The organism is Kitasatospora sp. NPDC086791 (assembly GCF_040685975.1).
In the GTDB taxonomy this organism is placed as follows: domain Bacteria; phylum Actinomycetota; class Actinomycetes; order Streptomycetales; family Streptomycetaceae; genus Kitasatospora.
This window is the reverse complement of the sequence record NZ_JBFBOC010000001.1, coordinates 686480-743434: the sequence shown is the minus strand read 5'-3', so window position 1 is coordinate 743434 and position 56955 is coordinate 686480. Positions and strand designations below refer to the sequence as shown.

Annotated in this window: 46 protein-coding genes (1 of these 46 running past the window's edge); 22 read left to right on the top strand and 24 right to left on the bottom strand. The window is 74.1% G+C overall.

Going from position 1 to position 56955, the window contains the following annotated elements:
* The first annotated feature begins 151 nt into the window (after window positions 1-151).
* Together AB0Q99_RS03375 and AB0Q99_RS03370 are read left to right on the top strand one after the other, a co-directional pair.
* Window positions 152-604, top strand: coding sequence for a hypothetical protein (locus AB0Q99_RS03375; protein WP_363567952.1), 453 nt, complete (start codon window positions 152-154; stop codon window positions 602-604).
* A 140-nt stretch (window positions 605-744) separates the two neighbouring features.
* Window positions 745-1368: a hypothetical protein gene (locus AB0Q99_RS03370; RefSeq protein WP_363567950.1), complete on the top strand. Its 624-nt coding sequence runs from the start codon at window positions 745-747 to the stop codon at window positions 1366-1368.
* Here AB0Q99_RS03370 and AB0Q99_RS03365 read toward each other — a convergent pair.
* From AB0Q99_RS03365 to kdpB, 3 genes are all read right to left on the bottom strand, one after another.
* Window positions 1356-1820 carry a hypothetical protein gene (locus AB0Q99_RS03365; RefSeq protein ID WP_363567948.1) on the bottom strand — a complete coding sequence of 155 codons (465 nt, stop codon included), beginning with the start codon at window positions 1818-1820 and terminating at the stop codon, window positions 1356-1358. The genes AB0Q99_RS03370 and AB0Q99_RS03365 overlap by 13 nt on opposite strands.
* A 547-nt stretch (window positions 1821-2367) precedes the next feature.
* Window positions 2368-2853 (bottom strand): universal stress protein, encoded by a 486-nt coding sequence (locus AB0Q99_RS03360; RefSeq protein ID WP_363567946.1) that lies wholly within the window; start codon window positions 2851-2853, stop codon window positions 2368-2370.
* A gap of 166 nt (window positions 2854-3019) precedes the next feature.
* Complete coding sequence (kdpB, locus tag AB0Q99_RS03355) at window positions 3020-5209, bottom strand: potassium-transporting ATPase subunit KdpB (RefSeq protein ID WP_363567944.1); 2190 nt, start codon at window positions 5207-5209, stop codon at window positions 3020-3022.
* A gap of 321 nt (window positions 5210-5530) precedes the next feature.
* On the opposite strand from kdpB, the gene AB0Q99_RS03350 reads away from it, so the two are divergent.
* The 7 genes from AB0Q99_RS03350 to AB0Q99_RS03320 all read left to right on the top strand — a co-directional run bounded on the left by AB0Q99_RS03350 (window position 5531) and on the right by AB0Q99_RS03320 (window position 13631).
* A complete protein-coding gene (locus AB0Q99_RS03350; protein ID WP_363567942.1) occupies window positions 5531-5710 on the top strand; it encodes a hypothetical protein in 180 nt (59 codons plus the stop codon).
* A 41-nt stretch (window positions 5711-5751) separates the two neighbouring features.
* Entirely contained in the window at window positions 5752-7158 is a 1407-nt protein-coding gene (lysA, locus tag AB0Q99_RS03345; protein ID WP_363567940.1) for a diaminopimelate decarboxylase, read from the top strand.
* 332 nt (window positions 7159-7490) lie between these two features.
* Complete coding sequence (locus AB0Q99_RS03340; RefSeq protein WP_363567939.1) at window positions 7491-8837, top strand: sugar ABC transporter substrate-binding protein; 1347 nt, start codon at window positions 7491-7493, stop codon at window positions 8835-8837.
* Between the two features lie 218 nt (window positions 8838-9055).
* Window positions 9056-9898, top strand: coding sequence for a sugar ABC transporter permease (locus AB0Q99_RS03335; RefSeq protein ID WP_363567937.1), 843 nt, complete (start codon window positions 9056-9058; stop codon window positions 9896-9898).
* On the top strand, window positions 9895-10722 hold the full coding sequence (locus AB0Q99_RS03330; RefSeq protein WP_363567935.1) for a carbohydrate ABC transporter permease: 828 nt from the start codon (window positions 9895-9897) through the stop codon (window positions 10720-10722). The genes AB0Q99_RS03335 and AB0Q99_RS03330 overlap by 4 nt, the downstream gene beginning before the upstream one ends.
* A gap of 2 nt (window positions 10723-10724) precedes the next feature.
* Entirely contained in the window at window positions 10725-12434 is a 1710-nt protein-coding gene (locus AB0Q99_RS03325) for a glycoside hydrolase family 36 protein (protein WP_363567933.1), read from the top strand.
* 72 nt (window positions 12435-12506) lie between these two features.
* Complete coding sequence (locus AB0Q99_RS03320; RefSeq protein WP_363567931.1) at window positions 12507-13631, top strand: LacI family DNA-binding transcriptional regulator; 1125 nt, start codon at window positions 12507-12509, stop codon at window positions 13629-13631.
* A 34-nt stretch (window positions 13632-13665) separates the two neighbouring features.
* On the opposite strand, the gene AB0Q99_RS03315 is transcribed toward AB0Q99_RS03320, so the two are convergent.
* Window positions 13666-14475: a DeoR/GlpR family DNA-binding transcription regulator gene (locus AB0Q99_RS03315; RefSeq protein WP_363567929.1), complete on the bottom strand. Its 810-nt coding sequence runs from the start codon at window positions 14473-14475 to the stop codon at window positions 13666-13668.
* 104 nt (window positions 14476-14579) lie between these two features.
* Between AB0Q99_RS03315 and galT the strand changes: the two genes are divergently transcribed.
* Together galT and galK are read left to right on the top strand one after the other, a co-directional pair.
* On the top strand, window positions 14580-15686 hold the full coding sequence (galT, locus tag AB0Q99_RS03310; RefSeq protein WP_363567927.1) for a galactose-1-phosphate uridylyltransferase: 1107 nt from the start codon (window positions 14580-14582) through the stop codon (window positions 15684-15686).
* On the top strand, window positions 15683-16813 hold the full coding sequence (gene galK, locus AB0Q99_RS03305) for a galactokinase (RefSeq protein WP_363567925.1): 1131 nt from the start codon (window positions 15683-15685) through the stop codon (window positions 16811-16813). Before galT ends, galK begins: the two co-directional genes overlap by 4 nt.
* 67 nt (window positions 16814-16880) lie before the next feature.
* Here galK and AB0Q99_RS03300 read toward each other — a convergent pair whose 3' ends face one another.
* The 3 genes from AB0Q99_RS03300 to AB0Q99_RS03290 all read right to left on the bottom strand — a co-directional run bounded on the left by AB0Q99_RS03300 (window position 16881) and on the right by AB0Q99_RS03290 (window position 18757).
* Window positions 16881-17543 carry an NAD(P)-binding domain-containing protein gene (locus AB0Q99_RS03300; RefSeq protein WP_363567923.1) on the bottom strand — a complete coding sequence of 221 codons (663 nt, stop codon included), beginning with the start codon at window positions 17541-17543 and terminating at the stop codon, window positions 16881-16883.
* Between the two features lie 127 nt (window positions 17544-17670).
* Window positions 17671-18291 (bottom strand): L-threonylcarbamoyladenylate synthase, encoded by a 621-nt coding sequence (locus AB0Q99_RS03295; protein ID WP_363567922.1) that lies wholly within the window; start codon window positions 18289-18291, stop codon window positions 17671-17673.
* Between the two features lie 52 nt (window positions 18292-18343).
* Window positions 18344-18757, bottom strand: a complete 414-nt coding sequence (locus AB0Q99_RS03290; RefSeq protein ID WP_363567920.1) for a transcriptional repressor — start codon at window positions 18755-18757, stop codon at window positions 18344-18346.
* A gap of 281 nt (window positions 18758-19038) precedes the next feature.
* Here AB0Q99_RS03290 and katG point away from each other — a divergent pair, with 281 nt between their 5' ends.
* The gene (gene katG, locus AB0Q99_RS03285; RefSeq protein ID WP_363567918.1) at window positions 19039-21261 is read left to right on the top strand and encodes a catalase/peroxidase HPI; all 2223 of its coding nucleotides are present in this window, start codon (window positions 19039-19041) and stop codon (window positions 21259-21261) included.
* Between the two features lie 104 nt (window positions 21262-21365).
* Here the strand turns inward: katG and AB0Q99_RS03280 are convergent, their stop codons facing one another.
* The gene (locus AB0Q99_RS03280) at window positions 21366-23639 is read right to left on the bottom strand and encodes a M9 family metallopeptidase (RefSeq protein ID WP_363567916.1); all 2274 of its coding nucleotides are present in this window, start codon (window positions 23637-23639) and stop codon (window positions 21366-21368) included.
* A 325-nt stretch (window positions 23640-23964) separates the two neighbouring features.
* Here AB0Q99_RS03280 and AB0Q99_RS03275 point away from each other — a divergent pair, with 325 nt between their 5' ends.
* Window positions 23965-24567, top strand: a complete 603-nt coding sequence (locus tag AB0Q99_RS03275; protein WP_363567914.1) for a superoxide dismutase — start codon at window positions 23965-23967, stop codon at window positions 24565-24567.
* Window positions 24568-24716: 149 nt separating this feature from the next.
* On the opposite strand, the gene meaB is transcribed toward AB0Q99_RS03275, so the two are convergent.
* From meaB to AB0Q99_RS03260, 3 genes are read right to left on the bottom strand one after another with little or no spacing between them, the layout of a single operon-like run.
* Window positions 24717-25703: a methylmalonyl Co-A mutase-associated GTPase MeaB gene (gene meaB, locus AB0Q99_RS03270; RefSeq protein ID WP_363567912.1), complete on the bottom strand. Its 987-nt coding sequence runs from the start codon at window positions 25701-25703 to the stop codon at window positions 24717-24719.
* Between the two features lie 12 nt (window positions 25704-25715).
* Window positions 25716-27920 carry a methylmalonyl-CoA mutase gene (scpA, locus tag AB0Q99_RS03265; protein WP_363567910.1) on the bottom strand — a complete coding sequence of 735 codons (2205 nt, stop codon included), beginning with the start codon at window positions 27918-27920 and terminating at the stop codon, window positions 25716-25718.
* On the bottom strand, window positions 27917-29785 hold the full coding sequence (locus AB0Q99_RS03260; RefSeq protein WP_363567908.1) for a methylmalonyl-CoA mutase family protein: 1869 nt from the start codon (window positions 29783-29785) through the stop codon (window positions 27917-27919). Before AB0Q99_RS03260 ends, scpA begins: the two co-directional genes overlap by 4 nt.
* Before the next feature lie 395 nt (window positions 29786-30180).
* Between AB0Q99_RS03260 and AB0Q99_RS03255 the strand changes: the two genes are divergently transcribed.
* Window positions 30181-31278 carry an NlpC/P60 family protein gene (locus tag AB0Q99_RS03255; RefSeq protein WP_363567906.1) on the top strand — a complete coding sequence of 366 codons (1098 nt, stop codon included), beginning with the start codon at window positions 30181-30183 and terminating at the stop codon, window positions 31276-31278.
* Between the two features lie 101 nt (window positions 31279-31379).
* Here AB0Q99_RS03255 and AB0Q99_RS03250 read toward each other — a convergent pair whose 3' ends face one another.
* The gene (locus AB0Q99_RS03250) at window positions 31380-31832 is read right to left on the bottom strand and encodes a MarR family transcriptional regulator (protein ID WP_363567904.1); all 453 of its coding nucleotides are present in this window, start codon (window positions 31830-31832) and stop codon (window positions 31380-31382) included.
* 56 nt (window positions 31833-31888) lie between these two features.
* On the opposite strand from AB0Q99_RS03250, the gene AB0Q99_RS03245 reads away from it, so the two are divergent.
* The 3 genes from AB0Q99_RS03245 to AB0Q99_RS03235 all read left to right on the top strand — a co-directional run bounded on the left by AB0Q99_RS03245 (window position 31889) and on the right by AB0Q99_RS03235 (window position 35713).
* Window positions 31889-32971 (top strand): ABC transporter substrate-binding protein, encoded by a 1083-nt coding sequence (locus AB0Q99_RS03245; protein ID WP_363567902.1) that lies wholly within the window; start codon window positions 31889-31891, stop codon window positions 32969-32971.
* 172 nt (window positions 32972-33143) lie between these two features.
* Window positions 33144-34697, top strand: a complete 1554-nt coding sequence (locus tag AB0Q99_RS03240) for an APC family permease (RefSeq protein ID WP_363567900.1) — start codon at window positions 33144-33146, stop codon at window positions 34695-34697.
* A complete protein-coding gene (locus AB0Q99_RS03235) occupies window positions 34694-35713 on the top strand; it encodes an acetamidase/formamidase family protein (RefSeq protein ID WP_363567898.1) in 1020 nt (339 codons plus the stop codon). Before AB0Q99_RS03240 ends, AB0Q99_RS03235 begins: the two co-directional genes overlap by 4 nt.
* 229 nt (window positions 35714-35942) lie before the next feature.
* On the opposite strand, the gene AB0Q99_RS03230 is transcribed toward AB0Q99_RS03235, so the two are convergent.
* The 3 genes from AB0Q99_RS03230 to AB0Q99_RS03220 form a co-directional block, all read right to left on the bottom strand.
* Window positions 35943-36314, bottom strand: a complete 372-nt coding sequence (locus AB0Q99_RS03230; RefSeq protein ID WP_363567896.1) for a BlaI/MecI/CopY family transcriptional regulator — start codon at window positions 36312-36314, stop codon at window positions 35943-35945.
* Window positions 36315-36564: 250 nt separating this feature from the next.
* On the bottom strand, window positions 36565-39303 hold the full coding sequence (locus AB0Q99_RS03225; protein ID WP_363567895.1) for an FtsX-like permease family protein: 2739 nt from the start codon (window positions 39301-39303) through the stop codon (window positions 36565-36567).
* On the bottom strand, window positions 39300-40100 hold the full coding sequence (locus tag AB0Q99_RS03220) for an ABC transporter ATP-binding protein (RefSeq protein ID WP_363567894.1): 801 nt from the start codon (window positions 40098-40100) through the stop codon (window positions 39300-39302). The genes AB0Q99_RS03225 and AB0Q99_RS03220 overlap by 4 nt, the downstream gene beginning before the upstream one ends.
* 183 nt (window positions 40101-40283) lie before the next feature.
* Between AB0Q99_RS03220 and AB0Q99_RS03215 the strand changes: the two genes are divergently transcribed.
* Entirely contained in the window at window positions 40284-40961 is a 678-nt protein-coding gene (locus tag AB0Q99_RS03215; protein WP_363567892.1) for a YoaK family protein, read from the top strand.
* A gap of 12 nt (window positions 40962-40973) precedes the next feature.
* On the opposite strand, the gene AB0Q99_RS03210 is transcribed toward AB0Q99_RS03215, so the two are convergent.
* From AB0Q99_RS03210 to AB0Q99_RS03200, 3 genes are all read right to left on the bottom strand, one after another.
* Entirely contained in the window at window positions 40974-41639 is a 666-nt protein-coding gene (locus AB0Q99_RS03210; RefSeq protein ID WP_363567890.1) for a hypothetical protein, read from the bottom strand.
* 347 nt (window positions 41640-41986) lie between these two features.
* The gene (locus AB0Q99_RS03205) at window positions 41987-42460 is read right to left on the bottom strand and encodes an NUDIX domain-containing protein (protein WP_363567888.1); all 474 of its coding nucleotides are present in this window, start codon (window positions 42458-42460) and stop codon (window positions 41987-41989) included.
* A gap of 33 nt (window positions 42461-42493) precedes the next feature.
* A complete protein-coding gene (locus AB0Q99_RS03200) occupies window positions 42494-43996 on the bottom strand; it encodes an SDR family NAD(P)-dependent oxidoreductase (protein WP_363568211.1) in 1503 nt (500 codons plus the stop codon).
* A 296-nt stretch (window positions 43997-44292) separates the two neighbouring features.
* Between AB0Q99_RS03200 and AB0Q99_RS03195 the strand changes: the two genes are divergently transcribed.
* Window positions 44293-45732 (top strand): GuaB1 family IMP dehydrogenase-related protein, encoded by a 1440-nt coding sequence (locus AB0Q99_RS03195; protein ID WP_363567886.1) that lies wholly within the window; start codon window positions 44293-44295, stop codon window positions 45730-45732.
* Here the strand turns inward: AB0Q99_RS03195 and AB0Q99_RS03190 are convergent.
* From AB0Q99_RS03190 to AB0Q99_RS03180, 3 genes are all read right to left on the bottom strand, one after another.
* Window positions 45693-46655 (bottom strand): DUF5995 family protein, encoded by a 963-nt coding sequence (locus AB0Q99_RS03190; RefSeq protein WP_363567884.1) that lies wholly within the window; start codon window positions 46653-46655, stop codon window positions 45693-45695. The two genes, AB0Q99_RS03195 and AB0Q99_RS03190, sit on opposite strands and share 40 nt — an antisense overlap.
* Window positions 46656-46779: 124 nt before the next feature.
* Window positions 46780-47169, bottom strand: a complete 390-nt coding sequence (locus AB0Q99_RS03185) for a DUF3224 domain-containing protein (RefSeq protein ID WP_363567882.1) — start codon at window positions 47167-47169, stop codon at window positions 46780-46782.
* 107 nt (window positions 47170-47276) lie between these two features.
* A complete protein-coding gene (locus AB0Q99_RS03180; RefSeq protein ID WP_363567880.1) occupies window positions 47277-48365 on the bottom strand; it encodes a PP2C family protein-serine/threonine phosphatase in 1089 nt (362 codons plus the stop codon).
* Window positions 48366-48630: 265 nt separating this feature from the next.
* On the opposite strand from AB0Q99_RS03180, the gene AB0Q99_RS03175 reads away from it, so the two are divergent.
* From AB0Q99_RS03175 to AB0Q99_RS03165, 3 genes are all read left to right on the top strand, one after another.
* A complete protein-coding gene (locus AB0Q99_RS03175; protein WP_363567879.1) occupies window positions 48631-49584 on the top strand; it encodes a pseudouridine synthase in 954 nt (317 codons plus the stop codon).
* 155 nt (window positions 49585-49739) lie between these two features.
* Window positions 49740-50606, top strand: coding sequence for an SDR family NAD(P)-dependent oxidoreductase (locus AB0Q99_RS03170; RefSeq protein WP_363567877.1), 867 nt, complete (start codon window positions 49740-49742; stop codon window positions 50604-50606).
* A gap of 32 nt (window positions 50607-50638) precedes the next feature.
* Window positions 50639-51712, top strand: a complete 1074-nt coding sequence (locus AB0Q99_RS03165) for an S-adenosylmethionine:tRNA ribosyltransferase-isomerase (protein ID WP_363568209.1) — start codon at window positions 50639-50641, stop codon at window positions 51710-51712.
* Between the two features lie 85 nt (window positions 51713-51797).
* On the opposite strand, the gene AB0Q99_RS03160 is transcribed toward AB0Q99_RS03165, so the two are convergent.
* The 3 genes from AB0Q99_RS03160 to AB0Q99_RS03150 all read right to left on the bottom strand — a co-directional run.
* Entirely contained in the window at window positions 51798-55523 is a 3726-nt protein-coding gene (locus AB0Q99_RS03160; RefSeq protein WP_363567875.1) for a SpoIIE family protein phosphatase, read from the bottom strand.
* 40 nt (window positions 55524-55563) lie between these two features.
* Window positions 55564-56052: an Imm21 family immunity protein gene (locus AB0Q99_RS03155; protein ID WP_363567873.1), complete on the bottom strand. Its 489-nt coding sequence runs from the start codon at window positions 56050-56052 to the stop codon at window positions 55564-55566.
* 206 nt (window positions 56053-56258) lie between these two features.
* On the bottom strand, window positions 56259-56955 hold the 3' portion of the coding sequence (locus AB0Q99_RS03150) for an alpha/beta hydrolase (RefSeq protein WP_363567872.1). It continues 485 nt past the right edge of the window; 697 of the gene's 1182 nt are visible here — the last part of the coding sequence; its start codon lies off the right edge, out of view; its stop codon occupies window positions 56259-56261.

Genomic DNA, 56955 nt, shown 5'->3' with positions numbered 1-56955 from the left:
GGTGGCCGTGACGGTGGGTCGCTACGGCGGTGAGGTGACCTGCGGTGAGGTGCTGGGCTGTTGGTATGACGATCGGAAGGCTCCGGCGCGCGGCGCTCCGGCCGGGCGGTTAGCGTCGGCCGCAACACGTCTTCACCACAAGGAGGTTGCAGTGCAACGGTGGATCATCCTGACGGTCGTCGCGACGGCCCTCACCGGCCTCGCCACACCTGCCCAGGCCGCCGACCCGGACCCGGACCCGGTCACCACCATCGTCACCCTCGGTGACGCCATCATCGACGCGAAACTGCCGGGGAGGGTCCACGTCGACGTCGGATACCTCTGCTCGATGATGACCGAGGCCCGCTCGCTCACCGTCTCCGTCGAGCAGAAGGACCCGGAGGACTCGTCCTCCATCGCCTTCGGCTCCAGCCGCACCGCCGAGGCCGACGTCATCTGCGACGGGACGCCGCAGCACCGGCAGATCATCGTCCAGTCCAAGACCGTCAACTGGATCCCCGGCGCCGACGCCGTGCTCACCGCCACCGTCTCCAACATCGGTGCCACTCCGTCGGCGGCGGCGGACGCCAGGCGCGTCACCCTGGTGCCCGCGGCGATGCCCTGAGTCCGGATCGCCCCGCGCTCGTGCCCCGCACTCGGGGAGGGGCGCGAGCGGACCCGGTCTCGCGGTGAGCAGGGCTGCTGCGACCCGCCTCCTTGTTCTACAGTGCTGTAGAACTGGACCATCGGAGAACGGGGACGCGCATGGACAGGCCGCTTCGGCTGCCGCAGCAGGATCGGGCGGACTTCGAGACGGAGCTCGGACGGGCGCTCGCGGCCCCCCGGGTGCGGGAGGCGCTGCGCGAGGGCGGGGCCGACGCGCGCGCGGTGGAGCGGCTGCGGCGGGCGGCGCGGGAGAACGCGGAGTTCGTGCTGGCCGCGGCGGCGCCGGAGTACGAGCGCTACGCGGCCCTGCGGGCGGACGCCGACGCGGCCGCGCGGCTGCCGGTGGACGCGCCGCCCCTGGGGCGGGGGTCGGGGTGGTGGGGAGTGCTGGGGGTGATCGTGCCGCTCGTCGCCGGGGTGGCGGCGGGGATCTTCCTGGTGCTGGGCCGGCTGCTGGACCTGGTGGAGGACCTGGACGTGCTGGCGCACGCCCTGACGGGCGCCGGCTGGGTGGCGGCCGGGGTGGCGGCGGTGAGTCTGCTGATCGGCGGCCTGGGGTTGCTGGGTACGGCGGCCCGGTCGGCGGAGCCGGCGGACGAGGAGGCGTCCGGGCCTGGGGAGTTGGTCCTGGCCAGGGACGCCTGGCGGGCGGCGCTGGCGGAGCGCGGCCTGCTGCCGTACCTGGTGGCGCAGGCGAACGCGATTCCCGGTCAACGGCGTTGACGGAGTTCCGGTGAACGGGCGGTGCCGACCAGGAGGTGGGCGGCGTCGAGGGGGATGTCCAGGCGGCGGGCGATCCAGGCGGCGGGGCGGCCGGTTCGGGCGAGGACCCAGGCGGAGTAGAGCTGGCCCAGCTGGGGCGCGTTCTCGGCGAGCAGCAGGGGGCGGACGGCTTCCATCGGGAAGCCTTCGAGCGCGCGGGCGCTGTACTCGCGGCCGTTGGGGCCGAGCGGTGGCAGCGGGAGCGGGCGGCGGGCGTCCAGCCAGCGGGTGAGCAGCACGGCGCCGACCACGAGCAATCCGGTGCCGGAGGCGCCGATCAGGATGCCGCCGATGACGGGGCGTTCGTCCTCCTCGGCCAGGCCGAGGGCGATCTCCTCCAGGACGAGCAGGCCGAGCACGGTGAGCAGGACCGCGGCCTCGCCGGGGCGCGGGTGGAGCCGGGACGTCGACATGCGGAACCTCTTCCTCGGCAGGGTGACCGGGGCTTTCGGGCGGACGCGGCGATTCACCTTCCGTACAACGGCGGCGGGCGGCCCGGGGCACGCCCTGACGGGCCTGGTGGTGAAGCGCGGTATCGGTGTTGACGTTCCGTCAGAATGCTTGTGCGTTCGGAGGGTTGGACGTCATCCGGGGATCACGGGTCACGCCTCCTTCCGGTCGGGCGCGCCGTGCGGGCGCGTTCATCGACGGGGCAGGGAGCTCTGCTTCGGACCTCGGGTCAGCATAGCCTGGGCATGCCAACTTCGACAGCGGTGTCGAAGTCGTGGCATCCGGCGGTACGGCGGGGTGCCGGCGGGTGTCGTTCCCGCCGTGTCGAGTGTCGACCTCCGGGTGCGCGGCCCCGGTTCGCGGTGGTGCCGACGCGTTTCGGCATGCCACAGGACCGGTGGGCGGCACGCCCACCGGTCCGGCACGTGGCTCGCCCGCTGCTCCGGCAGTCGGGCGGCAGGGCCCCTCAGGGGGGCCCTCGAGGGTTCTCAGGGGCTCTCGGCCGGCCCCTCAGCGGGTCAGCAGCGGCAGCGGCGCCCCGGTGCGGGCGGGCAGTTCGAGGCGGGCGAGGAGGGCGGAGGGCGAGACCTCGACCACGCGGCAGCCGGCCCGGTGGCGGCAGTGGCGGACGACCGAGCCGTGGCGCAGCCGGTCGAAGCGGCGGCGGGTGGTGGAGCCGAGCACGAGCAGGTCGTCCGGCCCGGTGACGGCGCCGACCAGGGCGGGCCCGGGGTCGGCGTTGAGCACCAGCGGGCGGATGACCAGGCCGGCCGGGTAGCCGCCGTAGGCCTGCTCGAAGGCGATGTCGAGGCGGCGCCGGGCGGCGTGCTCCAGTTCCGAGCGGGGGCGCAGCCCGTCCCGCTCGCCGGCCGTCCAGGCGGCGACGGGCACCAGGACCGCCGCGTGCCGGGCCGCCTCGCCGACGGCGTGGTACAGGGCGGCCAGACTGCTCAGTGATCCGCTCAGGCCGACGATCACTCGGGTGGTCCCGGTCATGGCCGTTCGCCTCCGTCTCTCCGGTGGGGTTCTCCGGTCGGGTGCTCCTCGCTTCGGATGAGTCCAGTGAATCCCGGAACCACCTCCTCCGTACCGGCGCTGACACCACCATGACGCGGGTCACGTGCATCTTGACGGCCCCCTGACGGGCGGGCCGGGTGGAGGTTCAGCCCAGCCCCGGGACGAACTGGATGAGCAGGTCGATCGCCTTGATGCCGAGGAACGGCAGGACCAGCCCGCCCAGTCCGTACACCCGCAGGTTGCGGCGGAGCAGGTCGGTCGCGGAGGCGGGCTGGTAGCGGACGCCGCGCAGGGCGAGCGGGATCAGCGCGACGATGATCAGGGCGTTGAAGATGATCGCGGAGGCGATGGCCGAGGTGGGGCTGTGCAGTTCCATGATGTTGAGGTGGTGCAGCCCGGGGTAGGCGTCCGCGAACATCGCGGGGATGATCGCGAAGAACTTGGCCACGTCGTTGGTGATCGAGAAGGTGGTCAACGCGCCGCGGGTGATGAGGAGTTGCTTGCCGACCCGGACGATGTCGATGAGCTTGGCCGGGTTGGAGTCGAGGTCGACCATGTTGCCGGCCTCCTTGGCGGCCGGGGTGCCGGAGTTCATCGCGACGCCGACGTCGGCCTGGGCGAGCGCGGGGGCGTCGTTGGTGCCGTCGCCGGTCATCGCGACCATGTTCCCGGCGGCCTGCTCGCGCCGGAGGTGGGCGAGCTTGTCCTCGGGGGTGGCCTCGGCGAGGAAGTCGTCCACGCCGGCCTCCTCGGCGATCGCCCGGGCGGTCAGCGGGTTGTCGCCGGTGACCATGACCGTGCGGATGCCCATCCTGCGCAGCTCGGCGAAGCGTTCGGCGATGCCCTCCTTCACCACGTCCTTGAGTTCGACCACGCCGAGCGCGCGGGCGCCGTGCCGGTCGTGGACGGCGACCAGCAGCGGGGTGCCGCCGGCCGCGGCGATCCGGTCGACCAGTGGCGCGGCCTCGGCAGGCAGGCTTCCGCCGCCGTCGGCCACCCAGCGGGCGACGGCGCTCGCGGCGCCCTTGCGGACCAGGCAGGTGGTGCCGTCCGGCCAGCGCAGGTCGACGCCGCTCATCCGGCTGTGCGCGGTGAACGGGACGGGCTGCTGCTCGCCCAGCTCGCCGGGGGAGCGCGGCGGCACCCAGTACTGACGGTTCGTCAGTTCGATCAGTGAGCGGCCCTCCGGGGTCTCGTCCGCGACCGAGGCCAACTGGGCGGCCTCGGCGAGCTGTTCGGTGGTCGCACCGGGCAGCGGGTGCAACGCGACGGCCCGGCGGTTGCCGTGGGTGATGGTGCCGGTCTTGTCGAGCAGCAGCACGTCGACGTCACCGGCGGCCTCCACCGCGCGGCCGGAGAGGGCGATCACGTTGCGCTGGACGAGTCGGTCCATGCCCGCGATGCCGATCGCGGACAGCAGCGCGCCGATCGTGGTCGGGATCAGCGCGACCATCAACGCGACCAGCACGATGGTGGTTTGGGGTGCGTGGGCGTAGATGGCCATCGGCTGGAGCGAGACCACGGACAGCAGGAAGACGATGGTCAGCGAGGCGAGCAGGATGTTCAGCGCGATCTCGTTCGGCGTCTTCTGCCGGTTCGCGCCCTCGACCAGGGCGATCATCCGGTCGACGAAGCTCTGCCCGGGGCGGGAGGTGATCCGGACGACCAGGTGGTCGGAGAGCACCCTGGTGCCGCCGGTGACGCCGGTGCGGTCGCCGCCGGACTCGCGGATGACGGGCGCGGACTCCCCGGTGATAGCCGATTCGTCCACCGCGGCGACGCCCTCGACCACCTCGCCGTCCTGCGGGACGACCTCGCCGGCCGGCACCAGGACGATGTCGTGCAGCATCAACTGCGCGGCGGGGATGACCTCGTGGCGGTGGTCCCGGGTGCCGACCCGCCAGTGCAGCAGCCGTCGGGCGGTGGTGCCGGCCTGGGTGCGGCGCAGCGATTCGGCCTGCGCCTTGCCGCGGCTCTCGGCGACGGCCTCGGCGAGGTTGGCGAACAGCACGGTCAGCCAGAGCCAGAAGGAGATCACCCAGGCGAAGACGCCGGGGTGGATGACGGCGCTGACGGTGGTGAGTGCCGAGCCGGTCTCGACCACCAGCATCACCGGGTTGCGCAGCATGAGGCGCGGGTGGAGCTTGCGGACGGCGGCGGGCAGCGCCTCGGCGAGCTGCCGCCGGGTGATGAGCCGGCGGCGGCCGCCCGGCGCGGCGGGCCGGTGGCTCGGCGGCGGCTCGGGTGCGGGAGCGGCGGTCCGCTCCGGGCGGCGGAACCAGTTCTGCGGCTGGTCGGGGGTGTGGTCCGGTGTGGTGAGGGCCGAACGGCGCATCGTCTCGGGGGACCTTCCGGGCCGCCCGGTCGGATCGGGCGGCGGTTCGGGGAGCGGCGGGGACGGCGGACAGCCCACCACCGGAATCCCGCGCGCCATGCCGCTCTTGACACGGGCTTGGCACCGGAAGGGCCGTCCTTGACAGCTCCCTGACGCCGTCGGTCCACGGTCGTCAGGAGGGCGTCAAGGTCGGCGGCCGGGGCGTAGGTCCTGCGTCAAGGAGGGATGCGGTCGGTGTGCGGAGGGTCTCCACTGGAAGGGTCCGGCCGTACGGCGCGCGATGTCCCGCCGTGCGGTCCACCACCCGAAGGGATCCCCGCCATGACCACCGCCACCGCCGTCATCGATGTCGACCGGCTGCTGGAACCCGCCGTCCGTCTGATCTCCGCCACCGGGCGCCAGGACCGCCCCGAGCCGCCGGAACCGGCCCCGGCGGCCGAGCGCGACCGCATGCGCACCCGCCCGGCGCACTGCCGCTTCGCGATGCAGTACGAGGACTGACCGGCCGCCACTTTGACCCACCCACCCACAGGAGCATCCCCATGACCCAGCTCATCGGCCGGCCGGCCACCGGGGGCGGCGTCGCGGCCCCCGCCACTCGGGCCCCCGTCGCGGCTCCGGTCGAGGCCGCCACCGACGCTTCCGCCGGCCCGCCCGGCGCCCCCTGGCCGGCCTCGGCGCGGCCCGGCCGGGGAGCCGATCTGCTGGTCGGCGGGGTCGGGCTGGCCGAGGCCGCCGAGCGGTTCGGCACCCCGCTGTACGTGCTGGACGAGGGCGAGGTCAGGGCCCGCGCCCGGGCGTACCGGCGGGCGCTGCCGCACGCCGAGGTGCTGTACGCGGCCAAGGCCTTCCTGTGCAGCGCGATCGCCGACTGGGTCGAGCAGGAGGGTCTGGGCCTGGACGTCTGCTCGTCCGGCGAGCTGTGGCTGGCGGTCTCGGCGGGCTTCCCGGCGCAGCGGATCCTGCTGCACGGCAACGCGAAGTCCCCGGAGGAGCTGAGGCTGGCCCGGCGGCTGCGGGTCGGGCGGATCGTCATCGACGGGCCGGCCGAGATCGCCCGGCTGGCCGCCCTGGTGGCCGCCGACACCCCGCAGAAGGTGCTGGTCCGGGTCGTCCCGGGGATCGCGGCCGGGCACCACGCGGCGGTGCGCACGGGGGTCGGCGGGCAGAAGTTCGGCTTCCCGGTCGAGGGCGGTGACGCGGCCGACGCGATCGCCCGGGTGCTCGACCAGCCCGGTCTCGAACTCGCCGGTCTGCACTGCCATTTGGGCTCGCAGATCGCCGAGGTGGAGCCGTACCTGCGGGCGGTGGACGCGCTGGTGCGGCTGCTCGCGGAGGTGCGGGAGCGGCACGGGGTGGAGCTGCCGGAGCTGGACCTCGGCGGCGGCCACGCCATCCGGTACCTGCCGGGGGACGAGGAGCTGGACGTCGCCGAGTTCGCCGTCCGGGTGACCGACCGGCTGGCGGTGCGCTGCGCCGAGGCCGGGCTGGAGGTGCCGCGGCTGGTGGTGGAGCCCGGCCGCGCGATCGCCGGCCCGGCGGCGGTCGCGGTGTACCGGGTGCTGTCGGTGAAGCACGGTACCGACGGCCGCTGCTTCGTCGCGGTGGACGGCGGGATGAGCGACAATCCGCGCCCGGCCCTGTACGGGGCGCCGTACAGCGTCCGGCTGGTGGGTCGTCACCCGGAGGCGGGGGAGGTTCGGGTGGACGTGGTCGGGCGGCACTGCGAGGCCGGCGACGTGCTGGTGCGGGACGCGGTCCTGCCCGCCGACCTGCGTCCGGGGGACCTGCTGGCCGTGCCCGCGGCCGGGGCGTACCAGCTGTCGATGGCCTCGGGTTACAACCTGGTGGGGCGTCCGGCGGTGGTGGCGGTTCGCGACGGCCGGGCCCGGCTGCTGATCCGGCGGGAGACGGTCGAGGACTTCCGGCTCCGCGAGGTCGGCCGCTGAGGAGCTCGACCGCCGAGGAGCTCGGAAGCTCCCGGCCACCGAGGAGCGTGGCCCCTGCGCGAGAAGTCGGCCCGGCCGACTTCTCGCGCAGTGCCACCGGGGCCGGGGAGTCCGGCGGTCGATAACGGAACGGTTGCGGAGCCCGTCGTTCCCGCGCCCAGGTCTTGACGGCGCGGGGAGGGCGGGCGTTTGCTGTGACCCGCTCGTTGGAACCTGTTCGGTTCTGGTTCGTTTTGTGTGTTTGAACGTTCAAAACGCTCCACCATGTCGGCCGAGCCCCACTTTTCCTCGCCTTCCCCGCCTTCCCGTGCCGCCCCATCGAGAGGAATGCAATGTCACACCTTTCACGACGCGATCTGTTCCGCGCCTCCGGAGCGGGCCTGCTGGCCCTCACCGCCGGCGGCACCCTCGCGGCCTGCGGAGGTGGCTCCGGCCCGGGCGGCGGTTCCGGTGGGGACGCCGACAGCGGAACGATCACCGTCTGGTCCTGGGCCACCGCGGCCGCAGCCCTGCGCGGCGTCGTCCCGGCCTTCGAGAAGGACAACCCGGGGATCAAGGTCGACGTCCAGGACATCGGCGAACCCGCCATCTGGGACAAGATCACCGTCGGCATGGCGGCCGGCGGCCAGGGCCTCGGCGACGTCCTGCACATCGGCTGCGACTACCTGCCCGGGTACCTGGAGAAGTTCCCCGGCGGTCTCGCCAACCTCTCCGAGTTCGGCGCCGACGCCCACCGGGACGCGTTCGCCAAGGGCCTGTGGCCGGTCGTCACCGGCAAGGACGGCCACGCCTACGCGCTGCCCTGGGAGGTCAACCCGCTCGGCTTCTTCTACCGCAAGGACTACTTCGACAAGGCGGGCATCGACCCCGAGACCCTGGCCACCTGGGACGACCTGATCGCCGCCGCCGACCGCTTCAAGGCCGCCAACCCCGGCGTCGCCCTGATCGGCCTCAACAAGGCCGCCAACCCCAGCCCCGACCTCGACTTCCTGCAGTCCCTGATGCAGCTCCAGGGCGCCTTCTACTTCGACCTCCAGGGGAAGATCACCCTCGGCTCGGCCGAGGACGTCCGCGCCCTGACCACCGTCAAGCACCTGGAGGACGCCGGACTGATCGCCGACGCCCCCGGCGACCAGGGCTGGGGCAGCCTGATGAAGGCCGGCAAGGTCGCCGTCGCCCCGATGCCCGCCTGGGCCGCGCACTACCTGGAGAAGAAGTTCGCCGACCAGAGCGGCAACTGGCGGCTCGCCAAGCCCCCGGCGGTCACCCCCGGCGGCAAGCGCACCGCGCTGGTCAACTCCACCCACCTCGCCGTCGCCGCTTCCAGCCCGCGCCGCCGCGCCGCCTGGAAGTTCGTCGAGTACGCGCTCACCCGCACCGCCTCGGTGAACAGCATGTTCACCGCCGGCGGCGTCTTCCCCGCCCTCACCGCGGCGTACACCGATCCGATGTACACCGAGCCCAGTGCCTTCTACGGTGGCCAGCCCGTCCTGAAGACCTTCACCGAGCTGGCCATCGACGGCGGCGGCTCCACCAACTACTCCGGCGACTACGCCCGCGCCCTCAAGCTGGTCAGCGACGCGCAGACCAAGGTCTTCCTCAAGGGCGGCGACCCGGCCGCCGTCCTCCAGGACGCCGCCAAGCAGCTCGCCCAGCAGACCGGACGCAGCATCGCATGACCGCCGCCACCCGACCCGCCGCACCGCGCGAGCCGGGCGCGGACCCGGTCGCCGGGCGGGCCCGCCGCGAGGGCCTGACCCACCGGACTGCCCGGACCCGCCGCGGAAACCGGTCGCACCGCGGAAACCGGTCGCACCGCAGAGACCGGAGCCATCGCGGAGACCTGGGCCACCCCGGGGCCCGCGCCCACCGCGGGGCCCGGGCCCGCCGCAGGGCCGTGCCCTACCTGCTGCTCGCCCCCGCCCTGATCACCTTCGGCGTCTTCAAGGCCTACCCGGTCGTCGACTCGCTGCTGCTGTCCTTCACCACCGGCTCGGGCGCCGCCGCCCACGCCGCCGGCCTCGCCAACTACCGCCGCCTGCTGGACGATCCGCTGTTCTGGACGGCCCTGCGCAACACCGCCGAGATCCTCGTCGTCCAGGTCCCGCTGATGCTCGGGCTGGCCCTGCTGCTGGCGGTCGGCATCAACTCGGCGCTGGTGCGCTGGCGCGCCGTGTGGCGGCTCGGGGTCTTCATGCCCTCCGTCACCGGCCTGGTCGCCACCGGCGTGATCTTCGCCTTCCTGCTCAACACCGACGACGGCGCGGTCAACTGGGTGCTGAACGCCGTCGGCCTGCCCGCCGTCGACTGGCTGGGCGATCCGTTCTGGGCCCGGATGTCCGTCGTCCTCGTGCTCACCTGGCACTACACCGGCTACAACGCCGTCATCTACCTGGCCGGCCTGCAGGGCGTCCCCAAGGAGCTGTACGAGGCCGCGATGGTCGACGGCGCCGGGCCGGTCCGCCGCTTCACCGCCGTCACCGTCCCCGCGCTGCGCCCGGTGCTGCTGTTCACCGTCGTGCTCTCCACCATCGGCACGCTCCAACTCTTCGACGAGCCGTACGTGTTGACCGGCGGCGGCCCGGACAACGCCACCCTCACCGTTTCCATGTACCTGTACCAGAACGGCTTCCGGTACTTCGACTTCGGCTACGCCTCCGCGATCGCCTACGCGCTGACCCTGCTGGTGTCGGTGCTCGGCGCGGTCCAGATGCGCCTGATGGGAGAGCGCGACCAGTGAACCTGAGAAGACTGCGGGGCTGGCCGCTGACCTTCGCCCTGGCGGCCGTCACCGGACTGTCCGTCGGACCGTTCTACTGGCTGGTGGTCGCCTCCACCCGCAAGGACACCGAGATCTTCGACTGGCCGCCGAAGCTGCTGCCCGGCGGGCACCTGGGCGAGAACCTCGACCACCTCCAGGCCAAGATCGGCCTGCTCCGGGTGGTCGGCAACTCCCTGCTGGTCGCCGGGATCCAGACGCTCGGCGCGCTCGTCGTCGCCCTGCTGGCCGGCTACGCCTTCGCCAAGTTCCGCTTCCGCGGCCGGACCGTGCTGTTCGCGCTCCTGTTCTCCACCCTCGTGGTGCCCGAACAGGTCATGCTGGTACCGCTGTTCGAGATGATGACGGACTTCGGCCTGCTCGACACCTACCGGGCGCTGATCCTGCCGGGCCTGTGCGTGCCGTTCGCCGTCTTCCTGATGCGGCAGTCGTTGGCCGGCCTGCCGGACGAACTCCTGGACGCCGCCCGGGTCGACGGCGCCGGCGAGCTCCGGGTGCTGTGGAGCGTCGTCGTGCCGGTCATGCGGCCGGTCCTGGCCGCCCTGTCGATCTTCCTGTTCCTGGGCTCCTGGAACCAGTTCGTGTGGCCCCTGGTGGCCCTGCGCAGCCCGGAGATGCAGACCCTGCCGGTGGCGCTCGCGACCCTGCACGGCAACAAGAGCAACACCGACTACGGCGCGATCCTCTCCGGCACCGCGCTGTCCACCCTGCCGATGATGGTCCTCTTCCTGGTCCTCCAGCGGCAGTTCATCTCCGGCCTGCTGGCCGGTGCCACGAAAGGCTGAGCATGACCGAGATCTGGGAACCGCACGCCCCCGCCGCTGCCGGAGGCCTGCGCCCGCTCCACGCCGGGGGGTTGGACCTGCGGGCGAGCGGAGCGGCGACGGCCCGGGAGGTCGCCGACGGGGTGGTGGAGGTGACCGCCCGGGGCACCGGCGAGGTCCGGATCGAGTGGCGCGTCCCCTGCGTCGACGCCACCGCCCTCTGGACGCCCGAGCCGCGCGGCACCGGATGGCTGCCCGCCGCCTGGAGCGCCCCGCGCCGCACCGGTGTGGCCGCCGGCGCGCCGATCGCCGCCCTGGTCGGCACCGGGGACGTCGCGCTCTGCGCCTTCGCCGCCGAACGCCCCGACGTGCTGGCCGGGGCCGGAGTCGTCGAGGAGACCGGCGAGTTCCGGTTCTGGGCCGAGGCCCCCGACCACCTCACCGTCCGGATCGACACCTCGGGCCGGCACTACGCCCGCTGCCTGGCCGACCTCACCGCCTGGTGGGGCGCCGACCGCACGGCCGGCATCCCCGAGGCGGCCCGCCGCCCCGCCTACTCCACCTGGTACGCCATGCACCAGGACGTCTCGCCCGAGCGCGTCGAGACCCAGGCCGCGCTCGGCAAGGAACTCGGCCTGGACGTGATCATCGTGGACGACGGCTGGATGACCGCCGACCGCACCCGCGGCTACGCCCACTGCGGCGACTGGGAGCCGGTCTCCCTGCCCGACACCGCCGCCCACGTCCGGCGCGTCCACGAGCTCGGCGTGCGCTACCTGCTCTGGTACGCACTGCCGTTCATCGGCAAGGACAGCGCCGCCTACCGGAAGATCGGCCACCACGCGCTCGCCGACGCCGCCCACCTGGGCGCGGTCGTCGCCGACCCCCGCCACCCCGAGGTCCGCGCCTTCCTCACCGACCGGCTCGTCCGCGCCGTCGAGGAGTGGGGCATGGACGGGCTCAAGGTCGACTTCGTCGACTGGTTCGCCCGCGCCGACGCCCCGCCGGCCGGCCCCGGGGCGGACTGCGCGAGCGTGGACGAGGGCGTCGAACGGCTGCTCGCCGCGATCCGCCGCCGGATCACCGCCGCGAACCCGGAGGCGATGATCGAGCACCGTCAGCCGTACGTCAGCCCGGGCCTGTGGCCGTACGTCACCATGATCCGCGCCACCGACTGCCCGCTCAGCCCGCAGGAGAACCGGCAGCGGACCATCGACGTGCGGCTCGCCGCCGGGCCCGTCCCGGTCCACGCCGACATGCTGATGTGGCACCCGACCGAGTCGCCGGAGCAGATCGCCTGCCACCTGATCAACGTGCTGTTCGCCGTCCCGCAGATCTCCGTCGACCTCACCGCGCAGAGCGACGGCCGGCGCGAGGCCCTCGCCTTCTGGCTCGGGGTCTTCCGCGAGCACACCGCCACCCTGCAACTCGGCGAGCTGCTCCCGGCCCGCCCGGACCTCGGCTACCCGATGGTCACCGCGCGCGGAGCGGACACCGTCGTGGTGGCCCGCTACGCCGCGCTGCCGGTGGACGCCTCCGGCGACAACTGGCGGACCCTGCTGCTGGCCAACGCCGACACCGACCCGGACGTCCGGCTCACCGGCGGCAGCGGGACGGCCGCGATGACGGTGCGGGACGCCCGGGGGCGTATCGTCCGGCAGGGCGGGATCGAGCTGGACCGGGCGGACCCGGTCCCCGTGCCGCGCGGCGGGCTGCTCACCCTGCGCCGCTGAATGGGCCCGGAGCCCGGCGGGCCCGGAGCCCGGCCGGGCTCCGGGCCGGCCGTACCAGTGGGGAGGGGTCGGATGTCCGAGGGACCGCAGCGGGCGCGCCGCGGCGCCGTCACGATCGAGGAGGTCGCCCGCGCGGCCGGGGTCTCCCGGCAGACCGTCTCCAACGCGCTCAACGCCCCGCAACGGGTCCGGCCCGACACGCTGGCCCGGGTCACCGCGGCGATCCGCGGACTCGGCTACCAGCCCGACCAGTCGGCCCGCTCACTGCGCAGCGGCGCCCGGCGCACCCTCGGCTACCTCGCGCCGGCGGACGACCCGCTCGACCCCAACCCGCTGATGGCCGGCTTCCTGGAGGCCCTGGTCGACGCGGCCGGGGCCGAGGGCCGGCGGGTGCTGCTGTTCCGGCCCGCCCCGCCGACGGGCGACCCGACGGCCGCGATCGACGAACTGGTGGCGGCCCGGCAGGTGGACGGACTGGTGCTGGCGGACGTGCTCGCCGAGGACGCCCGGATCGCGCACGTCGCCCGGCTCGGCGTCCCCTTCGTGAGCTTCGGGCGCACCGGTCCGGGAGAGCCGCAGCACTGGGTGGACATCGCCAACGACGCGGCGACGGCCGCGGTGCTGCGCCACCTCGCGGAGCTCGGCCACCGCCGGATCGGCTACCTCGGAGCCGCCGAGGAACTGCCCTGGATGGCGGCCCGGCGGGCGGGTTTCCTCGCCGAGGCCCGGCGGCTGGGCCTCGCCGCGGTGGCGCTCCCCGGGGCGGGGGCGCCGGCCGGTTCCGCTGCGGGTGCGGGCGGCTTCGGCCCGGGTGCGGACGGCTTCGGTCGCGAGGCGGAAGGCTTTGGCGAGGCGGTCGCCGCCGTCCGGGCGGTGCTGCGCGGGCCCGACCGGCCGACCGCCTTCGTGGCGGGCAGCGACCTGCTGGCGCTGGACGTGTACGAGGCGGTCCGGGCGGAGGGGCTGGTGGTCGGGCCCGGCGGGGTGGCCGTCACCGGCTTCCACGACACGCCGCTCTGCCGCCACCTGCACCCCGCGCTGACCTCCGTCCGGCTGCCGTTGCGGGCGATCGCGGGCGAGCTGGTGGCCCGGCTGCTCGGCCAGGTGCGGGGCGAGGCGGCGCCGACGGCGGGGGTCGAGCTGCCGACCGAGCTGGTGGTGCGGGGGAGTAGCGGCGGGCGGGTGGCCGGCGGCTAGTCGGCGGACCGTGCGCCTGCGACCCGCCCGGTGGTCAGTCGTCGGCCCGTGCGACGACCAGCTCGCCGACCAGCCCGGCGGCCGCCGCCTGCTGCTCGGCGGGCAGGGCGTCGTCGGTGACCAGGACGTCCAGCTGGTCCAGGGCGGCGAAGGAGGCCAGGCCGACCGCGTTCCACTTGGTGTGGTCGGCCACCACGACCACCCGGCGGGCCGACTGCAGGAAGGCGCGGTTGGTCTCGGCCTCGGCCAGGTTGGGCGTGGTCAGCCCGGTCTCGGGGGAGAGGCCGTGGCAGCCCAGGATCAGCAGGTTGACGTGCAGGGAGCGGATCGCCTGGTCGGCCACCGGCCCGACCAGGGCGTCCGAGGGCGTCCGGACGCCGCCGGTGCGGATCACCGTCGCGGTGGCCGGGGTGCCGTCCTCGTCGGGCTGTTCGAGGAGGTCGGCGATCCGCAGCGAGTTGGTCACCACGGTGAGGTCCTCGACCGCGCGCAGGTGCCGGGCGACCGCGAAGGTGGTCGTCCCGGCGGCCAGCGCGACCGCCGAGCCGGGCGGCACCAGTGCGGCGGCCGCCCGGGCGATCGCCTCCTTGGCGGGCAGCTCCCAGCCGGCCTTGGTCTCGAACCCGGGCTCGCCGCTGGCGGGCGCCTCGACCCGCACCGCGCCGCCGTGCACCTTGTGCACCAGGCCGCGGCGGGCCAGTGCGTCCAGGTCGCGGCGGACGGTCATGTCGGAGACCCCGAGGTCCCGGACCAGCTCGGTCACCCGGACACCGCCGCGCGCGCGGACCTGGTCCAGGATCAGCATGCGGCGCTGCCCGGCGAGCGGTGGGGTGCTGTCAGCCATCGGGAGACCTCCTTCGAGCACTTCCGAGCAGTGGCGCTGGTGGATATTGTTTGAGATTGTAGCTTTCTGTTGATTCCAATGGCGTCACTCGGAGGAAGAGGGCCATGGCCGGGACCATCCTGACCCATCCCACCAGCAGGACCGTGACCGAGCTCGCGGACGGTCGGCGGCTCATCTACTACGACCGCGGCGGCGCCGCCCCCCGGAACGCCGTCGACCGGCGGCCGTTGGATCCGCAGGTCCCCGGCTCCGAGGTCCGGCTCGACCCGGTCACCGGTGACCGGGTCACCATCGCCGCCCACCGCCAGGCCCGCACCTACCAGCCGCCGGCCGAGGAGTGCCCGCTCTGCCCGTCCCGGGACGGACGGCTCAGCGAGATCCCGGCCGAGGACTACCAGGTGGCCGTCTTCGAGAACCGCTTCCCCTCGCTCGCCGGACCGCCGGCCGATCCCGCCCGGGAGGCCGGCGGCCTGTGGACCGCGGGCCCCGGCGCCGGCCGCTGCGAAGTGGTCTGCTTCACCGCCGACCACGACGCCTCCTTCGCCGACCTCACCCCCGAACGGGCCCGCCTCGTGCTGGACGCCTGGACCGACCGCACCGCCGAACTCTCCGCCCTGCCCGGCGTCGAACAGGTCTACTGCTTCGAGAACCGGGGCGCCGAGATCGGCGTCACCCTCGCCCACCCGCACGGCCAGATCTACGCCTTCCCCTTCACCACCCCGCGCACCGCCCGGACGGCCGCCCGGGCCGCCGAACACCGCGCCGCCACCGGCCGCAACCTCTTCGAGGACCTCCTCGCCGCCGAACGCGCCCACGGCGGACGGACCGTGCTCACCGGCGAGCACTGGACGGCCTTCGTCCCCTTCGCCGCCCGCTGGCCGTACGAGGTGCACCTGTACCCGCACCGCCGGGTGCCCGACCTGACCGCCCTGGACGAACCGCAGCGCGCCGAATTCCCGAGGCTCTACCTGGACCTGCTGCGCCGCTTCGACCGGCTGTTCGGCGCCGGCCGCACCCCGTACATCTCCGCCTGGCACCAGGCCCCCGCCGGGCAGCGCGGCGGACTCGCCCTGCACCTGGAGCTGTTCACCATCCGGCGCAGCGCCGACAAGCTGAAGTACCTGGCCGGCGTGGAATCCGGCATGGACGCCTTCGTCAACGACGTCACCCCCGAGGACGCGGCCCGCCGGCTGCGGGAGGTCGCCCCGTGAACGCCTTCGCCGAGCTCTACGGCCGTCCCGCCGAGGGGGAGTGGGCCGCCCCCGGCCGGGTGAACCTGATCGGCGAACACACCGACTACAACCTCGGGTTCGTGCTGCCGATCGCCCTGCCGCAGACCGTCCGTGCCCGGGTGGCCCGCCGGGACGACGGACTGCTGCGGCTCTGGTCCGCCCAGAGCGGCGAGCCGGTCACCGAACTGCGGCTCGCCGACCTCGCCCCCGGCGCGGTGCCCGGCTGGGCCGGCTACCCCGCCGGCGTGGTGTGGGCGCTGCGCGAGGCCGGGCACCAGGTCGGCGGCGCGGACGTCCGGCTGGACGGCGACGTCCCCGGCGGCGCCGGGCTCTCCTCCTCGGCGGCCCTGGAGTGCGTCGTCGCCGCCGCGTACAGCGACCTGTACGAATTGGGCCTGTCCGCGCCCGAACTCGCCCTGCTCGCCCAGCGGGCCGAGAACGCCTTCGTCGGCGTGCCGTGCGGGATCATGGACCAGATGGCCTCGATGTGCTGCCGCCCCGGCGCCGCGCTGTTCCTGGACACCCGGGACCTGACGGCACGCCAGGTGCCGATCGACCTCGCGGGCGCGGGCCTCGCCCTGCTGGTCCTGGACACCCGGGTCAAGCACGACCTGGGGGACGGCGCGTACGCCGCCCTGCGGGCCGGCTGCGAACGGGCCGCCGCCCTGCTCGGCCTGCCCGCGCTGCGCTCCCTGCCGCCCGCCGGGGTCGCCGCCGCGCTCGCGCAACTCCCGGCGGAGCTTCGCCCGTTGGTGCGCCACGTGGTCACCGAGAACGCGCGCGTCACGGAAGCCGTCGCCCACCTGGAGGCCGGCCGCCCCGCCGCGCTCGGCCCGATCCTCACCGCCGGACACGCCTCACTGCGCGACGACTTCCGGGTCTCCTGTCCGGAGACCGACCTCGCCGTCGAAGCCGCCCTGGTCGCCGGCGCCCTCGGCGCCCGGATGACCGGCGGCGGCTTCGGCGGCTCCGTCATCGCCCTGGTCGGCGCGGCCGAGGCCGAGTCCGTCGCCGCCCAGGTCACCTCCGCGTTCCGGGCCGCCGGGTACGCCGAGCCACGCACCCTCACCGCCATCCCGGCCGAGGGGGCGCGCCGGCTCGGCTGACGCCCAGCGCCCGCCCGGCGGGTTCACGCCGGACGGGTCGACGGCACGTGGGCTCACGCCGCGTGGCTCACGCCCGGTGGGCGGCCGGGCGCTCCGGGGACGCCTCCGCGAGCGCCCGGGTCACGGCCGCCACCCCGGCGCGCAGCCCGTACACCGGGGTGGCCGGCTGCTGGCGCCAGGACTCGTCGATGCCGCCCGCGTCCACCGTGTCGAAGCCCAGCTCGTCCACCAGCGCCCGGACGACCCGCTTCGCCGCCTCGTCGTCCCCCGCCACCGGCACGGCGATCCGCTCCGGGTCGCCCGCCGGGAGCGGCCGCTCCAGCAGGTCCTGCGCGTAGGTGCCGTTGAACACCTTCACCACCCGGTGCCCGAGGTGCTGCTCCGTCCACCGGCTCTCGGTCAGCCCGCCGTCCTCGATCGCGTCGATCCGGCCGTCGCGCTCCTTCGGGTAGTAGTTGCCCGTGTCGATCACCGCCACACCCTCCGCGGCCTCGTCGAACAGCCCGGCGGGCAGGTCCGGCACGTTCTTCAGCGGGACGGTCACGACCACGACCTCGGCGCCCCGCGCCGCCTCCGCGACCGTCACCGCCTTCGCGCCGGTCTCCTCGACCAGGGCCTCCAGCGTCTGGGGCCCACGCGAATTGGCCACCGAGACGTCATGCCCGAGCGCCGTCAGCCGCCGGGTCAGATTGCCGCCGATGTTGCCCGCGCCGATGATGCCGATCTTCATGGGAAGCCCCTCGTCTGCGAGTTCCGCGATCTCCGTACTACCTCGTCGCCTTGCCTCAACCACCCACCACCCGACCCGATTCCCCACCCAGGGGTGAATTTCCCCGGGCCGGGAGCGGGCCGGGGGCTCACTCGAAGCGGGTGGGGTCGCCGGCTCCTCGGCGGACGATCTCGGGGGTGCCGCTGGAGAAGTCGACGACGGTCGTCGGTTCGGTGCCGCAGTCGCCCGAGTCCACCACGGCGTCGAGCACGTGGTCGAGGCGTTCCTTGATCTCCCAGCCCTGGGTCATCGGTTCGTCCTCGCCGGGCAGGACCAGGGTGCTGGAGAGCAGGGGCTCGCCGAGTTCGGCGAGCAGGGCGCGGGTGACGACGTGGTCGGGGATCCGGACGCCGACCGTCTTCTTCTTCGGGTGCATCAGGCGGCGGGGGACCTCCTTGGTGGCGGGGAGGATGAAGGTGTAGCTGCCCGGCGTCGCGGCCTTGACGGCCCGGAAGACGTTGTTGTCGAGCTGGACGAACTGCCCCAGCTGCGCGAAGTCCTCGCACATCAGGGTGAAGTGGTGGCGTTCGTCCAGGCGCCGGATCGACCGGATCCGTTCGAGGCCGTCACGGTTGTCCAGCCGGCAGCCCAGGGCGAAACAGGAGTCGGTCGGGTACGCGATGAGGGCCCCGGACCTCAGGCTGTCGGCCACGGTGCCGATGGTGCGCGGCTGGGGGGACTCTGGATGCACGTCGAAGTACTTCGCCATTGGCCGACCCTACGGGATCCCGGCGGCCGGAGCCCGCAGCCGCACGGGACGGTCAGCCGGCGCAGGCCGGGCAGAGCCCCCGGTAGGTGACCTCGGCCTGCGAGACGGTGAAGCCGAAGCGCTGCTCCGGCGGGAGGTCGGCCAGCGGGTTGCCGAGCGGGTGGACGTCGCGGATGGCGCCGCAGCCGGTGCAGACCAGGTGCTGGTGCGGCTCGTGGGCGTTGGGGTCGTAGCGCTTGGCGCGCCCGTCGGTGGAGACCTCGATGACCTCACCGAGGGTGACCAGCTCACCGAGGGTGTTGTAGACCGTCGCCCGGGAGATCTCCGGGAGGCGCTCGGCCGCCCGGGCGTGCACCTCGTCGGCGGTCAGGTGCACGTGTTCGCCGTCCAGGACCTCGGCCACGACACGCCGCTGGGAGGTCAGGCGCCAGCGGCGCCCGCGCAGCCGCTCCAGCAGGTCACTCATATCGGTTCACCTATTCAGGTCAAGGGGGAGACCGGAGTTTACCAATACACATCCTGCGGCTTCCGGATCCCGATCGGATATGGGCTTGGTGGCTTTCTTGACTTGGATTCCGTCCATCGTAGGATCGGCTCCGGCGCTAGCCTGGTCAGCAGCAGCATGTGGCTCCCGTTGCTGTGGTACGCAGCAGCAACACGTGGCACGCAGCTCCGGACAGCACCGAAAGGTGCCGAAGGCAGCCAGAAAGAAGACACCGTGATCCGCCTTGTGAGGGAAGGATTCCCATGTCTGACATCCACGATGCAACCGGCGTAGAGGCGCAGGCGGAAGGTTGCCCGGTGAACCACGGGCGCGCGCCGCACCCCACCCAGGGCGGTGGGAACCGCCAGTGGTGGCCGGAACGCCTCAACCTGAAGATCCTCGCCAAGAACCCCGCCGTGGCCAACCCGCTCGGAGCGGAATTCGACTACCCGGCGGCTTTCGACGCGCTCGACCTCCCGGCCGTCAAGCGGGACATCCAGGAGGTGCTCACCACCTCCCGGGACTGGTGGCCGGCCGACTACGGCACCTACGGCCCGTTCATGATCCGGATGGCCTGGCACAGCGCCGGCACCTACCGGATCAGCGACGGCCGCGGCGGCGCCGGCGGCGGGCAGCAGCGCTTCGCCCCGCTGAACAGCTGGCCCGACAACGCGAGCCTGGACAAGGCCCGCCGCCTGCTCTGGCCGGTGAAGAAGAAGTACGGCCGCAGCCTGTCCTGGGCCGACCTGATCGTGCTGGCCGGCAACGTCGCGCTGGAGGGCATGGGCTTCCGGACCTTCGGCTTCGGCGGCGGCCGGGTCGACGAGTGGGAGCCGGACGAGGACGTCTACTGGGGCCCGGAGACCACCTGGCTGGGCGACGAGCGCTACACCGGCGACCGTGAGCTGGAGAACCCGCTAGCCGCCGTCCAGATGGGCCTGATCTACGTCAACCCCGAGGGCCCGAACGGCAACCCGGACCCGATCGCCGCCGCCCGCGACATCCGCGAGACCTTCTACCGGATGGCGATGAACGACGAGGAGACCGTCGCGCTGATCGCCGGCGGCCACACCTTCGGCAAGACCCACGGCGCCGGCCCGGCGGACAACGTCGGCCCGGACCCCGAGGACGCGCCGATGGAGCAGCAGGGCCTCGGCTGGAAGAGCAGCTTCGGCACCGGCGTCGGCGGGGACGCGATCACCAGCGGCCTGGAGGGCGCCTGGACCCCGACCCCGGTCACCTGGGACAACAGCTTCTTCGAGACGCTGTTCGGCTACGAGTGGGAGCTCACCAAGAGCCCGGCCGGCGCCCACCAGTGGAAGCCGAAGGACGGCGCCGGCGAGGGCACCGTCCCGGACGCCCACGACCCGGCCAAGCGGCACGTGCCGATCATGCTCACCACCGACCTGTCGCTGCGCTTCGACCCGGTCTACGAGCCGATCTCCAGGCGCTTCCTGGAGGACCCGGACGCGTTCGCCGACGCCTTCGCCCGCGCCTGGTACAAGCTGACCCACCGCGACATGGGCCCGGTCGTCCGCTACCGCGGCCCGGAGGTCCCGTCCGAGCAGCTGCTCTGGCAGGACCCGCTGCCGGCGGTCGGCTACCAGCAGGTCGGCGCGGCCGACGTGGCCGACCTCAAGCGGCGGATCAGCGCCACCGGCCTGTCGGTGGCCGAGCTGGTCTCCACCGCCTGGGCGGCGGCCTCCTCGTTCCGCTCCAGCGACAAGCGCGGCGGCGCCAACGGCGGCCGGATCCGGCTGCAGCCGCAGATCGGCTGGGAGGTCAACGAGCCCGACAAGCTGGCCACCGTGCTGCGCGCCCTGGAGGGCGTGCGGCAGGAGTTCAACGCGGCGCAGGCCGGCGGCGGCAAGCAGGTCTCGCTGGCCGACCTGGTGGTGCTGGCCGGCGGCGTCGGCGTCGAGCAGGCGGCCAAGGCCGCCGGCCTCGCCGTCGAGGTGCCGTTCGCGGCCGGCCGGGTCGACGCGCCGCAGGAGCTGACGGACACCGAGACCTTCGCCGCGCTGGAGCCGAAGGCCGACGGGTTCCGCAACTGGGTCGGCAAGGGCAACCGGCTTCCGGCCGAGTACCTGCTGCTCGACAAGGCGAACCTGCTGGGCCTGAGCGCCCCCGAACTGACCGTGCTGGTCGGCGGCCTCCGGGTGCTGGGCGCCAACCACGGCCGGTCCGCGCACGGCGTGCTCACCGAGACCCCCGGCGTGCTGACGAACGACTTCTTCGTCAACCTGCTGGACCTGGACACCCGTTGGGAGGCTACCTCGGAGGACTCGCAGACCTTCGAGGCTCGGGACGCCTCGGGCCGGGTCAAGTGGAGCGGCACCCGGGCCGACCTGGTCTTCGGCTCGAACGCCGAACTGCGGGCCGTCGCCGAGGTGTACGCGAGCGACGACGCCAAGGAGAAGTTCGTGACGGACTTCGTCGCGGCCTGGGTCAAGGTCATGAACGCGGACCGCTTCGACCTGGCCTGATCCCGACGCACCGCTGACGACGACGAGCGGGCACCCGGGGGTGGACGCCCCCGGGCCCCGCTCCTCGTCGTCGGTGCGCGGGCGCCGGAGCGGCGCCCGGTCGGTCAGTTGTAGGTCGTGGTGACGGTGACGCCGCCGAAGCCCTGCTGGCCGTAGAGGCTGAAGTACACCCAGCCGGACGGCGGGTTGGCGATCGTGAGGGTCTCGCCGTTGCCGCTGCCGGTGGACTTGGCCTGGTACGAGCCGGTGGTGGCCCAGGCGCCGCCGTTGTAGTAGAGGTCGGCGTTGCCGGTGCCGCCGCTGGTGGTGACGGTCAGCTGCTGCACGCCGGCCGGGAGGTACAGGAAGCTGTAGCTGTAGTTCCCGGTGGTGGCGGCCACGCCGTCGCGGCGGCAGTTCTTGTCGAACCGGCGGGTGTCGGCAGCGGTGCACAGCGGTGCCTGGGGGGTGGGCAGCGAGCCGCAGTTGTCGGCGGCGCAGGCCTTGAGCCAGGTGGCGAAGTCCGCGTCGTACCGGGTGCCGATGGTGGTCTTGAGCAGGGCGCGGGCGCCGTTCCAGTCACCGACGCGGTACTTGGCGAGCAGCGCGTCGACGTCCTGCGGGTGCGACTGGAGCATGTAACGGACCGCCAGGTAGCCCCAGTTGTAGATCCGGGTGGAGTCGGCGTTGTCGTAGGTGCTGTCGAACAGGGTGCTCAGCGCGTAGGTGCCCTTGCCGGCCTGGGCGACGGCGTCGTCGTAGTGGACGCCCCGGTAGCTGTACGAGATGTACTCGGCGAGGCCCTCGACCCACCAGACGGTCGGGGTGGTCATGCCGGCATCGAAGTCGCCGTAGAAGTCGTAGCGGCCGTCGAGGTAGTGGGTGTACTCGTGGTTGAGGTTCCAGATCTGGAACTGGGGGCGCAGCCAGGAGGCCTCGTGGGCGATGAAGCGGGCCTGGTTGCCGGCCTTCGCCGGGTTGCCCTCCTCGTACATGCCGCCGTTGTCCACGGCGATGTTGTACATCTCCCAGGCGTAGAGGCTGTACTCGTAGTAGTCGTCGAAGACGACGACTTCGAGGCTGGTGTTGTTGTCATCGGCGACCGGGCCGTTGTCCTTGACCACCTTGTGGAAGAACGCGTCCTGGTTGATCAGGCTGGTGCAGGTGTCGGCGAGCTGTTGCGCGGTCATGTCCTGGGCGCGGATGCGCAGGTTGGCGTTGCAGGTGTGGTCGACGGTGAGCACCAGCGGGACGAGCTTGGCCGGGACGTCACAGGTGCCGTAGTAGGAGCAGTTGCCGCTGTCCTTCTTCTCCACGAACCAGAGCAGGTTCATGGTGAGCGGGCCGGTGTTGCCGACCAGCGGGTAGCGGTTGATCAGGTCCTTGACGATCGGGCGGCCCTGGGCGCGCAGCGCGTCGTTGGCCACCAGGTTGCCGAGCTCGATCCCGATGCCGGTCACCAGGTCCGAGCCGGTGAGCTGGGAGGCGTTGCGGGTGACGAAGGAGGCGACGGTGGTCGCGAAGGACGGGTCGGCCTGGAGGGCGGCGGTGAAGGCCGGCAGGTCGAAGCCGCGGTCGATGACGGTCTTGGTGTTGGCGACGGCGGTGGCCATCGAGCCGCCCCAGGCCGGGGTGTAGTCGGTCAGCAGCCGCTTGACGACGCCGGTGTAACGGGCGTTCTCCTGGGCGCTGTCGATCAGGGTGACGGCCTCGGCGAGGGTGGCGCCGTTGGCCTCGGTGACGTCCTTGCTGCGCGGGGCGGCGAAGAAGCCGTCCAGCGCGCCGCGGACGGCGGTCTGCAGGGTGGCGCCGTAGGGGCCCACGACGTCCGGGTTGTACCACTGGACGTAGTAGCCGGCGCGCAGGAACAGCACCAGCTGGCCGACGGAGGTGGAGTCGTCGCCGGGGTAGGCGGCGGAGGCGTCGCGCAGGGCGTTGGCGACGCTGGTCATCTGGGCCTCGTTGAACGCGGCCTTGGCGTCGTTGCCGGTCACGGTGAACAGCGAGTTGACGCAGTCGAGTCCGGCGGCCTTGACCTGCTGGACCAGCGCGGCACCGGAGTTGCCGGTGAACGCGGAGAGGTCGCAGGCGTTGGCGGCGGCGGAGAACTGCTTCGCCGCCTTGGCGGCGCCGACGGTGCTGCCCGCCGTCGGGGCGGTGGCCTTGGCCTTCGGGTCCGCGGCGAGGGGGCGCGCGTCCTTCGGCGTGTCGGGGGACTTGGGCACCGGGATCGCGTGCGGCGCGGCGGCCTTGGCGGCGGGCGCGGCCGGGTTGGCCGGTGAGGTGGGGGCGCCGGCCGCGTGGGCCTGCGGGGCGAAGAGTCCGAGGGCGAGGAAGAAGGCGGCGCCGAGCGCAGGGAGTCTGCGCGCGTTCGCCTTCGCTATCCGGAAGGGACGCATGGGTGGGGGCCTCCGGGGCCGTTGAGGGTGGTCGTGCGGTGTCTGGGGCGCACGGGTCCTGCCGTGTGACATGTAAAATGGCACACGGGTTGACACGGAGGGAAGCCCCGGGAGCGGATTGCCGCCCGCCGAAACCGAAACGTTGTCAGGTTCGCGCGGGCCGTCGGTCGCGGGTGGCGGCCCCCGGGCCCGCGGGCGGCCGTTGTCCCCGATGCGGCGTGCGGGAATAAGCAGGAGCCCATGCTTCGTTCCTGCAAGTCATACGCAATAGTGTTGTCCCGGCACGATCAGCATCGTTCAACCCGCCGAAAGGGGCCGTGTCCTGATGGGCACCTACACGCTTCCCGACCTCCCGTACGACTACTCCGCGCTCGAGCGGGCGATGTCGGCCGAGATCCTGGAGCTGCACCACTCCAAGCACCACGCCGCCTACGTCAAGGGCGCGAACGACACCCTGGAGCAGCTCGCCGAGGCGCGCGACAAGGAGCAGTTCGGCGGCCTGGTCGGTCTGCAGAAGACCTTCGCCTTCCACCTGTCCGGCCACGTTCTGCACTCGCTGTTCTGGCAGAACCTCTCCCCGGAGGGCGGCGACCGCCCCGAGGGCGAGCTGGCCGACGCCATCACCGAGCACTTCGGCAGCTTCGAGGCCTTCAAGAAGCAGCTCACCACCGCCACCACCGGCGTCCAGGGCTCCGGTTGGGGCATCCTCTCCTGGGAGCCGCTGGGCAAGCGCCTGATCGTCGAGCAGGTCTACGACCACCACGGCAACGTCGGCCAGGGCAGCACCCCGCTGCTGGCCTTCGACGCCTGGGAGCACGCCTACTACCTGCAGTACCGCAACGTCCGTCCGGACTACGTCACCCGCCTGTGGGACGTCGTCAACTGGCAGGACGTCTCGGCCCGCTTCGCGGCCGTCACGAGCGCCTGACCTCACGTCGGGCAAGCGGCCCCGGACCGGTCGGGCGGTCCGGGGCCGTCCCCGTGCGCGGCGGAGGAAGTCGGCGCGCCCTCGTGCGCGGCGGAGGGCCGGCGCCTCCGGGCGCGGCGGAGGGCCGCGTCCGTCGGCCGGTGTGGCCGTCAGCCGAAGAAGGCGTCCAGGATCCGCTGGGCCGCCAGGCCGGCGGGGAGGCTGCCGGCGCGGACCTCGGACTCCAGCCGCGGGGCGAGGCGCTGGACCTCGGGGTGTTCGTGGAGGCGGGCGAAGAGCTGGTCGTGGACCATCGCCCAGGTCCACTCGACCTGCTGGTCGCGGCGCTTGGCGGCCAGCGCGCCGGTGGCGTCGAGGACCTTGCGGTGCTGCTGCAGGCGCTCCCAGAGCACGTCCAGGCCCGCGCCGTCGCGGCCGCTGCAGGTCAGGACGGGCGGCGTCCACACTGCGTCCGGAGCCTGCAACAGCCGCAGCGCGCCCGCGAGTTCACGGGCGGCGGCGCGGGCGTCGGTCTCGTGCGGGCCGTCGGCCTTGTTGACGGCGATGACGTCGGCGAGTTCCAGGACGCCCTTCTTGATGCCCTGGAGCTGGTCGCCGGTGCGGGCGAGGCTGAGCAGCAGGAAAGTGTCCACCATCCCGGCGACGGCCGTCTCGGACTGACCGACGCCGACCGTCTCGATCAGCACCACGTCGTAGCCGGCCGCCTCCATCACCACCATGGACTCGCGGGTCGCCTTGGCGACGCCGCCCAGCGTCCCCGAGGTGGGGGAGGGGCGGACGAAGGCGTGCGGGTCGACGGCCAGGCGCTCCATCCGGGTCTTGTCGCCCAGGACGGAGCCGCCGGTGCGACTGGAGGTCGGGTCGACGGCGAGGACCGCGACCCGGTGGCCGAGGCCGGTGAGCATGGTGCCGAAGGAGTCGATGAAGGTCGACTTGCCGACACCGGGCACCCCGGTGATGCCCACCCGGACCGCCCCGCCCGCGTGCGGCAGCAGCCGTTGGAGCAGCTGCTGCGCGAGCGCGCGGTGGTCGGGCCGGGTGGACTCGACGAGGGTGACGGCGCGCGCGATCCAGGCGCGCGAGCCGTCCAGGACCCCCGAGGTGTAGCTGTCGAGGTCGATCGTCCGCGGCGGCATCGGCTCAGCGGCTCACAGCTCGTGGCCGAGCTCGGCCGCCAGGGCGGTCAGCAGGTCGTGCGCGGCGTCCGGGATGACGGTGCCCGGGCCGAACACGGCTGCCGCGCCCGCCTCGTGCAGCGCCGCGAAGTCCTGCGGGGGGATGACCCCGCCGACCACGATGGTGATGTCCTCCCGGCCCGCCGCGGCGAGTTCGGCGCGCAGCGCGGGCACCAGCGTCAGGTGCCCGGCGGCCAGCGAGGAGACGCCGACGATGTGCACGTCCGCCTCGACGGCCTGGCGGGCGACCTCGGCGGGGGTCTGGAACAGCGGGCCGACGTCCACCGTGAAGCCGAGGTCGGCGAAGGCGGTGGCGATCACCTTCTGGCCGCGGTCGTGGCCGTCCTGGCCCATCTTGGCGACCAGGATGCGCGGCCGGCGGCCCTCGGCCCGCTCGAACCGCTCGACCAGGTCGCGGGTGCGCTGGAGGGAGGCCGACGGGCCCGCTTCGTCTCGGTACACACCGGAGATGGTACGGATCTGGCCGGAGTGGCGGCCGTACACCTTCTCCAGGGCGTCCGAGATCTCGCCGACGGTCGCCTTGGCCCGGGCCGCGTCGACGGCCAGGTGCAGCAGGTTGCCGTCCAGCGAACCGCCGCGCTGCGGACCGGCCTCGGCGGCGCGGGTCAGCGCGTTCAGCGCGTCCTGGCAGGCGGCCTCGTCGCGCTCCTCGCGCAGTCGGCGCAGCTTCTCGATCTGCCGGGCCCGCACCGCGGAGTTGTCGACCTTGAGCACGTCGATCTGCTCGTCGCTCTCGACCCGGTACTTGTTGACCCCGATCACCGGCTGGCGGCCGGAGTCGATGCGGGCCTGGGTGCGGGCGGCGGCCTCCTCGACGCGCATCTTCGGGATGCCCGCGTCGATCGCCTTGGCCATGCCGCCGGCCGCCTCGACCTCCTGGATGTGCTGCCAGGCCCGGGCGGCCAGGTCGTGGGTCAGCTTCTCGACGTAGGCCGAGCCGCCCCACGGGTCGATGGCCCGGCAGGTGCCCGACTCCTGCTGCAGCAGCAGTTGGGTGTTGCGGGCGATGCGCGCGGAGAAGTCGGTGGGCAGGGCGAGTGCCTCGTCGAGGGCGTTGGTGTGCAGCGACTGGGTGTGGCCCTGGGTGGCGGCCATCGCCTCGACGCAGGTGCGGGTGACGTTGTTGAACACGTCCTGCGCGGTGAGCGACCAGCCGGAGGTCTGCGAATGGGTGCGCAGCGACAGCGACTTGGGGTTCTTCGGGTCGAACTGCTTGACCAGCTTGGCCCAGAGCAGCCGGGCCGCGCGCAGCTTGGCGACCTCCATGAAGAAGTTCATGCCGATCGCCCAGAAGAACGACAGCCGGGGCGCGAAGGCGTCCACGTCCAGCCCCACGTCCAGGCCCGCGCGCAGGTACTCCACCCCGTCGGCCAGGGTGTAGGCGAGCTCCAGGTCGGCGGTGGCCCCGGCCTCCTGGATGTGGTAGCCGGAGATGGAGATCGAGTTGTACCGGGGCATCTTCTGCGAGGTGTACGCGAAGATGTCCGAGATGATCCGCATCGACGGCTGCGGCGGGTAGATGTAGGTGTTGCGGACCATGAACTCCTTGAGGATGTCGTTCTGGATGGTCCCGGCCAGCTTCTCCGGCGGTACGCCCTGCTCCTCGGCGGCGACGATGTACAGCGCCAGGACGGGCAGCACCGCGCCGTTCATGGTCATCGACACCGACATCCGGTCGAGCGGGATGCCGTCGAACAGCTGGCGCATGTCGTAGATCGAGTCGATGGCGACGCCCGCCATGCCGACGTCGCCGGTGACGCGCGGGTGGTCGCTGTCGTAGCCGCGGTGGGTCGGCAGGTCGAAGGCGACCGAGAGGCCCTTCTGGCCGGCCGCGAGGTTGCGGCGGTAGAAGGCGTTGGACTCCTCGGCGGTGGAGAAGCCGGCGTACTGCCGGACGGTCCACGGCTGGTTGACGTACATGGTGGGGTACGGCCCGCGCAGGTACGGGGCGATGCCGGGGTAGGTCTCCAGGAAGTCCAGCCCGGCCAGGTCCCGCGCCGTGTACAGCGGCTTGACGCCGATGCCCTCGGGGGTGTCCCAGACGAGCTCGTCGACGTCCTTGCCGGTGGACTGCCGCCAGGCGGCCTGCCAGCGCTCGTCGGTGGCGTCCGCGGCGGCGCCGCCGTCCAGCCCGATTCCGGTGAAGTCAGGGATCATCGGGCCACTCCGATCAGGTCCAGCAGGAAGGTCAGGACGGCGACCGCGTCCCCGCCCGCGTAGATGAACTCGTCCACTCCGTCCGGCAGTTCGCCGGGCCGGCCGGCCAGCAGCACCTTCGCGGCGCCGGCCGCCCGCAGGGCGCCGGCGACCGCCGGGGCGTGCTCGCCGTACAGGGCGTCGCTGGAGCAGAGGCAGGCGACGGTCGCGCCGGAGGCGGTGAACGCCTCGGCGAAGGCGGCCGGGTCGACGGACTCCAGGGAGACGGTCGCGATGCCGCCGGCCTGGAACAGGTTGGCCGCGAAGGTGGTGCGCGCGGTGTGCGCGGAGGCGGAGCCGATCGAGGCCAGGAACAGCTTCGGCCGCTCACCGGTGGCCGCGAGCGCCGCGTCCGAGCGGTCCCGCAGCGCCTCGTACGCCTCGGCCCGGCGCACCTGCGGCAGGCCGCCGGAGAGCGCGGCCGGGGCCGGCTCGCGGACCAGCGGCTGTTCCTCCAGGTGCGGGAACTCGCTGACGCCGGTGACCGGTTCGCGTCGCTTCGCCAGGCGGACCGACCGCTCCGCCCAGGTCGCGGCGAGCCGCTCGCCGACCAGTCCGGAGCCGAGCGCGGCCTGCTGGCCGCCGGCCCGCTCGATCTCCTGGAACCAGGCCCAGGCGGCCCGGGCCAGCTCCTCGCCCAGCTGCTCGACGTACCAGGAGCCGCCGGCCGGGTCGATCACCCGGGCCAGGTGGGACTCCTCCAGCAGGATCGACTGGGTGTTGCGGGCGATCCGGCGGGCGAAGGCGTCCGGCAGGCCGAGCGCGCTGTCGAAGGGCAGCACGGTGACGGCGTCGGCGCCGCCGACCCCGGCGGCCAGGCAGGCGATGGTGGTGCGCAGCATGTTCACCCACGGGTCGCGGGCGGTCATCATCACCCGGGAGGTGACGGCGTGCTGACGCTGCGCCGAGGCTTCGGCGGACGCTCCGGAGACCTCGGCGACGCGGGCCCAGAGGCGGCGCGCGGCACGGAACTTGGCGATCGTCAGGAACTGGTCGGCGTCCGCCGCGTAGCGGAACTCCAGCTGGCCGAGCGCGGCGTCCACCGACAGCCCGGCCGCGGTCAGCGTGCGCAGGTAGGCGACGCCGGTGGCGAGCGCGCAGCCCAGCTCCTGGGCGGGGGAGGCGCCGGCCTCGTGGTACGGCAGGGCGTCGACGGTCAGCGCCCGGACGCCCGGGTAGCCGGCGGCGCAGCGGGCGGCCAGCGCGGCGGCCTCGGCGAGCAGCGCGTCGGTGCGCGCGGGGTCGCCGGTGCGGGCCTGCAGGCCGAGCGGGTCGGCGCCGAGGTTGCCGGAGGCGGCGGCGGGGGAGACCTCTCGCTGCTCGTACAGCTCGAACAACTGCTGCGCGGCGGCGGTGAATTCGGGTCCGGCGTCGAGTGCCACGGCGGCCAGGTCCAGGTACACCCCGGTCAGCGCCTCGGGCAGGGCGTCCAGCGGAAGGGCCTCGCCGCCCAGTTCCAGCCAGAGCGAGCCGACGCCGTTCTCCAGGTCGGCCAGTACGGCCTCGTTGGCGCGCTGCCGGTCCGGGTCGGCGTGCCGTTGCCGGACGTCCCACCCGGCGACGGCCGAGCCCTGCGGCCGTCCGCCGCGGACGAACGGCGGGAAGCCCGGGTAGCCCGGGTCGGCCGCGGTGTCCTCGGCGGTGTACAGCGGCCGTGCGCTCAGGCCGTCCTGGAGCTCGGTGGTCAGTGCCTGCTCGGCGGCGGCGCCGTCCTCGGGCTGGGCGCCGGACTTGCGCAGCACGCCCTGGACGAGCTGCTGCCACTGCTCTCGATGCGCGGCCGGGAACTCGGCGGCGAGGGGGAGCCCTTCGGGCGGGACCTTCATGTGCGCAGGTTAGCGCCCGTTCGCATAGCCGCAGGAGGGGAGGTGTGTGTGACCTTTCCCTCGATTCGGCCGGTTCTCGACACTCGGTGGGGCGAGCGGTGTCACGGGCTGCGGAGAGCCGGTCCGGTGGAGGGGTGCGGCGCCGTCGGGAGCGATTGAACCGGCCGCCGCGCGGCGTCCGTAGTCAACACCGATGGCACGGAACGGGATCGATGTCCCGTCATGGCGGAGAACGTCATGATCAGGGGGATTGCGGAACCCGGGTACTCATCTATTAAGTTACTTCGAAGAAGGTGGGCGGGACGCCATCCCCCCCGTTGCTCGTCCCGCCTGCCTTCGACGTCCCCGGCCCGTCCGTGCCGTCCGAGATTCCCCCGAAGGAGAGCCGACCGCCCATGGGAAAGCGCCGCAAGCCCAGCCCCCCCAGCCGGGCCCGCATGGCGGTCCTCACCACGGCCATGGCGGCCGGCGGCGCGGTCCTCGCCTCGGGCACCGCCCACGCCGAGCCCGCACCCACCCTCGCCTCCGTCAAGGAGCAGGTGGACAGCCTCAACGAGCAGGCCGAGCAGGCGATCGAGCGCTACAACGGCTTCCAGGCCAAGCAGCAGAAGCTCCAGGGCGACGCCAACCAGATCCAGGAGAAGGTGGTCCGCGGTCAGGAGACCATGAACGAGCTGCGCACCCGGCTCGGCTCGGTCGCCGCCGACCAGTACCGGAACAACGGCATAGACACGTCGGTCCAGCTGATGCTCGACTCCGACCCGGCCGGCTACCTGGAGCGCGCCGCGGTGCAGAACCAGGTCGCCGACTCCCAGGCGAGCCTGCTGAAGCAGGCCCAGGACGAGCAGCGCAAGCTCGACCAGGACCGCGCCGAGGCCACCGCGACCCTCGCCGAGCTCGACTCGGTCGGCAAGCAGCTCGTGGAGCAGAAGAACGACATCCAGACCAAGCTGTCCAAGGCGCAGGACATGCTCAACAAGCTCAGCGCCGAGGACCGGGCCAAGATCAACGCCCAGCAGTCCGCCGAGAAGGCCAAGTCCGAGGCCAAGCAGGCCGCCGCGGCCGGCGCCGCCGCTGCCGCGGCCGACCGCGCCTCCCGCTCCGCCGACCGCCCCGACGTGAACACCCCGGTGCCGCCCGCCGGCGGCCGGGTCGCCGGCATCATCGGCTTCGCCCAGGCCCAGCTCGGCAAGCCGTACGGCTGGAGCAGGACCGGTCCCGACAGCTTCGACTGCTCCGGCCTCACCAGCATGGCCTACCGGTCGGCGGGCGTCACCATCCCCCGGATGTCCCAGGACCAGTGGAAGTCCGGCCCGCACATCGACCGCGCCAACCTCCAGCCGGGCGACCTGGTCTTCTTCTACGACGACCTGCACCACGTCGGGCTCTACATCGGCGACGGCAAGATGATCCACGCGCCGCGCACCGGCAAGAACATCGAGGTGCTGCCGATCTCGGTGATGCCGTACATGGGTGCTGTCCGCCCGGCCTGACCGCGGACGCGAGGGCCCGCTCCCGCTCCGGCGGGGGCGGGCCCTCGCCGTCGTCGTTCCGGGTCCCGGGTCGTCTCGTCAGCGTTCCCGGGCCGGGCCGGTCAGAGGGCGGCGAGGCGTTCGAGCAGGCCCGCCGGGTCGGTGAGGCCGCAGGCCCGGCGGACGGCGTCGTCGTGGGCGGCGGCCAGGGCGTCGAGGCGGGTGAGCCGGGCGCGGCCCTGGCGGGAGAGGTGGGCGGTGATCCGGCGGCGGTCCTGGTCGTCCTGGCGCCGGTAGACCAGGCCGGAGTCGGCCAGCGAGTCGACCAGCCGGCTCAGGCTCGCCTGCGGGATCAGCAGGGCCTGGGCGAGCTCGCCCATCGGGTGGCCCCGGTCGTCGGCGAGGGCACGCAGCACGCGCCACTGGTCGACGGTGCAGTCCTCCTCCGCGAGGGCGGCCGCGAGCCCGCCGGTGAGCCTGCGGTGGGCCAGGGTGACCAGCTCGACCAGCAGCGGACCGGGGGCGGTCCGGGTGTCGTCCGACGGTCCGGCCGGTGCGGCGCCGCGCGCGGTCATGTGACCCTCCCCTTCCGGTCTTTCCCGACGTCGGTCCCACGACCATACTCGCACTGGTGAGCGTCGAGGTCCGGTTGGTCGATCCGCTCGAAGCGCTGCACTCCACGCGGGACGAGCGGGAGGACGCGGCGTTCCGGGTGGGCCTCGTCGTGCCGCAGTCCGGGCCGCTCGGGCTGACCGGCCCGTCCGCGCTGGACGGCGCCCTGCTCGCCGCGCACGAGGTCAACGCGGGCGGCGGCGTTCTCGGCCGGCCGCTGGAGCTGGTGCTGGTGGACGGCGGCGGTGCGCCGGAGCGGGTCGCCGCCGAGGTCCGGCTGCTGCTGGACGCGGGCGTGCTGGAAGCGGTCGCCGGCTGCCACACCAGCGATGTGCACCGGGCGGTCGAGGCGGTGGCGGCAGGCCGGACGGCGTACGTCTACACCCCGCCGCACGAGGGCGGCTCCCGACTGCCCGGCGTGCTCTGCACCGGCATCGACCCGATGGCCCAACTCGGTTCCGCTGTGGGCGAGCTGACGATCCGTCACGGTCTGCGCCGATGGGCGATGGTCGGCAACGACTACATCTGGCCGCGCTCCGTCCACCGGGCCGCCGCGGGGCTCGCCGTCCGGGCCGGCGCCCGGGTGGTGCTGGAGCGGCGGATCCCCTTCGGGGCGGTCGAGGGGCTGCTCGAACCGCTGCTGGACGAGCTGCGCGCCGCCCGTGCGGACGCCCTGCTGCTGAGCCTGATCGGACGCGACCTGGTGCGGTTCAACCGGGCGCTGCGGCGCAGCGGTCTGGACCGCAGGCTGGTGCGGCTGTCCGGCGCGCTGGAGGAGAACGGCCTGCTCGCCCTCGGCGGCGACGACACCGGGACGCTGTACGCCGCCATGCCCTCCTTCGCGACGCTGGCCGAGGAGCGCCGGCAGGACCTCGCCGAGCGGCACCGGGCGCTGTGCGGACCGTGGGCGCCGGTCCTGGACGCCTACGCGGTGGGCCTGTACGACGGCCTCCACCTGCTCGCCGCGCTGGCCGCCCGGCGCTCGCTCGCTCCGTCCGGGCTCCTCGCGGCGGCGGGCCGGCTACTGGGCGGCGAGGGCGCCCGCCGCGCGCCGGTCCATCTGGCCCGCGCCGAGGGGCTCGGCTTCTCCGTGCTGTCCTGATCCCGCCCGGCCTTCGGGCCTTCCTCCGCTCGCCTCCGCCGCCGGCCGGCCCTCCCGCCTGCCGGAACGCCGCGACAAAACCCTTCCATATGGAAATACTTGCCTCTACAGTCTCCCCACACACCCGCAGTCTCCCCACACACCCGCAGGGTCGTCACGGAGAGAGAGCACCATGGCTGACACCCCCTCGCCCCAGGGCATCGAGAGCTACGGCTACCACCAGGAACTCCGCCGCTCGCTCGGCTTCACCGACCTGCTCGTCTACGGGCTGGTCTTCATGGTGCCGATCGCACCGTTCGGCATCTTCGGCGGCGTCTTCCAGGGCTCCGGCGGCATGGTCGCCCTGGCGTACGTCCTCGGCATGGTGGCGATGATGTTCACCGCCCTGTCCTACGCGCAGATGTCGCGGGCCTTCCCGATGGCCGGCTCGGTGTACACCTACGCGGGCCGCGGCATCGCCGCCCCGGTCGGCTTCCTGTCGGGCTGGATGATCCTGCTCGACTACGTGCTGGTGCCGGGGCTGCTGTACCTGATCGCCGGCGTGGCGATGAACTCGCTGGTGCCGGCCGTGCCGGTCTGGCTCTGGCTGATCGGCTTCGTCCTGCTCAACACCGTGGTCAACTACCTCGGCATCGAGACCACCTCCAAGGTCAACAAGGCGATGCTGATCGGCGAACTCGTCGTCCTGGCGCTGTTCGTGGTGGTCGGGATCACCGCCCTGGCCAACGGCAAGGGCCGGGGCTTCGACTTCACCCCGCTCTACGACTCGCACACCTTCTCGTGGAGCCTGGCCTTCGGCGCGGTGTCGATCGCGGTGCTCAGCTTCCTCGGCTTCGACGGCATCTCCACCCTGGCGGAGGAGAACCGGGATTCGACCAAGGCCATCGGCCGGTCGATGGTGGCCGCGCTGCTGCTCGCGGGCACCCTGTTCATCGTGCAGACCTGGGTCGCCTCCCTCCTGGTCGCCGACCCGGCCGCGCTGATCCGGGACGGCGACCCGAACGGCACCGCGTTCTACGACGCGGCCCGCACCGCCGCCGGCGGCTGGCTCGCCACGCTGACCGCCGCCTCCACCGCCGTGGCCTGGGGCTTCGCCAACTCCCTGGTCGCCCAGGCGGCCACCTCGCGACTGCTGTACGCGATGGCCCGCGACCGCCAGCTGCCCTCCTTCCTGGCCCGGATCCACCCCACCCGCCGGGTGCCGGTCAACGCGACGCTGCTGACCGCCGGGATCTCGCTGGTGCTCGGGCTGTACACGGCCTCCCGTGACGACGGCATCACCCTGCTCAGCACCCTGGTCAACTTCGGTGCGCTGACCACCTTCCTGGTCCTGCACGTCGCCGTCGTCGTCCACTACCTGGTCCGGCAGCGCAGCAAGGACTACTGGCGCCACCTGATCGCCCCGGTCCTCGGCTTCGCGATCCTGGCCTACGTGGTCGTCAACGCCAACATCGCGGCCCAGCGGCTCGGCTTCGTCTGGCTGCTCATCGGCGGGATCGTCCTGGCCGGCCTGATGCTGACCGGCCGCCGGCCCCGACTGGCCGTCACCGACGCCGAGCCCGCCACCGGCACCGGACCGGCGACCGGCGCGCACCCCGCGTCCGACCCGCACCCCGCGTCCGACCTGCACCCCGCGTCCGACCTGCACCCCGCGTCCGACCTGCACCCCGCGTCCGACCCGCACCCCGCCGCCGGCCCGTACACCACCACCGAGGAGCACCAGTGAGCCTGCCCGAGACCGCCCGGCTGAGCCCGACCCCGGAGGACTACGCCTACACCTTCGGCGGCCGCGCCCCGCTGGTCACCGTCCGGCCCGGCACCGTCGTCGAGCTGACCACCGAGGACTGCTTCGGCGGCAAGGTGCGCGGCACCGGCGACCTGCCCAGCCGGGTCTGCGTCTTCCCGTACCTCAACCCGGTCACCGGGCCGATCGCGGTGGCGGGCGCCGAGCCCGGGGACGTGCTCGCCGTGCACTTCGTGGAGATCACCCCGGCCCGGGACCACGGCATCTCCAGCACCTTCCCGCACTTCGGCGCGCTGACCGCGACGCACCAGACGGCGATGCTGCACCCGCCGCTGGAGGAGCGGGTCTGGCTCTACGACCTGGACGTCACGGCGGGCACCTGCCGGTTCCGGGCCCGCACCGGCGACTTCACGGTGGACCTGCCGCTCGACCCGATGCACGGCACGGTCGGCGTCGCCCCGGCGGCGGGCGAGGTGCTGGCCTCGATCACCCCCGGGGCCCACGGTGGCAACCTGGACACCCCCGAGATGCGGGCCGGCACCACGGCCTACTTCGGGGTCAACGTCGAGGGCGGCCTGCTGGCCATCGGTGACGGCCACGCCCGCCAGGGCGAGGGCGAGGTGTGCGGCACGGCGGTGGAGGCGGCCATGCGCACCACCGTGATCGTCGACCTGGTCAAGGGCGGCGGCCCGGCCTGGCCCCGGCTGGAGAACGACGGGTTCCTGATCAGCACCGGCTCCGCCCGGCCGCTGGAGGACGCGTTCCGGATCAGCCAGCACGACCTGGTCGGCTGGACCGGCGAACTGCTCGGCCTGGACCAGCTCGACGCCTACCAGCTGGTCAGCCAGGCCGGGCTGGCCCCGGCGGCGAACGTCTGCGACACCAACTACACGATGGTCGCCAAGCTGCCCAAGAGCGTGCTGGGCCGGGTCCGCGCCTACGACGGCCTGCACGACCGCCTGCGCGCGAGCGCCGCGGCGTACCTGCGGCACCGGTAGGGGCCCGTCGACGGGGGCGCGTCGGCAGGAGCGCCGGTAGGTGCGCGCCGGTAGGAACTCGCCGGCAGGAGCCGCCGTCGTCCCGTGCGCGAGGTGGGGCCGTGCGCCGCACCCGTCACCGGCCCGTCGGACGGGCCCGTGACGGGTGCGGCGCGCAGACCAGCGGGTACGGCAGGTGACCGGCAGCACCGCCGGTCACCGCCGGACGGAGGCCGAGCGGCGGGAGGGGTCACCCGGGGTACCGGGACCGCACCTGTGCGAGCGCCGCGAGCAGGGCGGAGGCCTCGTCGCCGCTGATCCGGTCGACGAAGCGGCTCAGCGCTCCGGCCCGGTCGGAGGTGGTCGCCAGTGCCTGGTGCATCAGCCGGGCGGTGTACTCCTCGCGGGTGCAGGTCGGCTCGTACACCCAGGCGCGGCCGACCTTGTCGCGGCGCAGCCAGCCCTTGGTGTGCAGGATGTCGGCGACCGTGGTGACGGTGGTGTACGCGACGGCCCGCTGTTGCTGCAGGTCGTCCACGACCTCGCGCACGGGGGCCGGTCGGCCCCAGGACCAGAGCCGGTCCATGATCTCGGCCTCCAGGTCGCCGAACCCGCGTAGCACCGCCCTCGTCTCCCTCGCCGAACCCGCTGCCGGCGCCCTTCGCCCGCCGGAACGCGGCCCATGGTACGGCGAGCGCCGGGCGACCGCCCCCGGCCGGCGGAGGCGGTCGCCCGGCGCGTTCCGGGTCGTGCTCATGTGATGTCCGAATGGTGCCCTAACGGTGATGATCGCTGCCCGCCCGGCTCGACCGCCTCGCCCCGCTGCGGCGGCCGGGCAGCGGTCAGGCGGGTGGCCGGGCAGCGGGCAGCGGTCAGGACAGCCGCCGCCCGAGCGGGATCCGGGACCTGGTGAACAGCGCGGCGAGCAGCCCCGCGACCACCGGCAGCACCAGCACCACCAGCAGCAGCTCGCCCCAGGGCGCGGCGATCAGCGCCGGCTTGGCGCCGAACCCGCTCGCCCGGGACTTCAGCAGCCCCATCGCCGGTACGAACCCGTTGGCCGCGCCGAGCAGCGACCCCAGCAGGGCGATCAGCGCGCACTGCAGGCCCGCCATGCTGCGCCGGATCCGCGGCGGTGCGCCGACGGCGGCGAGGGTCGCCTGGTCCTGCCGGGAGTCGGCGGCCGCGAGGCCGGTGGCGATCCCGGCCGCGCCGAGCACGACCAGCGCGGCGAAACCGGTGAGGGCCAGCGTGAGCGCGTCGCTCTTCGGCTGGAAGCCGCGCTCGACCGTCAGCGTGGCCATCCGGTCCAGCCGGACCGCGGCCGCCTCGGCGCGCTGCTGCGCCTTGCGGTCGGGCGGGGTGGCGGGCAGCCAGACCGAGCCGGTCGGCTGCGCGGAGAGCCCGAGGCGGGGCAGCGCGGAGGGCAGCAGCAGGCCCTGGGCGAAGCCGGCGGCGGTCGGGTCGTCGACCAGCACCGCGTCGACCGGCACCTCCTGGAGGTCGGGCTTGGGCACCTCGCCCGGCTGCACCGTGCCGCTGCCGCCGCGCAGCATCAGCACGGCCTTCCCGTCGGCGCCCAGCAGGGACCTGTCGAAGACCAGCAGCTTGCCGGCGGCCAGCGCCTGCTCGGCGGCCGGGTCGCGGACGGCGAAGAGGTTGTGCAGCACGGCGGCGTCCCCGGCGGCCAGGTGCTCCGTGACACCGAGGCCGCGCGGGGTCACCGGGCCCTTGAGCCGGACGGTGCTGGAGCAGTTGTCGCAGAAGCGGTACACCACGTCGGCGACGTCGCCGCGCGGTCCGAGCCCGGCCAGTTGCTTCTCCAGGTCGCCGCGCAGCCGGTCGAGCCGCGGCCCGTCCACGTGGCTGGTGAGCTGGACGGCGCCGTACGGGGCCTGCGGCCGGTAGTCGCGCCGGTTCTCGGCGTCGGTGCTGGTGGTGTAGACGCCGATGGCGACGGCGCCGGCCACCGCGGCCATCACCGCGGCGACCGCCGGGGCGGTGCGCGAGCGGTGCCGGGCGGAGTCGCGCAGCGCGAGCCGGGGCCCGAGCGGCAGCCGGCCGGCGGCCCGGCCGACCAGGGCGACCAACATCGGGGTGCAGAGCAGCAGCCCGAGTTCGGCGGTCACCGAGCCGCCGAGCACGGTGAGCGTACGGGTGTCGTAGCCGCCGACGCCCGGCTGGTCGCGCTCCACGGCGCCCGCGCCGTACAGCGCGAGCGCGGCGCCGAGGGCGACCAGCAGCACGCCGCCGACGGTGACCCAGCGGCTGGGGCCGCGGACGGTGTCCCGGCCGGTGAGGCCGGCGGTGACGCTGCGGCGGGCGGCCTGCACGGCGGGCAGCGCCGCTGCGAGCAGGGCGGTGACCAGGCCGATCCCGGTGATCGCGAGCAGGTCCAGCGGGGGCAGCGCGAAGTGTCCGAAGCGCGCGCCGCCGACCCGCTCGATCTGCGGCCGGAGCGCGGCGACCAGTCCGGTGCCCAGCACCACGCCGGCCATCGCCCCGGCCGCGCCGAGGATGAGGCCGCCGCCGAGGACCACCGCGCCGACGTGGGCGCGGCTGCCGCCGGCCGCACCGAGCAGGGCGAGCTGGCGGCGCGAGCGGCGGGCGCCGACCGCGAACGCGGGCCCGGCGAGCAGGGCGACCTCCAGCAGCGCCATGCCGGTGACGGTGGCGACGACGACCTCGGTGTTCTTGTCGGTGGCCTGGCCGCCGAGGCGGAACGCGTCGCGGTAGTAGGGGACGGCCCGCTCCGGCGGCGGGGCGAGCGCCACCGAGCGCGCGGTGAGCGTGTAGCCGTGGGCGTTGAACTCCTGGACCTTGGCCCAGTCGAGTGCGGCCCCGGAGGGCAGCCGGACCAGCCAGGCGGCGCGTTCGGCCGGACCCTTCTCGGCGGCCGGCCGGTCGGCGGTCGGGGCGGCGATCAGCTGGTCCAGCAACTCGCCCGGCCTGGCGACGAGTTCGACCCGGCCGAGCTCGTCCGGGTGTTCCACCACGCCGGTGATGGTGAAGGTGGTCCGCTCCAGCCCCTGGACGGTGGTGGTGCCGCCGGGCTTGAGCCCGGAGCGGTCCAGGAAGGCCCGGGTGACGGCCACTTCGTGCGGGGCGCTCGGGGCGCGTCCCTCGACCAGGTCGATCCGGCCGTGCCAGATCGGGTCGGCGAGGTTCGCCTCGGTGGTGAGGGTGCGGACCAGGCCCTCGGGCGAGGTCGCGCCGGCCTCCGGCCCCGGCCGGGCCGGGGTGAGCGTGCTGCCGGGCGGCAGCAGCGAGCCGACCAGGGCGACCGGGTCGGTGCCGGCGCCCTTCCGCTGCTCGGCGGTGGGCTGCTCGCCCTGGCGGGTCTGGACGGCGAAGGCGCCGTCCTCGGCGACCGGGGCCTGCTCGACGGTGCGGCCCGGGTCGAGCGCGGTGACCAGGGCGTCCGCCCCGCCGACCACCCGCTCGACCCGCTCGGCGGGGCTGAGCTGCCCGCTGCGGTGGACCACGTCGGCGCCGGTGACGCCGAGGACGGGCAGGGCGATCATGGCGACGATCAGGGCGCTGCGGCCCTTGGCGCGCAGGGCGTCGCGGCGGGCGATGCGCAGGGCGACCCGCCAGGCTCCGAGCTTCACCGCGTCACCTCGCTCGTGCTGCCGGGCCGGTGGACGGCCGCCGGGCGGGGCGCGGAGCGGTAGCCGGGGCTCTCCGAGGCGATCTCCCCGTCCCGCAGGTACACCACCCGGTCCGCCCAGGCGGCGTGCGTGGCCTCGTGGGTGACCATCATCGCGGCGGCCCCGGCGTCGCAGCGGGCGCGCAGCACGCCGAGCACGGCCTCGCCGGTGGCGGAGTCGAGGGCGCCGGTCGGCTCGTCGGCGAGTACCAGCCGCCGCTCGCCGATCAGCGCGCGGGCGATCGCGACCCGCTGCTGCTGGCCGCCGGACATGTCGTCGGGGAAGCGGTCGGCGAGTTCGCCGATGCCCAGCTCCTCCAGCGCGGCCAGCGCCTCCCGGCGGGCCCGGCGCCCCGGGACGCCGTCGAGTTCGCGGGGCAGGGCGATGTTCTCGGCGGCGGTGAGCGCGGGGATCAGGTTGTAGTCCTGGAAGACGTACCCGATGGAACGCCGCCGCAGGTCGGCGAGCTTGCCCCGGCCGAGGCCGCCGAGCGCGACCCCCTCCACCAGCACCTCGCCCTCGCTGGGCTGGTCCAGCCCACCGGCCAGGGTCAGCAGCGTGGACTTCCCGGAGCCGGACGGCCCCATGACGGCGACGAACTCACCCGGGTGGACGGCCAGGTCGATGCCGCGCAGGGCGTGCACCTCGGCGGCGCCCCGCCCGTGCACCCGGGTGACGTCGGCCAGCCGCAGGACGGGCGCGGGCCGGTTCGGATCGGTGTGGGACACACTTCCCCCTCGTGATCTGCTCGACTGCATATGTCGGTGAACTATATATGCCGGAGAGGAGTGCTCAAGACGCGAGCGGGTTCGGTCAAACTTCTCCAAAGCTGTCGTAAGCGGGTCGGAAGCGCGGCAGCGTCACCCCGGGCAGGTCGCCCCGGCGCCGGCCCGAGGGGGTAGAACGGGAGGGACCGTCACGCGAACCGCCCGGGAGGGCCGATGCTGACCCCCGACCCCGAGCACGGGCCGCTGGTGCCGATGCTGCTGGTCCTGACCGTGGTCACCGGAGTGGTGGACGCGGTCAGCTACCTCGAACTCGGCCACGTCTTCGTCGCCAACATGACCGGCAACGTGGTCTTCCTCGGCTTCGCGCTGGCCGGCGCGGTCGACCTCTCCGCCACCGCCTCGCTCGCCGCGCTGACCGCCTTCCTCCTCGGCGCCCTGGTCGGCGGCCACCTCGCCCGCCGCCTGCCCGGCCACCGGGGCCGCCTGCTGACCACCGCCGTCGGCGCCCAGTCGGCGCTGGTCGCCGCGAGCACCGCCCTGGAGGCGGTGTCCGGCCACACCACCGACCCGGCCCGCTACACCCTGATCGGACTGCTCGGCTTCGCCATGGGCGGCCAGAACGCGGTGGTCCGCGCGCTCAAGGTCCCCGACCTCACCACCACCGTGCTCACCATGACCATCACCGCCCTCGCCGCCGACCGGGCCGGGCTGCGCCGACTCGCCTCCGCCGGCTGGATGTTCACCGGCGCGCTGCTCGGCGCCGCGCTCGTCCTGCACGTGAACGTCCCGACCGCCCTCGGCCTGGCCCTCGCCCTCCTCCTCGCGGTGGTCGCCCTGACCCGCCGCGCGGCCGGGCTCACCCCCACCCCGGCCTGGACCCGGCCCCGCTGAGTCGCCGGGCGGTTACGGTCGTCCGTCCTCCCGGCGGTGGCCGGCCCGGCCGCTCCAGCGGGGTTCGAGGCGGGCCCAGCCGTCGGTCCAGGCGGTTTCGGCACGCCGGTCGAGCGCGTGGAGGCGCAGCCGCAGGGCGAGCACGACGAGGGCGAGCAGAGTGAGGAGGGCGCCGACGCCGGTGCAGGCGACGGAGACGGCGAGGGAGGCGCGGTCGACCGGGGGAGCGGAGGCGGTGCCGTCCCGGTCGACCCAGATCGGGATGCGGGCGCCGGCGGCGGTCGGGTGCGGGGCCTGGACGGTGCCGGAGCGCGGAGTGCCGTCGGGGGCGGTCCAGGAGGCGTCGACGTCGAACCGGCTGTGGTAGCCCCCGGCGAAGCGGCTGCCGCTGTGGGCGGCGTGGTCGGGGGTGTCGCGGACCACGGCCTCGACCTGCTGCAGCCGGGCGCGGTCGGCGGCGGCCTGGGGCGCGGCGCCCCGGTAGAGGAGCAGGGCGCCGCCCACCGAGAGGGCGACGGTCAGCACCGCGCCGAACGCGGCGAGCAGCCAGGCCCGGGCCCGGGAGCGGTCGAGCGGGCGGACGAGCGGTTCGTGCCGGGTGCCCAGGGCCCACCGCAGCTGACGGCCGGTTCGCCGTGCGAGCGACGCGGGCCGGGCGGAGCGCGGTGCGCTGGACACGGTGAGGTCTCCTCAGGGGCACTGGGGCGTAAGGCGGTTCGCCACCAATCTCCCCCCGGCGCCGCTCCGCGCACAAGTATCGTGCGCGCCCGTAGTACCGCCACGGACGTCGGGTGACCCACCAGTGCCGCTCGGCCCCGCAGCCGGGACGTTCGGCCCTCGGCAGCGGCGGCCCCGCCCGGGCAGGCTGGGTACCGGCGGCGCCCCCCGTGCCTGGGCGCGGCCGTGGCCCGGTTCGACCGTGGGGGTGCCGGGCCGAGGTACGGGACAGGGGGTGGTCGTGGGGCCACCCCCTGTTTTCCCGTCGTCCCGTCGTCCCCGTCGTTCTGCCGCTCGGCCGTCAGCCCTCAGCGGGCGACGGGGTAGCCGTGCGTGCCGTCCCGCCGCACCCCGTCCAGCCCCGGCAGCCAGCTGCCGAGCACCAGCGCGGACGGGTAGAACATCGGCTCCGGCAGCGCGTCCACCGCGAAGCGCTCCCAACCGCCGCAGGCGTGCGGCTCGGTGACGACCGCCTCGGCCAGACTGGGCGGCGCGAGGACGGCGGCGGTCAGCCGCGGTCGGCCGAGCTCGTGGTCGAGGTGCACGGCGAGCACCCGCATCCCCTCGGCCGGCAGCACGATGCCGGTCTCCTCGGCGAGTTCGCGGGCCGCGGTCTGCTCGAAGGACTCGCCCGGGTCGACCTTGCCGCCCGGCAGGCCCCAGGTCGGCGGCTCGCCGGCCGTGGTGCGCCGGCCGACCAGCACCCGGCCGTCCCCGGTGGGCACGATGATCCCGGCGCCGAGCAGCGGCGCGGTGTCACCGGCCTGCGATGGGGTGGTCAACTCGCTCTCTCCTTCGGGTGGTTGCGGGAGCGGTTACCAGTTGGCGCGCTCGTAGTCCTTGAGGAAGCAGCCGTACAGGTCCTCGCCCAGCTCGCCGCGCACGATCGGGTCGTACACCCGGGCCGCGCCGTCGACCAGGTCGAGCGGGGCGTGGAAGCCCTCGTCGGCGAGGCGCATCTTGTCCGGGTGCGGCCGCTCGTCGGTGATCCAGCCGGTGTCGACGGCGGTCATCAGGATGCCGTCGGACTCGAACATCTCCTGCGCGCTGGTGCGGGTGAGCATGTTGAGCGCGGCCTTGGCCATGTTGGTGTGCGGGTGGCCGGCGCCCTTGTAGCCGCGCTGGAACACGCCCTCCATGGCGGAGACGTTGACCACGTACTTGCGGCGGGAGGCCGAGGCGGCCATCACCGGGCGCAGTCGGCTGATCAGGATGAACGGCGCGGTGGAGTTGCAGAGTTGGACCTCCAGCAGCTCGACCGGACCGACCTCGCTGACGGTCTGCACCCAGCTGTTGGTGGGCGCGAGGTCGGGCACCAGGCCGCCGGCGTCGATCGCGGTGCCGGCCGCGATCCGGTCGGGCGTGGCGGAGCCGGTGACCAGGGCGAGCGAGGTGACGTCCTCGGCGGCCAGCCGCTGCTCCTCGCCGCTCGCCTGGTGGGGGAGCGCGGGCAGGTCGACGCTGCCGCTGCCGAAGCGGCCGATGGTGGTGGACTGCGGCAGCTCGCCGGCCGGCAGCGGGGCGGACTCGGCGTTGACCAGCTCGCGGTAGGACTCCGGCGGGCGGCGCACGGTCTGCGCGGCGTTGTTGATCAGGATGTCCAGCGGGCCGTCGGCGGCGACCTCGTCGGCGAGCGCCATCACCTGGGCCGGGTCGCGCAGGTCGATGCCGATGATCTTGAGGCGGTGGATCCAGTCGGCGCTGTCCGGCATCGCCGTGAAGCGGCGGATCGCGTCGTTGGGGAAGCGGGTGGTGATGGTGGTGTGGGCGCCGTCGCGCAGCAGCATCAGCGCGATGTACATCCCGATCTTGGCGCGGCCGCCGGTGAGCAGCGCGCGCTTGCCGGTGAGGTCGGCGCGGGCGTCCCGGCGGGCGCGGTTCAGCGCGGCGCACTTCTGGCACAGGTTGTGGTAGAAGGCGTCGACCTCGACGTACCGCTGCTTGCAGGTGTAGCAGGAGCGGGGGCGCTCCAGGATCCCGGCGATCTCGGTGGTGGTGACGGTGGTCAGGCCGAAGGCCCCGGCCGTCTCGTCGTCGATCCGGGTGGGCGCGCCGGTGGCGGTGCGGGCGGTGACCGCGCGGTCGTTGGCGGTCTTGCGGGCCCGGGTCTCCTGGCGGCGGCGCTGCTTGAGGGTGCGGAATATGCCGCCGACGGCCTGCCGGACGGTGATCGCGTCCGGGTGGTCGACGTGCAGCCCGTCGAGCTCGGCGAGCACCTCCAGGCAGAGCTTCAGCCGCTCGGGGTCGAGGCCGGGCCCGTAGTCGATCTCCTCCTCGGTCCCCTCGTCCTGGCCCTGCCCGATGTCCGCCTGCCCGATGCCCACGCCTGTTGCCGTTCCCGTTCGCCTCGCCGATTACCGCGTGAATGCTACGGGAGCGGTCCCGGCCGGGGCGAAAAGCGGACGTCGGAGGGGGTCTTTGGACGATCCTCCATGTCTACGCGCGGAGCACTGATCACGGTTTGTGTACAGCCCCAGCAATGCGCCTCGAACTGGCTTTTGCCCCTGCCCTCGCGGAGAATCGAATGCTGGGTGCAGGGCGCCCGAGTGCGCCCCGACGGCATCGCCGCAACCGCACCCGAGGTGTAATTTCTCCCAGCCAGAGAGCCCCCTTCATGCGCTTCCTGAACGACCTCAAGCCCTCGTACGACCTCACGTACGACGACGTCTTCATGGTCCCCAGCCGTTCCGCCGTGGGCTCCCGGCAGGGTGTCGACCTCTCCTCGAACGACGGCACCGGCACCACCATCCCGCTGGTCGTGGCCAACATGACCGCCATCGCCGGCCGCCGGATGGCCGAGACCGTCGCCCGCCGGGGCGGCCTGGTCGCCATCCCGCAGGACATCCCCACCGAGGTCATCGCCGAGGTCGTCTCCTGGGTCAAGCAGCGGCACCTGGTGTACGACACCCCGATCACCCTCGCCCCGGGCGCCACCGTCGCCGAGGCGCTCTCGCTGCTGCCCAAGCGCGCGCACGGCGCCCTCGTGGTCGTCGAGGACGGCAAGCCGGTCGGCGTGGTCACCGACTCCGACTGCCAGGGCGTGGACCGCTTCACCAGCCTCGCCGACATCATGTCCCGCGACCTGCTGCTGCTGGACGAGGGCATCGAGCCGCGCGACGCCTTCGACAAGCTCACCGAGGCGCACCGCAAGCTCGCCCCGGTGGTCGACGGCGAGGGCCGCCTGGTCGGCATCCTCACCCGCAAGGGCGCGCTGCGCGCCACCCTGTACACCCCCGCCGTGGACGCGGCCGGCCGGCTGCGGATCGCCGCCACCGTCGGCATCAACGGCGACGTCGCGGGCAAGGCCAAGGCCCTGATCGAGGCCGGCGCCGACGTGCTGGTGGTGGACACCGCGCACGGCCACCAGGAGTCCATGATCAGCGCGCTGCGCGCGGTGCGCGGCCTGGACCCGCGGATCCCGATCGTGGCCGGCAACGTGGTCTCCGCCGCCGGTGTCCGCGACCTGGTCGAGGCGGGCGCCGACATCCTCAAGGTCGGGGTCGGCCCCGGCGCCATGTGCACCACCCGGATGATGACCGGCGTCGGCCGCCCGCAGTTCTCCGCCGTCCTGGAGTGCGCCGCCGAGGCGCGCCGGCTCGGCAAGCACGTGTGGGCCGACGGCGGCGTGCGGCACCCGCGCGACGTGGCGATGGCGCTGGCCGCCGGCGCCTCCAACGTGATGATCGGCTCCTGGTTCGCCGGGACCTACGAGTCCCCGGGCGACCTCCAGACCGCCGCCGACGGCCGCCAGTACAAGGAGAGCTTCGGCATGGCCTCGGCCCGCGCGGTGAGCAACCGCACCGCCCAGGACTCCTCGTACGACCGGGCCCGCAAGGCGCTGTTCGAGGAGGGCATCTCGCACTCCCGGATGTTCATCGACCCGGCCCGCCCGGGCGTCGAGGACCTGATCGACTCGATCATCGCCGGGGTGCGCAGCTCCTGCACCTACGCGGGCGCCAGCAGCCTGGAGGAGTTCCAGGAGAAGGCGATCGTGGGCGTGCAGAGCGCGGCGGGCTACGCCGAGGGCAAGCCGCTGCACTCCAGCTGGGCCTGACCGCCCGGGGCGGTGCCGGCGCCGGCGCCGGTGTCGGTGTCGGCATTGGTGATCCGTGGGCGGGCGACGTGCGTGCGGTCCGCGTCCGCACCGCCGGAGTCCGCTCCGGCGGATTCGCCGGGCGGCCGATTCCTCGCTTCGGGGAGCCGGCCGCCCGGTGCCGTCCGGGTGGTGCGCAGTCCGTCGCTCCGCCCGGTGTCCCGTCCGTCGCCCGGGCCGAGCGGGAGCAGCAGGGCGCGCCCCAGCAGCCCGACCGAGCCGTCCAGCGCGCCGGCCAGGGCTCGGGCCGCGCCCGGCAGGCGGCGCAGCTCCCAGAACGCCCGGACGGTGGACCAGGCCCCCTCGCGGGCGGCCTCGACCGACCAGGTGCCGAGCAGGTGGGTGAGCGGCTCGGCGTACTCCAGCAGGTCGGGCCCGGGCATCAGCCGCTCCCGGACGGCCGTCTCCACCTCGGCCAGCACCCCGTTGATCCGGTGGTAGTCCTCCTCGATCCCGGCCGGTTCGCAGCCCCGGCGGCGGCAGGTGTCCACGACGGCCAGCGGCAGGTCGTGCTGGATGTGGGCGTTCATCCCGGCCAGGGCGAACTGCAGCGGGTGCACGCCCGGGTGGGCGCGCAGCGCGAACAGCGGCCGCCAGCAGGCGGGCGGCTCCTGCCCGGCCGCGTCGGCGGCCACGGCCCGCAGGTACCGCCCGGCGAACAGCACGTCCAGTTCGGCCATCGCCGCAGCGTCGGCGAAGAGCCCGTCGGCGATCCGGTCGCGGACCGCCTCCGTGACGTCGAGGTAGAGCCGGTTGAAGACCGCCACCCCGTCGGCCGGGGGCAGTCCCGCCCCGATCTCCCGCAACCGGCCGACCACGTCCTCGACCGTCGAGGCCTCCGCGACCACCATCGCTGTCGCCCGATCCATCGCCGTGCCGGTCATGCGCCACCCTCCGATGCCGATCGTGCACTGATCGCATCATCGTGGCAGCGCCGCCGAGCGCTCGGCCCGTGCGGCACACGGCCGTCGAGGTGACGGACGCCATGGGGCGTGGGGCCTTGGGGCGTCAGCCCAGCTCGTACGCCAGGACGAAGGTGTGGGCACCGGACGCGTCGACGGTCAGGTGGAACTCCCCGGTGATCCCGGCCAGCTCGCCCGCCCCCGTGCCCGGCACCACGCGTATCGTCGTGCCGGTGGTGTCCCAGGCCGCGTGCTGGAGCACGAACGAGCCCGCGCGCCCGTCCAGTTCACCCGTGACGTGCTCCACCGCGACGTACGACGCCGGGCCGCCGGACGGGCCGCCGACGGAGAGCATCCGCACCTCGCTCGTCCCGCTCAGCCCGCCCGTGAAGGTCTTGGCGATCCGGATCCGCCCGAAGGACGCGCCCGCCCGCTCCTCCGTCTCCACCGGCTCGAACGCCGTCACCTCGAACGACCCCTCGGCCTTGAACCCCATGGCACCGTCCCCTCGTCGCTGGTCCGCTCGTGTCCCGCCGACCGTGCACCGAGCGTTGCACACCCCACTGACAATTCCACCCGAGCGGCCGAGGGCGCCCCCGCCCGTCACAGTTCCCAGCGCACCGCCAGCACCGCCGCGTCGTCGGCCAGCCCGGCGGCCCCGACCCAGCCGCCGACGTCCGCCAGCACCGCGTCCAGCAGGTCCGCGGGGCTCCCGCCGTGCAGGTGCGGCAGCCGCTGCGCCAGCGGGTAGAACCGTCCGTCGGCGTCCCGCGCCTCCGACACCCCGTCGGTGTGCAGGAGCAGCAGGTCGCCGGGCTCCGGCTCGAAGTTCCGGGTCGGGTACGCGTCGCCGGTCAGCCCGAGCAGCCCCAGCGGCGGCGCCGGGTACGGGGGCTCCAGCTCGCTCACCCTGCCCGCGCGGCGCAGCAGCGGCGGCGGGTGGCCGCAGTTGACGACCCGGACCGGACCCCGGTCCGGTGCCACGTCGAGCAGCAGCGCGGTGGCGAACCGGTCACCGTCCGGGCGGGCGGTGAGCGCCGCGTCCAGCCGCTCCGCGAGCCGCCCGGGATCGGGCTCGGTCCGCGCCGCCTCCCGGAACACCCCGAGGACGTCCGCCGCCGTCTCCACCGCGGGGAGCCCGTGCCCCTGGACGTCCCCGAGCAGGATCCGCACCCCGAACCGGGTCTCCACCACGGCGTACAGGTCCCCGCCGATCCGGGCCTCGGCCGCCGCCGCGACGTAGCGCACCGCGATCCGCAGCGGCCCGATCCGCTCGGCCGGCGGGCGCAGCAGGGCCCGCTGCGCCGCCTCGGCCACCGTGCGGACCTGGAACAGCTCCCGCTCGCGGGCCGCCACCAGGACCACGCTGGCGGCGCTGGCCAGCGTCGAGGCCAGCACGGTGACCGGCACGCTGATCCGGACGGAGGGCGGCAGCTGCGCGTTGGCCGACTCCAGCAGCCCGACCGCGAGCAGCGCCGCCGCGCCGACCAGCAGCGGCACCCGGGCCTGCCGGGTGGTGGCCCCGGCGAGCACGGGGGCCACCGCGAGCAGCGGCGCCAGGGTGGTCCCCGGGCCGATGGCCAGTGCCGCCACCACGGCGGCGACCAGCAGCAGGAGCGAGCCGTACAGCAGCAACCGGGTCCGTCGGGGCAGGTGCAGCGGCGGCACCCCGTCCGGGCCGTCGGCGGTCACGCGTCCTCCAGTGGTGCGTCGGATGATCCGACGGGCCTCCGGGAGGTGGTGCCCGGCGGATGGCCGGAGGCCCCCGGCGGAGCGAGGGCCATCGGTCCACTCTCCCCGTCCCGCCCCGGACCGGCACCTCGGCCGGGTTCGGGCCGGCGTCTCGTCCAGTCCTGAACCGGCACCTCGGCCGGCGCCGGGCCGCCGCCCCGGCCGGGGCCGTGGCAGCACGCCGGGCGAGGGCCCGTCCGGGGCGCGCACTACGCTGGGCCGCGAGATGAGACGCAAGAACCGCCGCCCGGCCTCCCCCCTCCCGCAGCGCCACGGCGTGGACCCGGTGCACCTGCGGCTGCCCCTCGAAGGCCCCTGGCCGACGGTGCGCGAGCACCTGGTCGCGCGGCTGCCCGTCGTTCCGGCCGAGCGGATCGACGCGGCGCTGCGCGACGGCGAGATCGTCGGCGAGCACGGCCCGATCGCTCCGGACGAACCGTTTCGCCCCGGCGCGCACCTGTGGTTCCACCGCGACCTCCCGGCGGAGGTGCCGGTCCCGTTCGACCTGGTCGTGCTGCACCGCGACGAGCACCTGGTGATCGTGGACAAGCCGCACTTCCTGGCCACCACCCCGCGCGGCAGCCACGTCACCGAGACCGCCCTCTCCCGGCTGCGGCACACCCTCGAGCTGCCCGCGCTCAGCCCCGCGCACCGCCTCGACCGGCTCACCGCCGGCCTGGCGATGTTCGTCGTGCGTCCGGAGGAGCGCGGCGCCTACCAGACGCTGTTCCGCGACCGCCTGGTGCGCAAGGAGTACCAGGCGGTCGCCCCGTACGACCCGGAGCTGAGCCTGCCGCGCACCGTGCGCAGCCACATCGTCAAGGAGCGCGGGGTGATCGCCGCGCAGGAGCTCGACGCGCCGCCGAACAGCGAGAGCCGGATCGAGCTGCTGGAGCCGCGCGACGGCCTCGCCCGCTACCGGCTGCGCCCGCTGAGCGGCCGCACCCACCAGCTGCGGCTGCACATGAGCGGCCTCGGACTGCCGATCCTCGGCGACCCGGTGTACCCGGTGGTCCTGCCCGAGCCCGCCCCGGACGACTTCCGCCGCCCGCTGCAACTGCTCGCCTCGGTGGTCGAGTTCGTCGATCCGTTGACCGGCCGCGAACGCCGCTTCGAGAGCCGCCGCACCCTGACCGCGTGGACCGACCCGCAGGCCTGGTCCGAGGGCTCCGGCGGGTAGCCGGGCAGGCAGCCGGGCGGGGGCCTCGGCGAGGAGTCGGGCGGAGGTCCCGGCGGGGGGTCCTAGGTCCGTCCGCCGGTCTGGTCCGAACGTCCGACCGGGTCCCGGTCCCTGCGGCCGATCCGTCGCCCGTCCGGCGGCGGGATCGTTGCGGCATGAACGCAGCACAGCGCACCGTCGCACCGCACACCGCCCCCGTGGCACCGCACACCGCCCCCGTCGCCCTGGTCACCGGCGCCTCCCGGGGCCTCGGCCTGGCCCTCGCGCACGCCCTCGCCGCCGACGGCTGGCAGCTGGTGATCACCGCCCGGGGCGCGGCCGGACTCGCCGCCGCCGAGGCGGACCTGGCCGCCGTCACCACGGTCGTCGCCCTCCCCGGCAGCGTCGTCGACGACGACCACCGCGCCCGCCTGGCCGAGGCCGCCGAACGCCTCGGCGGCGCGAGCCTGCTGGTCAACAACGCCGGCACGCTCAACGGCGCCCCCGCTTCCGGCTCCGAGCCCCTGCCCCGGCTGGCCGACCACCCGCTGCCGGACCTGCTGGAGACCTTCGAGGTGAACGCGCTCGCCCCGATCGCCCTCACCCAGCTCGTGCTGCCCCAACTGCGCGGCCACGCCGGCGCCGTCCTCAACATCAGCTCCGACGCCGCCGCGGTGCCCTACGTCGGCTGGGGCGGCTACGGCGCCAGCAAGGCCGCGCTCGACCTCGCCACCGCGGTCCTCGCCCAGGAGGAACCGGAGTTGCGGGTCTGGGCCGTCGACCCGGGCAGCATGCGCACCCGGATGCTCCAGGAGGCCTGCCCCGGCGAGGACCTCTCCGGTGAGCCGCTGCCCGAGCAGGTGGTGCCGGTCCTGCTCGGCCTGCTCCGCGAGCGCACCCCGTCCGGCCGTTACCCGGCCCAGGAGTCGGCCCAGGAGTCGGCCCGTGGTGCGGCCGAGGACCCGACCGCCTCGGCCACCCTGACGGCCCCGGCTGCCTTGACGGCCCCGGCCGCTTCGGGCTCGGACCGGGGGGACCGGTGAGCGCACCCGCCGACCTCGGCCTCGGCCCCGATCTGGGCCCCGGCCCCGGCCCTGCCGTCGACCTCGGCCTCACCGTCCCGCCCGAACTCTCCGCCCGCGCACCGGCCGAGGCGCGCGGCACCGCCCGGGACGGCGTCCGGATGCTGGTCGGCCGGCGCGCCACCGGCGGCGTCGAGCACCGCCGCTTCACCGAGCTGCCCGAGGTGCTGCGCCCGGGCGACCTGCTGGTGGTCAACAACTCGGCCACCCTGCCCGCCGCGCTGCCCGGCCGGCTGCCCGAGGGCACGCCCGTCGCGCTGCACCTCTCCTCCGCCCAGCCGGACCGGCACGGCGCCCACCTGGTCGAGTTGCGCCGTGCCGTCCCCGGGGAGGCGGCGGCCTACTACCCGCCGGCGCAGTCCCCGGCCCGCGCGGGACTGCGGGTCGCGCTGCCCGCAGGCGGCACGGCGGTGCTGACCCGGGCCTTCACCGCCCGCCTCTGGTACGCCGAACTCACCTTGCCCGAAACACTGTTGCCGTACCTGGCGGCGCACGGTCGGGCGATCCGGTACGGCTACGTGGACCGTGATTGGTCGATCGACGCCTACCAGACGGTGTTCGCGACCGTCCCCGGCAGCAGTGAGATGCCCAGCGCGGCCCGCCCGTTCAGTGCCGAGGTGGTGGCCCGGCTGGCGGGCCGGGGCGTGCTCGTCGCGCCGGTCACCCTGCACACCGGGGTGGCCTCGCCCGAGGCGCACGAGGCCCCGTACGCCGAGCGCTTCCACGTCCCCGCCGCCACCGCCCGGCTGGTCGGCCACGTCCGGGCCGACGGCGGCCGGGTGATCGCGGTCGGCACCACCGTGGTCCGCGCCCTGGAGTCCGCCGCCGCAGCGGACGGCACCCTCCAGGAGGCCGACGGCTGGACGGAGTTGGTCGTCACGCCCGAACGCGGCGTCCGCGCCGTCGACGGCCTGCTCACCGGCTGGCACGAGCCCCGGGCCTCGCACCTCCTGATGCTCGCCGCCGTCGCCGGCCGTCCCCTGCTCAGCGCCTGCTACCGCGCCGCCGTGCAACACCGATACCTCTGGCACGAGTTCGGCGACGTCAACCTCCTCCTGCCGGACTGAGCGGGGCGCCGGCCGGGCGAGCGGGGGCCGGGGCGGGCGAGCGGGGGCCGGGGCGGGCGGTGGCGGCCCGGCAACCGTCCGTGGTTCAGGCCGCCGGCGGCGCTCCCGGGGGCAGCTCCAGCTCGAACCAGACCACCTTGCCGTCGGCGGTCCGGCGGCTGCCCCAGCGGTGTGCGAGTTCGTTGACCAGGTGGATGCCCCGGCCGCCCTCGTCCTCGGTGCGGGCGCGGCGGATCCGGGGCGTCTCGGTCTCCTGGTCGGCGACCTCGACGGTGAGCACCCGGTTGCAGAACAGCCGCAGCTGGGTGGGGGATCCGGCGTGCACCAGGGCGTTGGTGATCAGCTCACTGGTGAGCAGTTCGGCCCAGTCCGCCAGGGCGCCGAGTCCCCAGTCCTCCAGCGTCTCGCGGGTGAAGCGGCGCGAGTGCGCGACCATCGCGCGGTCGCCGGTGAGCGGGAGGGTGGCGATCCGGTCGGCGCCGTGCGGGCGGACCTGCGCCATGATGACGGCGATGTCGTCCTCGCTGGTGCGGCCGGTGAGCCGGGTCAGGACGGCGTCGCAGGTCTGCTCCAGCGACTGGTGCCGGTCGGCGACCGTGCGGCAGAGCAGCCGCAGCCCCTCGTCCAGGTCGCGGCCCCGGCGCTCGACCAGCCCGTCCGTGTACAGCGTCAGGATGCCCTCCTCGGGGAGGGTGAACTCGGCGTTCTCGAAGGGGACTCCGCCGACACCGAGCGGGATGCCGGTCGGCAGCTCGATCAGGTGCGCCCGTCCCTCGGTGTCGGCGACCACGGGCGGCAGGTGCCCGGCGCTGGCCGCGGTGCAGTGGCGGTCCACCGGGTCGTAGACGACACAGACGCAGGTGGCGAACTGGCCCTCGCCGACGGCCGAGGTGGCCTCGTCCAGCCGGTGCAGGACCCGGGCCGGATCCAGGTCGAGAGTGATCAACGTCCTTGCCGCCGTCCGGAGTTGGCCCATGGTCGCGGCGGCCCGGATGCCGTGCCCCATCACGTCGCCGACGATCAGGGCGACCCGCCCGGAGGAGAGCGGCACCACGTCGAACCAGTCGCCGCCGACCTCGCTGACCACGCTGCTGGGCAGGTAGCGGTAGGCGATCTCCAGGCCGAGGGTGCGGTGCACCTCCTGCGGCAGCAGGCTGCGCTGCAGGGTGAGCGCGGTGTCCCGCTCCCGCCGGTAGAGCCGGCTGTTGTCGATCGCGAGCGCGGTGCGGGCGGCCAGTTCCTCGGCCAGCGAACGGTCCGCGGAACCGAACGGCGCCGGGTTGTGGGTGCGGACGAACTCCGCGCCGCCCAGGACGTGTCCACGTGCCATCAGCGGCACCATCAGGTACGAGTGCACCCCGGCGTCCAGCCCCGGCTGCACCCGGTCGGGGGAGGCGACGATCCGGCGCAGCTCCGCCTCGGTCACCTCGGACACCAGGATCGAGCGCCGGGTGCGCAGGCTCTGCGCGTACAGCTGGGCGGAGTGGGAGGTCTCGCCGACCTGGTCGGCGGCCTGCGTCATGTTGCCGCCCGGGCCCAACTCGCCGACGGCCACGGCCTGCATCAGCACCCGCCCCTCCTCCGGGACGGACCCGGGCTCCTCGCCGCTGAGCACCGCGTCGCGCAGGTCCACGGTGACGAAGTCGGCGAAGCGCGGGATCACCACCTCCACCAACTCCTGGGCGGTGCGGTGCAGATCGAGGGTGGTGCCGATCCGGTTGCTGGCCTCGTTCAGCAGTGACAGCCGCTGCTGGGCGGCCCAGGCCTCGTCCAGCGCCCGCTGTCGGGCGGCGGCCGCGTCGCGCTCGCGGGTGAACAGCAGCGCGTTGTCGATGGAGACGGCGGCCCGCACCGCCAACTCCCCGGCCAGCGCCAGGTCCTCGTCCTCGTACGGGCGCTCGACCAGGGTCCGGTAGAAGCCCGCGACGCCGACCGGGGTGCCGCGCGCGATCAGCGGGACCACCATGAACGAGCGCACGTTCTGCTCCCGGACCGCGGCGGTGCGCACCGGGTCGTCGGCGAACCAGGCCATGCCCTGTTCGTCCATCCGCGGTACCAGCAGCGGTTTGCGGTGCGCCAGGCTCCACGCGTACGGCGAACTGGGCCGGAAGCGGTGCACGTTGCCGGTGCGGGCGATCGGCTGCAGGGTCGAGCCGTGCACCGAGTGGAAGGCCATCCGCCGCAGCAGCGCCGAGCCGTCCGCGGGCGCGCGGGCCTCGCGTTCGCCGCGGACCAGCTCCTCCAGCACCTCGACCACCACGGTGTCCGCCAGCCGGGGCGTCGCCACCTCGGCCAGCTCCTGGGCGGTCTGGGCGAGATCGAGCGTGGTGCCGATCCGGGTGGAGGCCACGTTGACCAGCGCCAGGCGCTCCTGCGCGGCCTTCGCCTCGCGCAGCGCCTGCTGCCGGGCCAGCACGGTCTGGTGCTGGCGCAGGTACAGCCGGGCGTTGTCGATCGCGACGGCGGCCCGCGAGGACAGCTCGTCGCCGAGCGTGATGTCGGCCTCCGCGAAGGACTCGCGCTCGCCGCGCCGCGAGTAGACCACCATGCCGAGCGTGGTGCCGCGCGCCACCAGCGGGGTGATCCGCACCGAGCGCGGACGGTCGCCGAGGAAGGCCTGCCGTCGGCTCTCGGTGATCCCGGCGCTGAGCATCGGCAGCTCCCAGGACGGGATGACCACCGTCCGCCCGGTGCTCAGCGCCCGGGCGTACGGGGAGTCGGCCGGCAGCTCGTACACGGTGTCCACCGGCAGCGCGTCGGACGGGTACAGCGGGTCCGTGGTGGCCAGGGCCAGGCGCCGGACCAGCTGCGGGGCGTCCGCGGCGGGCGGTTCGACGGTGCGGCCGGCCACCAGCGCCTCCAGCGCGAACACCCCGCTGATGTCGGCGACCCGGGGGACCATGGCGTCGGCCAGCTCCCGCGCGGTCTGCCGCAGGTCGAGCGTGGTGCCGATGGAGGCGGTCGCGTCGACCAGCAGCGCCAGCCGCTCCTGGGCGCGGGCCGCCCGGGCGTCGGCCCGGAAGCGCTCGGTGACGTCGATGACGGTCGAACTCACGCCGAGCACCCGGCCGCTGCGGTCCTCCAGCCGGAAGTAGGAGGCGGACCAGGCGTGGTCGTGTTGCGGGTCGCCCGGGGTACGGCCGTGCGAGCGGGTGTCCACCACCGGCTCGCCGGTCTCCAGCACCCGGCGCATCACCGCCTCGGACTCGGCGCCGTTGATCCCGGGCAGCAGCTCGGTGAGCCGGTGGCCCAGGTGCTGCTCGGCGGGCAGACCGTTGGTCCGGGCCAGCGCCGCGTTCAGCCGGATGAAGCGCAGCTCGGTGTCGTACACGGCCATGCCGACCGGGGACTGGGTGAAGTACCCGTCCAGGACGGCCAGGTCCGCCTGGATCCGGCGCAGCGTGGTCACCTCGGAGGCGACCGCCAGCACCAGCGACTCACCGCCCGGCCCGCGGATCGGATGGGTGCGGAACTCCAGGTTCACCAGGTGCCCGTCGCGGTGGCGGACCGGGAACACGCCGCTCCAGTCCCGGCCCTCCAGGATCTGCTGGAACAGCCGGAGGACTTCGGGGCGCCGCTCGTCGGTGGTCAGCAGCTTGGCCGCCTTCGTCCCGACCGCGTCCTCCTTGCGGTGACCGAGCAGTGCCTCCGCGTCACTGCTCCAGTGCAGGATCCGCCCGTCGGCCGCGATCAGCGCCGTGGCGATCGGCACCATCAGCAGGGCGTCCTGCTGCGGTTCCCCCTCGCGCTGCGCGTTGTCGTCCACCATGGCCAGAGAACCGTCCCAGAGACGTCCGGAGATCGTTCCCACCAGCCCTGCCATCTTCGCACGCGGCTCCGGGCGGCGCCGCTCACCGCGGCAGCAGGCGCTCCAGGTAGAACTCCGGCCACTGCCCGGCCCCGGCCTTCAGCGACTGGACCAGGTAGCGCCCGGGCGGCACCTCGACGGTCAGGTACTCGCCGCTCGCCAGGGCGTCCGCGCCGTCGGAGAACACGTCGGTGAGCAGGTACCGCCCGGCGGTCAGTTCGAGGACCGGCCCGTCCTCCCAGATCCCCGACCGCAGTGCCTCGCGCACCAGCGGCCGGACGGCGTCCGAGCACTCCACGTCCAGCGGCCGGACGAACACCCGCTCCTCGGCCAGCCACCCGACCGGCAGCGGTTCCCCGCCCAGCACCAGCACGTCCCCGTGCCCGGGCACCGCCCAGCCGGCCGCGTAGTCCGCGGCGGCCTCCACCAGCGCCTCCTCGCAACCCGCCCACCCCTCGACGGCCACCTCGGGGCACAGCACGAACAGCCCCGAGTCGGTCCCGTCCAGCCAGCCCTCCGCCACAGTGATCACGCGGCGGATCCTCGCACACCGGACCGACACGGCCCCCGAAGGCGTCCGCCCCGGCCACCCCGCCCGCCGGCCTCCGGCGCCCGTGTGGGCACCGTCGGCCGCAGGCTCCTGTGCTGCTTCCGTGCTCGGGCGGGTCGGTCGGGCCGCTGCCCGTGCGTGGGTGAGGCCGTCGGTGGGGTGCCGACGGCCTCGCCGGGGGAGTGCGGTCAGCGGGTGAACCGGACCTCCGGGTCGGCAGCGGTGGGCCCGTCGAACAGCGGCTGCTCGATGTCCTTCAGCTGCAGGTCGAAGAAGGCTCCGACGTACCGGCGGGTGAGCTCGACGGCGCGGTGGGGCGCGATGGTGGCGCCGGGCCCCTGGGGGAGGCCGAGCCCTTCGAGGAGCACCGGGAAGTCGGTGAAGCTCGGGTGGATCGTGCCGTCGACGGTCAGCCACCGCTTCCAGCCGTCGAGGTGGGGCCAGCTCTCGACCCAGCTGCTGTCCTCGCCGCCGTCCAGCGGGTGGCCCATCATCAGGTACGGCTTGCCGCCGATTCCCGAAGGCGGCACCCGGACGTCCATGCTGCCGTCCAGGTCCACCCCGGCCTGGATCCGGTCGTCGGCGAGCAGGGCCGGAACGGTGGCCGCGCCACCGGCCGAGTGCCCGGCCATGCCGATCCGGTCGCGGTCGATCATCCGGGCGTAGCGCCAGGCCGGGTGCGGCCGGTCGGTCAGCCGGTCGATGACGAAGGACACGTCCTTCGCCCGGCTCTCGTCCACGTACTGCCAGTCCTTGGGCCGGCCGCACATCACGCAGGGCAGTGTCTGCCCGTCCGGGAAGGTGGTCCCGGTGTTCTCGTAGGTGTGGTCGACCAGCGCGACCACGTACCCGCGGCTGGTCAGGTCCTCGGCGAGGCTGGTGAGC

Coding starts and splice junctions, on each gene's coding strand:
- AB0Q99_RS03360 (WP_363567946.1), bottom strand. CDS start 2,853: ATGACCGGGACCACCCGAGTGATCGTCGGCCTGAGCGGATCACTGAGC.
- AB0Q99_RS03365 (WP_363567948.1), bottom strand. CDS start 1,820: ATGTCGACGTCCCGGCTCCACCCGCGCCCCGGCGAGGCCGCGGTCCTG.
- AB0Q99_RS03275 (WP_363567914.1), top strand. CDS start 23,965: ATGGGCACCTACACGCTTCCCGACCTCCCGTACGACTACTCCGCGCTC.
- kdpB (WP_363567944.1), bottom strand. CDS start 5,209: ATGCGCCGTTCGGCCCTCACCACACCGGACCACACCCCCGACCAGCCG.
- meaB (WP_363567912.1), bottom strand. CDS start 25,703: ATGCCGCCGCGGACGATCGACCTCGACAGCTACACCTCGGGGGTCCTG.
- AB0Q99_RS03260 (WP_363567908.1), bottom strand. CDS start 29,785: ATGAAGGTCCCGCCCGAAGGGCTCCCCCTCGCCGCCGAGTTCCCGGCC.
- AB0Q99_RS03190 (WP_363567884.1), bottom strand. CDS start 46,655: ATGACCGGCACGGCGATGGATCGGGCGACAGCGATGGTGGTCGCGGAG.
- AB0Q99_RS03320 (WP_363567931.1), top strand. CDS start 12,507: ATGTCCGAGGGACCGCAGCGGGCGCGCCGCGGCGCCGTCACGATCGAG.
- AB0Q99_RS03240 (WP_363567900.1), top strand. CDS start 33,144: ATGGCTGACACCCCCTCGCCCCAGGGCATCGAGAGCTACGGCTACCAC.
- AB0Q99_RS03255 (WP_363567906.1), top strand. CDS start 30,181: ATGGGAAAGCGCCGCAAGCCCAGCCCCCCCAGCCGGGCCCGCATGGCG.
- AB0Q99_RS03195 (WP_363567886.1), top strand. CDS start 44,293: ATGCGCTTCCTGAACGACCTCAAGCCCTCGTACGACCTCACGTACGAC.
- galT (WP_363567927.1), top strand. CDS start 14,580: ATGGCCGGGACCATCCTGACCCATCCCACCAGCAGGACCGTGACCGAG.
- AB0Q99_RS03370 (WP_363567950.1), top strand. CDS start 745: ATGGACAGGCCGCTTCGGCTGCCGCAGCAGGATCGGGCGGACTTCGAG.
- AB0Q99_RS03175 (WP_363567879.1), top strand. CDS start 48,631: ATGAGACGCAAGAACCGCCGCCCGGCCTCCCCCCTCCCGCAGCGCCAC.
- AB0Q99_RS03215 (WP_363567892.1), top strand. CDS start 40,284: ATGCTGACCCCCGACCCCGAGCACGGGCCGCTGGTGCCGATGCTGCTG.
- AB0Q99_RS03340 (WP_363567939.1), top strand. CDS start 7,491: ATGTCACACCTTTCACGACGCGATCTGTTCCGCGCCTCCGGAGCGGGC.
- katG (WP_363567918.1), top strand. CDS start 19,039: ATGTCTGACATCCACGATGCAACCGGCGTAGAGGCGCAGGCGGAAGGT.
- AB0Q99_RS03290 (WP_363567920.1), bottom strand. CDS start 18,757: ATGAGTGACCTGCTGGAGCGGCTGCGCGGGCGCCGCTGGCGCCTGACC.
- AB0Q99_RS03280 (WP_363567916.1), bottom strand. CDS start 23,639: ATGCGTCCCTTCCGGATAGCGAAGGCGAACGCGCGCAGACTCCCTGCG.
- AB0Q99_RS03300 (WP_363567923.1), bottom strand. CDS start 17,543: ATGAAGATCGGCATCATCGGCGCGGGCAACATCGGCGGCAATCTGACC.
- AB0Q99_RS03295 (WP_363567922.1), bottom strand. CDS start 18,291: ATGGCGAAGTACTTCGACGTGCATCCAGAGTCCCCCCAGCCGCGCACC.
- AB0Q99_RS03220 (WP_363567894.1), bottom strand. CDS start 40,100: ATGCAGTCGAGCAGATCACGAGGGGGAAGTGTGTCCCACACCGATCCG.
- AB0Q99_RS03185 (WP_363567882.1), bottom strand. CDS start 47,169: ATGGGGTTCAAGGCCGAGGGGTCGTTCGAGGTGACGGCGTTCGAGCCG.
- AB0Q99_RS03325 (WP_363567933.1), top strand. CDS start 10,725: ATGACCGAGATCTGGGAACCGCACGCCCCCGCCGCTGCCGGAGGCCTG.
- AB0Q99_RS03170 (WP_363567877.1), top strand. CDS start 49,740: ATGAACGCAGCACAGCGCACCGTCGCACCGCACACCGCCCCCGTGGCA.
- AB0Q99_RS03350 (WP_363567942.1), top strand. CDS start 5,531: ATGACCACCGCCACCGCCGTCATCGATGTCGACCGGCTGCTGGAACCC.
- scpA (WP_363567910.1), bottom strand. CDS start 27,920: ATGATCCCTGACTTCACCGGAATCGGGCTGGACGGCGGCGCCGCCGCG.
- lysA (WP_363567940.1), top strand. CDS start 5,752: ATGACCCAGCTCATCGGCCGGCCGGCCACCGGGGGCGGCGTCGCGGCC.
- AB0Q99_RS03250 (WP_363567904.1), bottom strand. CDS start 31,832: ATGACCGCGCGCGGCGCCGCACCGGCCGGACCGTCGGACGACACCCGG.
- AB0Q99_RS03315 (WP_363567929.1), bottom strand. CDS start 14,475: ATGGCTGACAGCACCCCACCGCTCGCCGGGCAGCGCCGCATGCTGATC.